Origin of the sequence: Pseudomonas sp. RW3S2, from assembly GCF_014268955.1 — a bacterium.
Taxonomy (GTDB): domain Bacteria; phylum Pseudomonadota; class Gammaproteobacteria; order Pseudomonadales; family Pseudomonadaceae; genus Aquipseudomonas; species Aquipseudomonas wayambapalatensis.
The window spans coordinates 1-55,037 of record NZ_JABWRM010000015.1 but is presented as its reverse complement, the minus strand read 5'-3'; the positions used below and the strand labels follow the sequence as shown (position 1 = coordinate 55,037).

Genomic DNA, 55,037 nt, shown 5'->3' with positions numbered 1-55,037 from the left:
CGCAGGCATCTCGCCCCAGGTCGCCGAGCAGGCGGTGCACTGGCTGATCGAATCCCAGGGGGCCGATTTCGACCCGGTCCAGCAGCAGGCACTCGAACACTGGTTGCAGGCGGACGGCGAACACCAGCGCGCCTGGGCGCATATCCAGCAGGTCAACCAGCGTCTGCGTGGCGCGACCTCGCCCGTGGTGCACGCCACCTTGCAGGCACCACCCTCCCCGGCCCGGCGTCGCGCGCTCAAGGCGTTGCTGCTAGCGGGCGTGGCCAGTGCCACCGGGCTGGGATTGCAATCGCACAATCCGTTGCCAGGGCTGATGGCCGACTACCGCAGCCCCGTGGGCCAGCGCCGACGCCTGCCGCTGGACGACGGCAGCCTGTTGCGACTGAACACCCGCAGCGCCGCCGATGTACGGTTCGATGGGCAGCAACGTTACGTGCACCTGCTCGACGGTGAGTTGTCGCTAGACGTCGCCCGCGATACCCGCCCGCTGGTGTTGCGCACCGACGATGGCAGCCTGCAACTCGACAGCGGCCGCTTCAACGTGCGCCAGTTCGAGGGGTTCAGCCAGGTCTCGGTGTTCAGCGGCATGGCTCGGCTACAGGGCCAGGTGCTGCTCGCGGGGCAGCAAGCCCGCCTGGCAGCGGGCCACTGGGAAAGTATCGGCGCGCTGGATCGCAACATTGGCGCCTGGGTCGATGGGATGCTGGTGGTCTCGCAGATGCGCCTGGGCGAGTTTCTCGCTGAGCTGTCACGTTATCGCCACGGACAGCTGGGCTGCAGCGAGCAGGTCGCAGGGCTGCGGATTTCCGGGTCGTACCCGCTGGATGACAGCGAACGGATCCTGGAGATGCTGGAGGTGGCGCTGCCGGTGCGGGTGCGGCGGTTCACCCGGTACTGGGTCAAGGTCGAGGCGGTTTGAGCCTGTGCCGACAACTATTTTTCTTCCAACCTGAGCCATTTCGCTTCCCTCGCGTGACAGAGCAGGCAGAACCCTCCTGACAGGACCCAACCCCATGCACCTGCGCCCCACGCCTCTCGCCATCGCCCTGCTGCTCGCCACCAGCCTGAACTTCGCCCAGGCTGCCGAACCGCGCGCCTATCACATCGCGCCCGGCACCCTGGAAGACGCCCTCAACCAGTTCGGCCGCGAAAGCGGTGCGCTGATTTCGTTCGGCTCCAGTGTCACCCAAGGCTTGCGCAGCCCCGGCCTGGAAGGCCAGTATGGCGTGCAGCAAGGGTTGGAGGCATTGCTGCATGGCAGCGGCCTGCAGGCGCGCCAGGAGGCCGACAATGCCTACAGCCTGCAACCGCTCGCCACGTCCGGCAGCGATGCGGCAATCGAGCTGGGTGCCTCGACCGTGGTTGGCGACTGGCTGGCCGAGGCACGTCAGGACAACGTCTTCGAACACCCCGGCGCACGTGACGTGGTCCGCCGCGAAGCGTTCGAGCGCAGTGGCGCCAACAACGCCCGTGAGGTGCTCAACCGCATCCCCGGCGTCAATGCCCCGGAAAACAACGGCACCGGCAGCCACGACCTGGCACTGAACTTCGGCACCCGTGGCCTCAACCCGCGCCTGGCCTCGCGTTCCACGGTGCTGATGGACGGCATCCCGGTCCCCTTCGCCCCCTACGGCCAGCCACAGCTGTCGCTGGCCCCGCTGAGCCTGGGCAACATGGATGCGGTCGATGTGGTGCGCGGCGGCGGCGCAGTGCGTTACGGCCCGCAGAACGTCGGCGGTATCGTCAACTTCGTCACCCGTGCCATCCCCGAAGAGGCGACCTTCAAGGCCGCCATGCAGAACCAGATCAGCCCCTCGTCCAGCCACGACGGCGTCAAGAACAGCGCCAACCTGCTGGTCGGTGGCACCAACGACAACGGCCTGGGTGGCGCCCTGCTCTACTCCGGCACCCGCGGCGGCGATTGGCGCGAACACAGCGACACACAGATCGACGACCTCATTCTCAAAGGCAAGCTGCAACTGGACGAGGCCAACAGCCTGCACGCCATGGCTCAGTACTACGAGGGCGAGGCCGACATGCCCGGCGGCCTGAGCAAGGCGGCGTTCGATGAAGACCCGTACCAGTCGACCCGCCTGAAGGACAAGTTCTGGGGCCGTCGCACCCTGGTCAACTTCGGCTACGACTACAAGCAGGACGACCGCCAGTTCAGCGTCAACAGCTTCTTCACCAAGACCTTGCGCAGCGGCTACCTCGACCAGGGCAGCTTCGTCTCGCTGTCGCCACGCGAGTACTGGGTACGTGGCATCGAGACCCGCTTCTCGCAAGGTGTGGCACTGGGCGACAGCTGGCACGAACTGGGCGTGGGCTACCGCTACATCAACGAAGCCGGCCACGAACTGCGCTTCCGTGAACCTGTGACCGGCAACCTGCCGACCACCGCCAGCCGCAACGACCGCGACACCCGTGGCGCCACCGAAGCCCACGCGATCTACCTGGACGACCGCATCGACATCGGCCGCTGGACCATCACCCCCGGCATCCGCTACGAGATGATCGACTCCGAGCAGAGCAACAAGCTCAGCAACCAGCGTTACCAGGGCAGCTACAACACCGCATTGCCGGCACTGAACGTGATGTACCACCTGACCGACACCTGGAACCTCTACGCCAACACCGAAGGCTCGTTCGGCAGCGTGCAGTACAGCCAGATGCCCAACCGTGTCAGCAGCGGCGAAGTGAAGCCGGAAAAGGCGCGCACCTGGGAAGTCGGCACCCGCTACGACAGCGGCGACTTGCAGGCAGAGATCGGCGCCTTCCTGATCAACTTCGACAACCAATACGAGAGCAACCAGACCAACGACTCGGTGATCGCCCGCGGCGAAACCCGCCACCAGGGCATCGAGACCAGCGTGCGCTATGCCCTCGACGGACTGAGCCCGGCGCTGGCCGGCTTCGATGTGCACGCCAGCTACGCCTTCGTCGACGCCACCATCCGCGAGGACGGCCCGAACAAGGGCAATCAGGTGCCGTTCTCCTCGCGCCACAAGGGCACGCTGGGGCTCGGCTACACCGAGGGGCCATGGCAGTTGAACCTGGATGGCAGCTTCCAGAGCAGCCAGTACGCCGACAACGCCAACACCGCCAGCGAAAGCGCCGATGGCAGCACCGGACGGATACCGGGCTACATGCTGGTCAGCACTCGCGCCGGGTACGACTTCGGGCCGCAGTTGTCGAACCTGAAGGTGGCGGTGGGGGTGAAGAACCTGTTCAACCGCGAGTACTACACCCGTTCGTTCGACGACAACAACAAGGGCAAGTACGTGGGCGAGCCGCGCACGCTGTATGTGCAGACCTCGGTCGCGTTCTGACGATGGCACGGTCCTCAGTACCAGTGCGGTACCTGTAGGAGCGGCGGTTCGGCGCCCCGACTTGCCCGCGAAAAAGACACCGCGCTGTCTGGCACGGGCTACGCCCGTGTTCGCGGGCAAGTCGCAGCGGCGAACCGCCGCTGCCACAGGGAGCCTGGACTGGCCTTTAGATTTTGAACCAGACAGTCGCTCCTGCATCAACAGTGTTAACCCTGCGAATTGCTACAAAAAATTTATCGGAAAAGGGGCTTGAATTCGGCGCGCCAATCCCTGACCTTAGAGTCAAGAGGCGATGCTTTCCCCAAGGGCCTCAAGGGCCTAGGCACGCCTCCATGCGAGCAAGCTGAATAAGGATTGAATCATGCAAATCCAGGTCAACAGCAGCAACCATATCGACAGCAGCAGCCGTCTGAACGAATGGGTCCGCAGTACGCTGGAAAGCACGCTGCAGCGCTACGAGGACGACCTTACCCGCATCGAGGTCCACTTGCGTGACGAGAACGGCGACAAGCCCGGCCCGCATGACAAACGCTGCCAGATGGAGGCTCGCCCCAAAGGTCATCAACCGATTTCCGTCAGCCATACCGCCACCTCGCTGGACCACGCGATCGACGGTGCGGCCAGCAAGCTGAACAACGCGCTGGAACATTTCTACGGCAAGTTGCGCAGCAAGCGCAGCGTGGTGCAGCAAACCGAAGAAGAGTGATCGGTGACACACAGACGCCCGGTGCCTGGCACCGGGCGTTTTCGTTTCCAGGGTTCCAGGCCGGCACAAGCCACACACTGCATCAATTGATCAACGTCGCTGAACCATCCCTGCTGTCTCCCGGTCAATCGGTGAACATTCTTTGCAGATGCCAGCCCATGACCAATCCCTTCGACCTCATCAGCGACGCCTTCGCCCCGTACTACCGGGTCAACCTGAGCATCGAGCGGCTCGACGGCAGCATCATGCTGACCCTCTCCAACGATACCGGCGTGGTCGCCAAGCGACTGATCAGCGCCGCCCAACGCAATGACCCGACGCGCCTGCGCCGGGTGGTGGACAGCATTCGCCTGGGGCTGGCCATCGAACAAGGGGAAGATGCCCTGCAAGTGCTGGCGGGGATGACCGACAGTGCGGGACGGGATCAGGTCTGGCGGGGTGCGGGGGTCGCTCGATAGAGCAGTATTGACCCCTTCGCGGGCAAGTCGAACCGACGCGAAGAGGACAACGCATTCCTCATCACTGCGGAGAGACAATTTCCCGTACCTGCCGTCCAGCTTGCCCAAGTCGCTGCCGGATGGATCAGACCTTGCCGTCATCCATATCCTTGCCGCTGGCATCGATCACCCGCGTCGACGGATAGCGGTACGAGGCAAAACGCACCACCAGGATCGCGAAGGCCAGCAGCAGGATGCCGCCACACACGTACAGCAACCCCACGTCCGGCGCCTTGTGGTGCGAGACATCGCCGATCAGCAGGCGTGTGAGTGCGGTGATCGCCACATACAGCAGGAAGCGGATGGGCATGTGGTTGGTCTTGAAGTAGATCCCCACCATGGCCCCCAGCTCGAGGTAGATGAACAGCAGCAGAATGTCATCGACACTGATGCCGCCCTTCTCGAGCATCTCGATGAAGGTCGCCACGGCGGCATAGGCCGTGATCGCACCGATGCCGAACAGGGCCAGGTAGTGGAACGATTCGACGAACAGATTTCCCAGTGCGTCGGCGGGCGCATGCAGGCCCTTGCGCAGCTTTTCTGGCCATTTGGATTTCACGATGCAGGATTCCTCGATACGACATGAAGGATGATGCGCCACCGATGTGACGCTTTTGACATGCAGTTAAAGGGCCAGGCCCCGTACTTGGAAGGTGACCGATTGCCGCAAGGCACCTATGAACTATGCTTCGCCGCGTGCATCCGGGTAAATCAGAACGCCACTATCCGATTGCCAAAGAATCCGCTATGCTCAACACTGTATAAAGATACAGTTGTTATCCAACTCACATACACAAAAGGCACAGAGGTGATGAATGGCCGTCGAAGTGGTGTACCGCAGCAGCCGCGACCCGGAGCGCTTGTTCATGGATAAGGCCGAAGCAGACCGTCACGACAAGATGCTCGAGCTGGCCGAACGGCTGGCCGAAGTACTGCACAAGGCCGTGCCGTCGCTGAGCGAGCAGCAGGTCGAGGAAGCGGGCATCTACATGGCCAAGAACCGCGACGTGTTCGCCCGGGCATTCAAGAGCCAGCCCGATGCGCTGGCCGAGCTGCTCGAAGGCGAGGCAGCCGAGTAAGGCTCCTGCAGCAGCATCTGCGCCGACTGTACACGGCGGCGTGGATGCTGGCGCTGTCCGCTCAACCGTACAACAGCCGCTCCGCCAGCATCTGCGCGACGCGCGCAGGCGAGCGTTTCTCGGCCTGGGCATGGGCGAACACCTCGGTCAAGCGCGTGGGGATGCGCGCCAGATGCGCGGTAATGGTGCTCAGGTCAGCGCCTCGGTGGGTCAGCGCCACGTAGATCAGCCCACCGGCATTGATCACGTAGTCCGGGGCGTACAGAATCCCGCGGCTCTCGAGCTGGTCGGCCACCTGCAAGGTGGTCAACTGATGATTGGCGGCGCCGGCCACCGCCGCGCAACGCAACGTCATCACGCTCTGGCCATTGAGCACAGGCCCTACCCCGCATGGCGCGAAGATATCGCAGGGCGTGCTGATCAGCGCATCGTTGGTCACCGGATGCGCCCCGAACTGCTCCACCGCCAGCCTCACCCGCCCGGGGTCGAGGTCACTGACCAGCAACTCTGCCCCTGCCGCACGCAACTGCTCGGCCAGTGCATAGCCCACATTGCCCAGCCCTTGCACCGCCACGCGCAACCCCTCGAGATTATCGCTGCCCAGCCGTGCCATCGAGGTGGCGCGAATGCCGGCGAACACGCCCATGGCCGCGTGCGGTGAAGGGTCGCCCGATGCCGTGGTGCTGGTGACATGAGGAGTGGACTGGGCGATGCAGTCCATGTCCAGCGTCGAGGTGCCGCTGTCCACGGCGGTGATGAAGCGCCCTTGCAGGCTGTCGACGAAACGCCCGAACGCCTCGAACAGCGCTGCGCGGTTTTCCACATGAGGGTTGCGCACGATCACCGCCTTGCCGCCGCCCAGCGCCAGCCCGGCCAGGGCCGCCTTGTAGCTCATGCCTTGGGCCAGGTGGATGGCATCGGTCATCGCACTTTCATCGTCGGCGTACGGCAGGTAGCGACAGCCCCCCATGGCTGGCCCCAGATGCTCGCTATGAATCGCCACCACGGCTTTCAAGCCGGTGGCAGGGTCGTTCCACAGGTGCAGGGACTGGGTACGGGTGCTTTGCATGAGCGCGAACATCGACGGGCTCCCCACAAGGTGCTCCCACCAGTATAGGCAGCCCGCGACGGTCCAGGGCCTGGGCGGACCACTGGACGAATCGGTGCACCGGAGCTAAAAATCTAGTGTGTGTGGAGAAGTCCGATGAACCCACGTAAAGCCTGCCTGGCCTGCCTCGACCGCACCCCGGTCGCCCTGCTGGAAGCCACCCTCTGGATCGCCGCCGAGCATGACCGCGAGGTCGATCCCGCCGCCAACCTCGCGCAGTTGCACGACCTGCATCGAGAAATCAACGCGCGCCTGCCGATGCTTCCCGTCGGCGAACTCGCCCAGCCATTGCTGCGCCAACTCAATGCCCTGGGCTTCCAGCAGGACGAATACCACCCGCTACGTCCGCAAGCAGCATTGATGGACAAGGTGCTGCAACGCCGTCGAGGCCAGCCGTTGCTGCTGGCAATCCTGGCGTTGGAGATGGCGCAGCGCCTGTCGATCCCACTGGAGGGGGTGAACTTTCCTGGCCATTTCCTGTTGCGCGTGCCCGGCGCCGATCATCTGCTCGACCCCTGCGGCGGTCGACGCCTGTACCCCGCGGATTGCCGCGAACTACTCAACCGCCAGTACGGCCCGCACATGACCCTGACCGCCGAACACCTGCATAGCGCCAGCCCGATGCAGATGCTACAGCGCCTGTCGCGCAACCTGCGCCAGCTGCACAGCAGCAACGACAACGACCTGGCTGCGCTGATCGACGCTGAACGGGTGATGCAACTAGGGCCAGTGCAGGTCGCCGACTATCTGGCCCGCGCCACCCTCTACCAGCACCTGGACTGCCCCCAGGCCGAGCGCTTCGACCTGGAGCACGCATTGCTGTTGAGCGACGATCCGGTGCAGCGCCTCAAGCTGGGCGAGCGCCTCGCCCAGTTGCCTTCGACAAACCGTTCAATCCACTAGCGCATCGACCTTGGCCGCCTGCGTATCGGCCTGCTTGCCCGGCGCACGCACCTGGCTGATCAGCAGCGCCGCGATGACTGCCGGAATCGCGCAGAAGAAGAATATCCACTCCACCGGCATGTGCATGGCCAGCAGCAGGCTGCCGAACAACGGCCCGAGGATCGAACCGAAACGCCCGACGCCCAACGCCCAGCCGGTGCCGGTCGCCCGAACCTGAGCCGGGTAGAAGTTGCTGACGAAGGCATTGAGCGTCAGTTGCCCGCCAATGATGCAGAAGCCTGCAGCGAACACGCTCGGCACCAACCAGCGCGGATCGGCGTGGTTCAGCCCGACCAGCACGCTGAAGACCGCAGCGCCCAACAGGACCGCCGCCAGCAGCCTGACCTTGTTGACCATGCGATCGGCGCACCAGGCCAGGCATATCGCGCCGAAGGTCCCGGCGAACAGGAACAGCGAGGTCACCAGGTTGGCATGTTTGAGCGCCAGCCCGCTCTCCAGCAACAGCGACGGCAACCAGCTGATCATGAAGTAGAGCAGGATCAGGCTGACGAAGAAGGTGCCCCAGATGAGCAGCGTCGGCCGGGCGAAGCCATCGCGGAACAAGCCCAACACGGTCAGTTGGTCTGCCGCCGGTTCATCTACCGCACCCTGTGCCGCAGGTACTTGCCAGCCGGGTAGCATGCGCGCAGCCAGGCGTTGCAGACGGGCGTAGGGAGGCGCATCGCGCAACAGGCGCGGCAAGGACTCGGGCAGGAACATCACCAGGAAGGGGAACAGCAGCAGCGGCGCCACGCCACCGGCAACAAACACCGCCTCCCAGCCGAACCTGTCGATGAAGCCTGCCGCGACGAAGCCCCCCGCCGCGCCGCCGAGGGAGAAGCCGCAGGCCGCGAGGGTCACCATCAAGGTGCGCAGGCGCGGCGGTGCATAATCGGCCATCAGCGCCATCGCACTGGGCATCGCCCCGCCCATGCCGATCCCGCACAGAAAGCGCGCCAGCATCAGGCTGTTCAGCGATGTGGAAAACACCATCAGCAGGGTCAGGCTCGCGTACAGCAGTACGCACCAGAGCAGCACCCTGCGCACGCCGAAGCGATCGGCCAACGGGGTGACGGCCAGCGAGCCCAGTGTCAGCCCCAGCAGGTTGGCGCTGAACACCGGCCCGAACGCTGCCTTCTCCAGACCCCAGTCCTGGGCCAGGGCCGGAATCACGTAGCCCAGCACCTGGGCGTCATAGCCGTCGGTCACCAGCAACAGGATCAGCAGCGCCAGCAGGCGCCACTGGTAGGAGGACACAGGACGCCCATCGAGGGCCGCGCGAAAGCTGGCTATCTGGTTGTGCATCGCAAGGTACCTGGTTGTTTTTGTTGTAGAGGTGCGGGGGCAATGCCGACCCGGTGGTCAGGGCGTATCCGGCTGGTTCGCCGGGTGCGCCTTGACGAAGGCTGGATGCTCCCCAGCCAGGGCGGCGACCCGGCGAATGCGCGGGTAACCCTCCAGGTCCACATTGAACCGCTCGGCCGCGTACACCTGCGGCAGCAGGTACACATCCGCCAACCCCGGCGTATCGCCAAAGCAGAAGCCCTGATCGCCGATCAGTTGCTCCACCGCCGCCAGCCCCTGGCCGATCCAGTGGGCGATCCACTGATTGACCTGGGTTTCATCGTGCCCCAGTTGGCGCAACTGGTTGAGCACGCTGACGTTGTGCAATGGGTGCACGTCGCAACCGATGATCGCCGCAACGCCGCGCACCCGCGCGCGGGCCTGCTCGCCCTGGGGCAACAGCGGCGTGCCCGGGAAGCGCTCTTCCAGGTATTCGATGATCGCTGGTGACTGCACCAGCAATTCGCCGCTGTCCGTGCGCAGGGCCGGTACCCGCCCCTGGGGGTTGAGCGCCAGGTAATCCGCAGCACGGTGCTCGCCCTTGAGCAGGTTGACTGGCCGGGCCTGATAATCCAGGCCCTTGAGCGCCAAGGCGATGCGCACCCGGTAAGAAGAGGTGGAACGGAAGTAGGTGAACAGCTCCATCGCCCTGCCCTCTCAGTTGGCCCCGACCACCGTGCCACGGCATTCGCCGAAACCGATGCTGGCCACGCCATCGCGCACGCAACGCGCCCGCAGGATGATTTCGTCGCCGTCCTCGAGGAACTTGCGCACCTCACCATTGGCCAGTTGCACCGGTTGCTTGCCGCCTTCGGTGATCTCCAGCAGGCTGCCGAACGAGCCCGGCACGGCCCCGGACAAGGTGCCCGAACCGAACAGGTCACCGGCTTGCAACTGGCAGCCGTTGACACTGTGGTGGGCGACCATCTGTGCCACGGTCCAGTACATGCTGCGGGTGTTGCTCAGTGTGAGGCGGTGCGCCGGCAAGCCTTCGTCACGCATGCGCTCGGTCAGCAACAGCACTTCCAGTTCGATATCGAAGGCGCCGCCGGCCTGGTCGCGCTGGTCGAGCAGGTAAGACAGGGGTTGCGGATCGCCTTCCGGACGTGCCGGTTGCGCACAGCGGAACGGCTCCAGCGCCTCGGCGGTCACCACCCAGGGCGAGACGCTGGTGATGAAGCTCTTGGACAGGAACGGCCCCAGCGGCTGGTACTCCCAGGCCTGGATATCGCGCGCCGACCAGTCGTTGAGCAGGCAGAAGCCAGCCACGTGCTCGGCCGCATCACCGATTGCGATCGGCTGCCCCATGTCATTGCCCTGGCCGATCCAGATGCCCAACTCGAGTTCGTAGTCCAGCCGCGCGCATGGGCCGAAACTCGGCTCGGTCTGCCCGGCCGGGAGCGTCTGGCCCTTGGGGCGGCGCACGTCGGTGCCGGACGGGCGCAAGGTCGAGGCACGGCCGTGGTAGCCGATCGGCACGTGCTTGTAGTTGGGCAGCAGTGGATTGTCAGGACGGAACAGCTTGCCGACGTTCTTGGCGTGCTCGATACCGACGTAGAAGTCCGTGTAGTCACCGACCCGGGCCGGCAGGTGCAAGGTGCATTCGCCAGCAGGATACAGTGCCGCCTGCAACACGGCCTGATGCTCGCTGTGCTCGCCGAGTACAACCAGCAAGCGCTCGCGCAGGGCCACCCGGGCCGGACGGCCGAGGGCGAAGAAGGCGTTCAGGGCGCCGCCGCGAGTGGCCTCGACAGCAGCCTTGGCCGCCCCCTCGAACACACCGGCGGCAAGCGCGGCTTCCAGGTCGAGGATGGCGTCGCCGATGGCCACGCCGCAGCGTGGCGCCTGGCCCGGACGACTGAAGATGCCCAGCGGCAGGTTCTGCAGCGGGAAATCGCGGTGCCCGTTGGCGTGTTCGACCCAGCTACGGGCAGTGGCGGTCTGGTTCATCGGTCATCTCCGGTTCGGATTGAAGGTGCTCGGCAGCGTTGCCCAGCAACTGTCGTAGTCGGCCTGCAGTTGCGGGCTCTCGAGGGCCTGCTCGCTCGGGCGCAGCACCTGGCTGGTCTCGAACATGAAGGCCATGGTGTGGTCGATCTTGTGTGGCGCCAGCTCGGCGGCGATCGCCTTGTCGCAGGTTTCGGCGTCCGGCCCGTGGGCGCTCATCACCCCGTGCAGCGACGCGCCACCGGGCAGGAAGCCCTCGGCCTTGGCATCGTAGGCGCCGTCGATCAGACCCATGAACTCGTTCATCAAGTTGCGGTGGAACCATGGGGGACGGAAGGTGTTCTCGGCCACCATCCAGCGCGGCGGGAAGATCACGAAGTCCATGTTGGCCAGCCCGTGCACGCTGGTGGGTGAGGTCAGCACGGTGAAGATCGACGGGTCCGGGTGGTCGAAGCTGACCGTGCCGAGGGTGTTGAAGCGGCGCAGGTCGTACTTGTACGGCACGTTGCTGCCGTGCCAGGCCACTACATCCAGCGGCGAATGCTGCAGTTGGCAGGCCCAGTGCTCGCCGAGGAACTTCTGCACCAGCTGCACCGGGCCACGGGCTTCTTCGTAATGCGCAACGGGAGTGAGGAAGTCCCGAGGGTTGGCCAGGCCGTTGCTGCCGATCGGCCCCAGGTCCGGGAGGCGCAATGGCGCGCCGTGGTTCTCGGCGATATAGCCGCGCGCCTGGCCGTCAGGCAGCTCGACACGGAACTTCATGCCACGTGGAATCACCGCGATCTCCAGCGGCTCGACCTGCAACACGCCCAGTTCGGTGGCAATGCGCAGCCCCCCCTGCTGCGGCACCAGCAGCAACTCGCCGTCGGCGTTGAAGAACACCCGCTCCATGGAGCGATTGGCGCGGTAGATATAGATGCTCACCCCGGCCGGTTTGTCAGCGGCCGCATTGGCCACCATGGGCAACCAGCCCTCGATGAAGTCGGTCGGTTCGGACGGGATTGGCTGCGGGTTCCAGCGCAGGCGATTGGGGTTCGCCGCAGCGAGCGGGCCGACCAGTGGCTGACGCGCCAGGCGCTCGAAGCGCGGGTGCAACGCGGAGGGGCGGATACGGTACAGCCAGGTACGGCGCAGTTCGCTGCGCGCCATGGTGAAGGCGGTGCCTGACAGCAACTCGGCGTACAGCCCATAGGGTGCTTTCTGTGGCGAGTTCTGCCCGACCGGCAGCGCGCCGGGCAAGGCTTCGCTGGCGAATTCGTTGCCGAAGCCGCTCAGGTAGCTGAGTTCGGGGAAGGTGTCGCGGGTCATCGGGGCCTCCGGGCTCGGTGGAGCCGTTGATGGCAGAGAGCTGCAGCCCCGAATCGGCGGACGGACCGACCACTGCCAGGGGATACACAGCGCATCTGAATTTATATTTATCGTAATCCGATTACGAATAACGTAATTTGCTCGGTAAGGGGCGTCAAGCTATAAAGTCGGCCAGAATGAATCCCGGAAGCGTCTTACGATGTCCAGAGACAAAACCGCAGTTGACAACAGCAAACAGAAGGTCCGTTCCGCTGAAGTCGGCACTGACATCCTCAAGGCGCTGGCCGAACTGTCGCCCTCCACCTCGCTGTCGCGCCTGGCCGAACATGTGCAGATGCCCGCCAGCAAGGTCCATCGCTACCTGCAGGCCTTGATCGCCAGCGGTTTCGCCGAGCAGGATGCGGCGACCAATCACTACGGGCTCGGGCGCGAAGCCTTGCGCGTGGGGATGGCGGCGCTGGGCAGCATCGATGTGCTGAAGGTCGCTGCCCTGCCGCTGTCGCAATTGCGCGACGCGCTCAACGAGAGCTGCTTCATCGCCGTGTGGGGTAACCAGGGTGCAACCGTGGTGAACATCGAGCCTGCGGTGCGCGCCGTGACGGTGGTGACCCAGATCGGCTCGGTGCTGCCCCTGCTGAGTTCCTCCACCGGGCTGGTATTCGCCGCCCATCTGCCAGAGCGGGAAACCAACGAGTTGCGCGACCGAGAACTGGCCGCACGGGGGCAACGGGTCGAGGACTACATGGACCTGTTGACGCAGATCCGCACACGCGGATTGCACCATGTTCACGGTTTGCTGATGCCGGGGGTGGATGCCTTGTCGGCGCCGGTGTTCAACGCCATGGGCCAGATTGCAGCGGTGATGACGGTCGTTGGCCCGACGTCGATCTTCCATGCCGATGAAGATGGCCCGGCCGCCCGGCGGTTGCTGACCGCGGCGCAGACTGTCAGTTGGCGGATGGGCTACGAAGCCTGAGCCGGGCCGGGGTTTCAAGGCCCCGCACTGTCGTGATGCGGCCTGACTGCTTTTGGGGCACTTTTACCCGAAACGTAAAGGTGAATGTCACCCAGGGCTATTTTTCCCGTGGGATCAGAGGCTTATTCTGTCTTCACTGGCTGGCGCGAAAGGCACTCCCCCGTCGTTCGGGCCGCCACGTGTGAACGACGTTGATTTTGAAGCTCCTTGATCTGACGTCTCGATTGGCCGCTGCCTGCGCAGCGGCCTTTTTTTTGCGCCCGAAGCACGCTACCCCTGCGGATATTGCCGCAGATTCGCCATCATCTGCTGCAAGGCCTGCAACGTATCCTGTGGATGAATCGCCCCCTCGAAATCGCCGATCTGCCCCCACTGCGCGGCAACCTGTTCAGGCGTGAAGCCGGTGATCGGATCAAATCCGACACCAAGGCTTCTTTCCCAGCGAACCTTGCCAACCCAGCCCCCACCCACTTCATACAACTGCCCCGTGTCCTCGCATTGATCGCTGCCCAGGTACACCACCACCGGGCTGATCAGTTCAGGCTTGAGACGCTCGAACACCTGCGGCGGAATCAGGCCTTCGGTCATGCGCGTGCCCCCAGTGGGCGCAATGGCGTTGACCAGAATCCCATGCTTGCGGCCTTCGATGGCCAGGGTGCGGGTCAGCCCGTAGAGGCCGAGCTTGGCCATGCCATAGTTGGCCTGGCCGAAATTGCCGTAGATGCCGGAGGTGGAGGCAGTAAAGATCACCCGTCCCCAGTTCTGCTCGCGCAGGTGCGGCCAGGCGGCATGGGTCACCTTGTAGGCACCTTCGACATGAACCCGGTAGACCTGGTCCCAATCGGCGTCGTCCATCTTGTGGAAGGTCTTGTCGCGCAGGATGCCGGCGTTGTTCACCAGCACATCGACCCGCCCGAAACTGTCCAGCGCCTGCTCGACGATACGCGCCCCCTCGGCCACCGAGTCATGGTTGGCCACCGCCGTGCCGCCAGCGGCGCGGATCTCCTCCACCACCCGGTCGGCCGCCGAGGCGCTGGCGCCTTCGCCATGGGTCGAGCCGCCCAGGTCGTTGACCACCACACGTGCACCACGGGCCGCGAACAGCAGCGCGTGGGCCCGGCCCAGGCCACCGCCGGCCCCCGTGACGATCACTACGCGGTCTTGCAGATTTACCGGCTCGCTCATGCTCAAGGCTCCAGGCAAGGGTTGGGATACCTGGAGTGTCCGACAGCCATCGGCAGCGGACAATCAAGCGCAGTGACGCTGAATGGCAGGCGATAACACAGGGCGATGATCGCCGCGCTCAGGACCAGGCAACCCGCTGAGGTATATAGCGCAGGGGCTGCTCGCGAAACGCCAGGTAATGACGCAGCACCTGCACCGGCGCTTCGGTGTGCGGATAGTGGCCGATCCCCTGCAGCACCACGGTATCGGGATCAGGCACCAGTTGCCGGTAGCGCTCGACCATATGCGCACCCGACAGCGGGTCGACCGCACCATTGATCAGGCGCAACGGCACCCCCTCCGCCTGCAGTGCACCGACCCAGCGTTGTCGCTGTGCCTGCCGCTCCGGCACATAGGCCATCAACTTGTGCAGGATGCGCGTCCCGCGGTTCGACACCATCAGGCTCCAGCAATCGTCCAGCGCGCTTTCGCTGGGGTGGGTGCAAGGGCCATAGACCTGGCTGACATTGCGCACCAGATCATCCCGCCCGAACGAACGCGCCACCAGCCAGCCCAGCGGGCTGAGCAGCAGCTTCTGCACCAGCAGCAACGGACACAACTCGGGGAATAGCGCGCTGTTGAGAAACGCACAACTGGCGATGTCGGCACGCCCTTCGTGATGGCGCGCGAGCAACTCCTGGGCGACGCTGCCACCGTAGTCGTGCGCCAGCAGGTGCACCGGCCGTTCGATCCTCAGGTGCTTGAGCAGCGCCTGTTGCAGATCGGCCTGCTCCATCAGGCTGTACTCGTGGTCGGCAGGCTTGGCCGAGTCGCCGAAGCCAAGCATGTCGCAGGCCACCACGCGAAAGCGCTGCGCCAAGGGCGCCCACAGGTAGTGCCAGTCCCAGCTGGCGGTTGGGAAGCCATGTAACAGCAGCAAGGGCTCTCCTTGCCCCGCTGTCCAGTAACGGATGCTCTGGCCCCGGAAGGAAAAACTCTGTCCCCGGGTACGCCAGACGCACAATGGAATTTCGGCCAAAGGCATCGGAATCGTCCCGCTGATCAGGTGTTGACGGTATAGGGCAAGGCTGCGTTCATTGCATGTCACCTCGGCACTTGCATGTGCTCTCTGTGTCGAGGCTGAGTCTAGTCAGCGCCTTGAATGGCGGAACTTACCTTGGCAGCCAGCTTGATGACCTTGCAGGACACTGGCACGAACGGTCATAGCAGGCAGGCGAGCAATGGCGCGGCGAACAGGTTGAGCAGGCCGGTCAGCACCATCACCAGCCCCGCCACCGAGCCCTCCTCCCCGCCCACTTCATGGGCGCGGCTGACCCCGGCGCCATGGGCACCGACACCAAACAGTGCGCCGCGCGCCAGTGACGTACGCAACGGCAGCACGCGCAACAGCAGGCCGCCGAACACAGCCCCCAGCACACCGGTGAACATCACGAACACCGCCGTCAGCTCGGGCACGCCGCCCAGGTCGTGGGCCAGCGGCATGGCGAACGGCGTGGTGATCGAGCGCGGCACCAGTGACAGGCTGACCGACTCATCCAGCGCCAGCAGGTGCGCCAGCCCCCAGGAACTGCTGATCGACGCCAAACTGCCCGCCAGCATCCCCAGCAACAGCGCCGGCCAATGTCGTGCCAGCATCGCCCGCTGCTGCCAGATCGGCACGGCGAAGGCCACGGTCACCGGCCCCAGCACACCGATCAGCCAATGTGTGTTGCGAGCATATTCGGCGTAGGCGGTGTGCAGCGGAATCGCCACCGCCAGCAGCAGCGCCGGGACCAGCACCAGCGGCGACAGCAGATAACGGCCAGTGCGCCCATACAGCCAGCGGCTGAACAGGTAGGCCGCCACTGTCAGCGCAAGCCAGAACAGCGACATGGGTTCAAGCTTCATGGCGCAGGCTCCAGCGGCAGACCAGTTCGACCGTGAGCGCCGTGACCACCATCACCACCAGGGTGCTCAGGGCGATCACCAGCAGGATGCGCCACCCCTCGCTGCGCATCAGGCTGCCGTAATCGAGCAGGCTCATCAGCGCCGGGATGAAAAACAGCAGCATCTGCGCCATCAGCCAACCGGCGCCACGTTGCAAGGTTCCGGGCTTCAAGGCCCCCACGGCAAACAGCATCAGCAACAGCGCCATGCCCATGACTCCGGCCGGGATCGGCCAGCCCAGCCAGGCGACGAGTTGACCGCCCACGAAGTACAGGACAAACAGCGCGCACAGCTCGGCGAGCAGGCGGGGCAACGCATTCGATACGGTGGCTTTCATGATGGGTTTCCTCGGGATGCCCCATTTTAAAAAGCCGCTGCCAAGGCCAAAAGCGAATTGTTAGACTGTTATCCATTCCAATCTGGAATTCACGCAATGGAATTCAAGCAACTGCGCAGCTTTATCGAAGTGGTTCACCGGGGCGGTTTCACCCAGGCCGCACAGACGCTGCACATCAGCCAGTCGGCGGTAAGCAAGCAGGTGGCCCAGCTCGAGGAAGACCTCGGCCAGCTTCTGCTGGAGCGCCAGAGCTCGCAATTACACCTCACTGCTGCCGGACGCATCGTGCTCGAACGCGGCGAAGCCTTGCTGCGCCAGCGCCATGAGTTGCTGGCCGAGCTCGACGACCTGAGCCAGATGGCCCGTGGCGAACTGCGCCTGGGTTTGCCGGTGGTCGGCGGGGAAGCCCTGTTCGCTAGCCTGTTCGCCGAATATCGGCAGCGCTATCCGAACATCAGCGTTCACCTGGTTGAAGGCGGCAGCCGGATCGTCGAACAGGGCGTCAGAAGTGGCGAACTCGAACTTGGTGGCAGTGTCACCCCGAGCGACCCGGCCTTCGACTACCAACCGTTCTGCAACGAACCGCTCGATGCGTTGCTTCCAGACAATCATCCGTTGGCCGAACGCGACGGCGTGAGCCTGCGCCAACTGGCCGATACGCCGTTCCTGCTGTATCACCGCAGCTTCATGCTCAACGACAAACTGCTCAGCGCCTGCGAACAGGCCGGCTTCACCCCGAAGGAAGGAGGGCGCAGCGGCCAGGCGGATTTCCTCACCGCGCTGGTGGCCGCCGGACAGGGCGTGGTGCTGCTGCCCAGCGTGGTGGCACGTGGGCTGGAGCGTGATGGTGTGGTGAGGGTGCCGCTGGTGGAGCCGGATCATCTACGCTGGGACATCGCCTTCATCTGGCGGCGCGGGGCGTACCTGTCGCGAGCGGCACAGGCGTGGCTGGCGTTGGTGCGGGAGCGAAAGGGAGAGTGAGCGGCGAATCGCCGCTCACGAAACGATCGCGCAGAACCCGGGGCTTACCCCTTGAGCCGTTGCACCAGCTCTGCCAGCCAGGGCTCGGCGTCCGTTTCCGGGGTGACGGTCTCGCTGGCATCCAGTCGCAGCATCGGCTGCACTTCCTGCACGCCCAGTTCGGCAAACAGCTCGCGCATCTGCTCGCCCCCGCCGCAGTAGGTGTCGCCATAGCTCGAATCGCCCAGGGCCAGCACCGCGCCCGGCAAACCGCGCCACTCGCCCGGCAGCGTATCGCGAATCGTGCTGTACAGCGGCATAAGGTTGTCGGGCAGCTCACCCATCCCGGTGGTCGAGGTCACCGCCAGCAGCGCCTGGGGGGCAAAACCGCGCAGATCGTCGAGGGTGGCACGCGCCGCATGCCAGGCTTCGAACCCGGCAGCCTTGAGCAAGGATTCGGCATGACGGGCGACTTCTTCGGCGGTGCCATAGACCGAGCCTGAAATAATGGCGACTTTCATCAGGAGAGGATTCCGAAACTGAGTGAAAACGTAGGATACTACCATTCGACAGTGGCAAAAGGCCGCTCCACTTGACTCCCATGGCCAGGAACATGATCAACGCGCAACTGCTGCACGCCATGATCGACGCGTCGAACGACGGCATCGTGGTCGCCGAGCAGGAAGGTGACGACACCATCCTGATCTACGTGAACGCGGCCTTCGAACGCCTCACCGGCTACGCGCGCGACGAGATCCTCTACCAGGACTGCCGCTTCCTCCAGGGCGACCATCGCGACCAGTTGGGTCGCGCCCGTATCCGCAAGGCTCTGGCCGAAGGTCGGCCGTGTCGCGAGGTACTGCGCAACTACCGCAAGGACGGCAGCGGGTTCTGGAACGAACTGTCGATCACCCCGGTGTACAACGAGGCTGATCAACGCACCTATTTCATCGGCATCCAGAAGGATGTCAGCCGTCAGGTCGAACTCGAACGCGAGCTGGCCGACGCACACACCCGACTGGGCGGGCAACCATCCGTCCAATGACCTGAACCAAACGCCCCGGGCACAGTCCATGGCAATGAAGAACCCACCGACGACGCCCGACCCGAGTCCGATCATGCAAGCAGACGCCCTCCTTACTCAGGATGAGCTGGATTTCATTCAGGACATGCAGCATACGCCCCAATTGAACCTGGCCGATCCCACCTCGAGCCTGCTGGTCAATGGCGATCGTCGTCTGCAGCAATTGCTCACCCGCCTGGTGGCCAACGAGCAGGTCACGCTGCAGGCGCAATTCAACAACCAGCAGATCAGCATTCCCCTGCAACTGGTCGAAGACGAGTTTCACGCCCTGCACCTGCAACTGGGCTCACCGGAAATCTACGAAGACGGCCCGATGCTGCGGCCCTGGCGCCTGTCGCTGGACCAGCCGGCGGCACTGGTCGACGCCCGCGGCACGCAGAGCGAGCTGTGGGTGCGCGATATCTCGTTCAAAGGGGTACTGCTGCAAGTGAACGGCCAGGCCCAGGCACCCAGCCACTTCGAGCTGTTCTTCGCTCCACCGGGCATCGAGCCGATCGAACTGCACGGCACACTGCGCCGCCGCATCGGCCCGGACCTGGCGGCCTACGACCTCAGCCACAGCCCGGACGAGGAAATCGACCGGCTGCGTGAGTACATTCTCCAGGCCCACCGCCAGGCGCACCCAGAGTTGCACGCTCAGGTCTCGATCTGACCGGCGAGGAACTGGCGCAACCGCTGCTTCATCAAAAAGGCCTGGGCGCCCAGGCAGCCCACCGGCCCGCCCTCGAGACTGTCCTGGGCCATTTCGGCAGCCTCGCCCGCCAGCAGCAGCGGGCAGTTCACCCGCTGCGCCAGACGCGCCAGGCGCTTGTCCAGGTCGCTGGCCGGGCGATGGTTGTTGTACAGCACCAGCGCATCCGGCGCCAACCGCTCGCAGACCAACGCCAGCTCTTCGACAGGCTGCCCTGGCGCCAGCACCGTGACCGCTACCTCGTCACTGCCCAGCAGCAGTCCCGCCACCAGCAACTCGAGTTCCTGGCATTCTGCCGACAACGGTGACAGCAGGATCCGACGGCGCTTGGGCTCGGGCGCCAGTTGCAGGCGCAACAGCACCCGCGCGCGCAGGAACTGATCGAGGAACAGCCACTCGCTGGCCTGCCCATACCCCGCCTGGCCGGCGCGCAGGGCCTGCCATACCGGCATGAACACCTCGCCGAAGACCTGCTCCAGGGCATGGCTGGCAAACACCTGCTCGAACAACCGCCCCAACTGCGCAGCATCGAACTGGCGCACGGCCTCGCGCACCTGGGCCTGCCAGCGTGAGCGGTCGCCAACCGTGCTTCCGGCCCAGGCCCCCTCCGCCGGCACCTGGCTACGCGCCAGGATACTGCCGACCTTGCTCACCGCGACACCACGGCGCAGCCAACCCAGGATGCTCTCGATGGCGTCGATGTCGGCCTGCGAATAGAGACGATGGCCACTCTCGGTGCGGGTCGGCTGAATCAGCCCGTAGCGGCGCTCCCAGGCGCGCAGGGTCACCGGATTGACGCCAGTCAGGCGCGACACTTCGCGGATCGGAAACAGCTCCTGACCCACCAGCCCATGTTCGATCAGGGCACTCGCTTGTGGCTCTTTCATGAGAGTGGCAACTCTGTCTCGTAGATTCGTGGTGGCCATTCTACGCCGGGATCGGCCAGGGGTCAGCGCAACGGCTCGATCACGACACTGACCGGTCACGAAATTTACGCGATAATCCGCGCCCGATTCTTGCATCCACGCCTGCGTCGCCCACCACCCCGGGCACAGGCCAAGGGGCCGGCTACCCGCCAGCCCCGTCGTAAGGAGATACACGATGTCTACCGCACCCGTCACCCTGATGGTGTCGCGCCGCGCCGCCGATGGACGCTACCAGGACCTGCTGGCCTGGCTCCATGAAGGCGAGCAGCTGGCCACCGACTTCCCCGGCTACCTGGGCTCGGGCATCCTCGCGCCGCCGGCCGACAGCGACGCCTTCCAGATCATCTTCCGTTTCAACGACGAACCGACCCTGCACGCCTGGGAGCATTCCGCCTCGCGACGCGCCTGGTTGCAGCGTGGCGACGGCCTGTTCGAGCGCCCCGAAGAGCGGCGCGTCAGCGGCATCGACGCCTGGTTCGGCACCGAAACGGTGCATAAACCGCCGCGCTGGAAGCAGGCTACCGCCATCTGGCTGGCGTTCTTCCCGGTGTCGCTGCTGTTCAACCTGTTGTTCGGCCACTGGCTGGCACCGCTGGACCTGCTGCCCCGGGTACTGCTGAGCACCCTGGTGCTGACGCCGCTGATGGTCTACCTGTTCATTCCGTTGTCCACCCGCCTGCTGGCCGGCTGGCTCAATCCCTCGGCACGCACGGCGTCACAGCGCCGCGAAGGGTTGCGCAGCCGCTGAGGAGCGGGCACGCAAGCCTGCGCAGTTCGGGTATGCTGGGGCACGAACGAACAGACGAACAGACTGCCCCGAACATGAACAGCCCTATCCTCATCACCGGAGCCAGCCAGCGCGTCGGGCTGGCCCTGGCCCTGGCGCTGGCCAAGGCCGGCCATCAGGTGGTCAGCGCCAGCCGCAGCCTTCATGCGCAGGCCGCACACCCGAACATCATCCAGTTCCAGGCCGACCTCACCCGCGAGGCCGACCGCCTGGCGCTGATCGAACACCTGCAGCACAACTACGACGGGCTGCGCGCAATCATCCACAACGCCTCGCTGTGGCTGGACGACGACCTGCAGAGCCTCGAAACCATGTTCCGCCTGCACGTCGAGGCGCCCTACCACCTCAACCTGGCGCTGGGCGAGCACCTGACCAAGGTCGAGAAGGCCGACATCATCCACATCTGCGACGAAACCTCCTCGCGCGGCAGCAAGAGCCATATCGGCTACGCCGCAACCAAGGCCGCGCTGCAGAACATGGTGCTGTCTTTCGCCGAAAAATACGCGCCCAAGGTGCGTGTCAACGGTATCCTGCCGGGCCTGCTGATCCTTAAGGAAGGCGGCGACGAACAGTACCGCCGGCAGACCCTGAAAAAGGCCCTGCTGGAATTCGAACCGGGTGCACAGCCGCTGATCGAGGCGGTGATGTTCCTGCTGCAAAGCCAGTACAGCACCGGCAGCCAGGTGGTCATCAACGGTGGCCGCCATCTGAAGAACCGCATGACCTGAGGTAAGCCCATGACTGAGCAACAACAGCTCGAACTCGAAGCCGCCGCGTTCCGGCGCCTGGTCGAACACCTGCAAAAGCGTACCGACGTGCAGAACATCGACCTGATGAACCTCTCCGGCTTCTGCCGCAACTGCCTGTCCAAGTGGTACAAGGCCGCCGCCGACGAGCGCCAGGTCGAGCTGAGCCTGGACGATGCCCGCGAAGCGGTGTACGGCATGCCCTACGCCGAGTGGAAAGCCCAATACCAGAAAGAAGCCAGCGCCGAACAACAAGCGGCGTTCGAACAAGGAAAACCCCGTGACTGACCTGAACACCCTGCGCAGCAGCCTCGCCAGCGGCGAACACGTGTTTGCCGACACCCTGGGCTTCATTGCCGCCAACTACAGCTACCAGCCCCAGGCCTTCAACAACGGCGGCGTGGAAAACGCTGCCGGGCAGAACGAGGGGTCGTGCAAGACCCTGGGCCTGGCCCTGCTGGAAGGGCTGAGCGATCAGGAAGCGCTGCTGGCCTTTGGCGAACACTACCGCAGCGTGCTCGCCACCCCCGAGGGCAGCGACCATGGCAATATCCGCGCGCTGATCAAGCACGGCCTGGCCGGCGTGAAGTTTGCCGAGCAGCCGCTGACCCGCAACGCCTGAGGCAAGGCTGTTCGCGGCACCAAGGCCGCTCCTGCAGGTATTCGGTGCAGGCGCGGCCTTGTGTCGCGATGGGCCGCAAAGCGGCGCCCGACCTGATGACGCCGACTGCCCTTTTCCTGCCAGAAGGACTCGCCCGAATGCCTCCAGAACCCAGTATCCCTTTCCGTCAGGCCATGCTGTTCTGGCTCAAGCTCGGTTTCATCGGATTCGGCGGCCCGGCCGGGCAGATCGCCCTGATGCACCGGGAAATCGTCGAACGCCGTCGCTGGCTCAGCGAGTCGCGGTTTCTCCACGCCTTGAACTACTGCATGTTGCTGCCTGGGCCCGAGGCCCAGCAACTGGCCACCTACCTCGGCTGGCTGATGCACCGCACCTGGGGCGGGATCATCGCCGGGACACTGTTCATCCTGCCCTCGTTGTTCATTCTGATCGGACTGTCCTGGGTCTATATCACCCAGGGGCAGCAACCTCTGGTCGCCGGCCTGTTCTACGGCCTCAAGCCTGCGATCACCGCCATCGTCGTGCAGGCGACCTGGCGCATCGGCTCCCGGGTGCTGCACAACGCTGCATTGTGGGGCATCGCTCTGGCAGCCTTCGTCGCCCTGTTCGGGCTGGGGCTACCGTTTCCGCTGATCGTGCTGGGCGCGGGGCTGGTCGGCTATTTGGGCGGGCGCCGGCGGCCGCAGTTGTTCCAGACCGGTCGCGCCAACACTGAAGACTCCATCGCCGAAGCCCCCCTGGCCCAGGCCGCCCATACCCGCCTGCACTGGCCGCGCCTGTTCGGACTGCTGGCCTGCGGTGCAGCGCTGTGGTGTCTGCCGATGGCCGCACTGACGCTGCTGTTCGGCTGGCAAGGCACCTTCACCCAGATGGCATGGTTCTTCACCAAAGCCGCGCTGCTCACCTTCGGCGGTGCCTACGCAGTGCTGCCCTACGTGTATCAGGGGGCTGTCGATCATTACGGCTGGCTGACGCCCACGCAGATGATCGACGGCCTGGCATTGGGCGAAAGCACACCCGGGCCGCTGATCATGCTGGTGGCGTTCGTCGGCTTCGTCGGCGGTTATGTGCAGGCCCAGTTCGGTGCCGACCAGGCGTTCGTGGCTGGCGCCCTGGCGGCATGCCTGGTCACCTGGTTCACCTTCCTGCCATCGTTCCTGTTCATCCTGATCGGCGCGCCCTTGGTGGAGCGCACACGCAGGCAACTGCGCTTCACCGCTCCGCTGACGGCAATCAGCGCCGCAGTGGTGGGGGTGATCCTGAATCTGGCGTTGTTCTTCGCCTATCACGTGTTCTGGCCGCACGGATTCGCCGAAGGGATCGACGGGCTGGCACTGGGGATCGCGCTGCTGGCGGCGGCGGGGCTGCTGGTGTTGCGTCGCAGTGTGCTGGAAGTGTTGATCGCCTGCGCCCTGGCGGGATTACTGGTGGTGTTGTATGGGCATGTGCTCTGAGAGGTCGACACAGCCCCCATCACCTCATGCGCTGCCCCGGTATCCGCTCCGACAGCACACCCTCGCGCAACCACTCCAACGCAATCGGCCACAGGCTTGCCCGAAAGCGATCATGGAAGAACGCGAAATGTCCGACCTCCTGCTCACCGATATCCACAGGTGCCACGCGCAGGTGGCGAGGTTGGGCGTGCTCCAGGTAGCCCAGCAAGCGATCCGTCGCCGCCACAGTGCCGAAAGGATCGTCGCTCAGGCTCACCGCCAGGGCCGCAGCCTGGACCTGGGCGAAAGGACGCGCCTGCAGCAGCCGTCCACTGGGACGCTGCTCGTAGCGCGGCGCCGGCGTGCTCCAGTCACGCACCACCCCGGCCGGCGTGTCCTCCATCCAGCCCAGGCGCTTGCCGGGGAAATAGCCCAGTAGCCGGGTCAGCAATGGCATCACCACATGCCACTTGCCCACCATCCGCCAGCGGCCTTCGGCCGCATAGTCACGCCAGTAGGCAAACTGTGCGCCGACCATCACCAGCCGCCGCACCTGCCCGGCCGACGGCGCCAGGCCAGTTGCCCAGCCACCGAAGCTGTGCCCCACCACATTCACCGGCTGCCCGGGGAATTCGCTGGCGGCGCGTTGCAGGATAGCTTCGAAGTCCAGGCAGCCCCAGTCGCTCCACGACGCCTGGAAACCGCGCAACGATGCCGGGCGAGACTCGCCGATGCCACGGTAGTCGTAGCTCAGCACGTCGAAGCCGTGGGCGAACAGGTAATCGGCAAAGCGAGCGTAATAGCGGCAGCGCACCGAGGTGGCCGCATTGATGATCACCAGCGGGCGCTGGGGGTCGGGTTCGGCGTGGCGCCACTGGAAACCGCCGAGGCTGTAGCCGTCGGCGGCTTGATGGCGAAAGGCAGTCGCAGGTTGGGTCAGGCTGCTCATGGCGGGCTCCCTGCGCCGTCGCGCCGGGAGGCGGGCGGCGTTTTTTGTCATCCGCCCACGCTAGCAAATTTTTCGCTGGCTGTACCTGCCTCAGGTGGTCGACAACGCCCGCGCCACGCCAGGCTTGCGCAGCACCTCCAGGCGCGAACCGTGATAACGCGTTTCGCGGAACAGCTTCCAGCGCCCGAACAGGCCATACACATGCATCACCCGCCCTTGCTCGTGATAGCCCATGCGCAGGTGCAGCTTCATGGCCGGCACGTTATGCGTCTCCACTACATCCACCACCTTGCGGCAGCCCTTGGCATGCATGGTGTTCCACAACTCGACCTGAGCGGTGACCGACAGCTCGCTGCCAAAGTAGCGCCGGGTCATCTCGCCGCCGAACTCGAAGAACTCTCCGGGCTTCACCGGGAAGGTGCAGCCGTAATAGTGCTTGTCATGGTAGTCGACCACGCTCGCCCAGATGAAGGCCACCGCATCGCCGTGCTCATCCAGGTACATGTGCCCGGTATGGCCTTCGGCAGCGAGTTCGCGCATGGTTTCGACACGGTCGCCGAAATAGCGCGCAAAGGCGTCGGCATTGGCGGTGGTGATATCCACCAGGGTCACCGGCGGATGTTCCTTGAGTTTGTGGGGCGGCACGGGGGTGACCAGGTCGCGTTCCATCCACAGCAATTCCCAGTGGAAGAATACGTAGCGTTCGACAAGGGTCTTGAAGGTACGCTTGAGCCCCTTCTGGCGGATCCGTTCTTGTAGTTTTTGCAATACGCGCATGCTGCCTCCCCGGCCCAGGCGAAATTGCCGGACCAATAGCTGCTGTATAGATCAGGGAGAAAGTGGCCATAGCAAAGGGCCAGCGGAGGATTTGTTGCAGAATGTTAACAAGGCCCCGGAGGGAACCGCGCAGCCGAAACAAACGGCTGCGCGGTCAAGGGCTTGCTTACAGCTCGATGCAGTCGAACCGTACGTCGGTGGCCACGTCTTCGTCGTAGTTGACGTCAGCGCGCTCGAAGCCGAACAGGTTGAGGAACTGTTTCTTGTAACCGGCGTAGTCGGTCAGCTCGAACAGGTTTTCGGTGGTGACCTGCGGCCACATGGCCTTGCAGGCGTCCTGCACGTCGTCGCGCAGTTCCCAGTCGTCCAGGCGCAGGCGGGCCTTTTCGTCCACCTCGGCCGGAGCACCGTCGGCGCGGTACATGCGGTCGCGGAACATGCGGTCCAGCTGGTCCTGGGTGCCTTCGTGAACGCCCTTCTCCTGCATGATCTTGAAGACCATCGACAGGTACAGCGGCATTACCGGAATGGCCGAGCTGGCCTGGGTGACAACCGACTTGAGCACGGCAACGTTGGCGCCACCCTTCACTTCACCGGCCAGCTTCTTGTCCAGGCGCACGGCGGTTTCGTCCAGGTCCTGCTTGGCCTGGCCCAGGGCGCCGTGCCAGTAGATCGGCCAGGTGATTTCGGTGCCGATGTAGCTGAAGGCCACGGTGCGCGCGCCTTCAGCGAGCACGTCAGCGCCGGCCAGGGCGTCGATCCACAGCTGCCAGTCCTGACCACCCATGACGGTGACGGTGTCGGCGATTTCCTGCTCGGTGGCCGGCTCGATGCTGGCCTCGATGATGGTGTCCTTGTTGGTGTCGATGGCGGTCGACTTATACGGCTGGCCGATCGGCTTGAGCGCCGAGCGGATCAGCTCGCCGGTCTGCGGCAGCTTGCGCACGGGCGAGGCCAGGGAGTAGATGACCAGGTCGACCTTGCCACCCATCTCGTTCTTGATCAGCTCGATGACCTTGGCGCGAGCTTCGTCGGAGAAGGCGTCACCGTTGATCGACTTGCTGTACAGACCCTCGGCCTTGGCGAACTTGTCGAAGGCGGCGGCGTTGTACCAGCCTGCGGTGCCGGCCTTGGTCTCGGTGCCCGGCTTCTCGAAGAACACGCCCAGGGTGTCGGCCTTGAAGCCGAAGGCGGCGGTGATGCGTGCTGCCAGGCCGTAGCCGCTGGAGGCGCCGATCACCAGGACTTTCTTCGGACCATCTTCGCGCACGCCCAGTTTGCGGGTGGCTTCGATCTGGTCACGGACGTTGAGCTCGCAGCCCTTAGGGTGAGTCGTGGTGCAGATGAAACCGCGTACCTTGGGATGAATGATGGCCAATGTCTGTACCTCGTCAGGTTTATGCTGGGGAAGCGCCGCAGGGGCGATTCCGATTGATCAGAGGGTGAGACTACCCCCGCAAGTCATCCGACACATATTACGGGGTCAATGGCCCGAGCAAAACCCGAATCCGAAAGCGACTCGCTCCCTGTAGGAGCGACCTTGTGTCGCGCCCGATCGCGGCACAAGGCCGCTCCTACACAGGGACGGGTGGGGCCAGGGGCTCCAAGGCCGCGCGCAACCACGCCAGGAACTGCCGCGCCAGCGGATCGTCCTGGCTGTCGCGGTGCACCAGGCAACTCCAGGCCGGGCCACGCACCCGCTGCGCCGACAACGCCTGCAAACGCCCGTCGTCCACCAACCGCTGGGCCAGCAACTGGCTGACCAGCGCAATCCCCAGGCCCTCTCCCGCCGCGTCCAGGAGCAGCCCCGGGTCGGAGAAATTCAGCCCCTTGCCCTGCTGCCCCACCGCTTCGCCGCCCTCCAGTTGCCAGTGGCTCCAGTCCATCTCCCGTTCGCCGTGCAAGGTGGTGCGCCCGGTTTCGGGCAAGGCGGGATGGCAGGCGGGGTACAGGCGGTCCTGGTGCAACACGCTGAAACTGCACTCGGCCTGCGGGCCAAGATCATCGCGGATCGCCAGGTCGATGGTCTGGCTGCTCATGTCCGGCACCTCGAAACTGGTGAACAGCCACAGGTCCACCTCCGGGCAGCGCGCATGAAAGTCCGCCAGGCGCGGCAACAACCAGTGCCGGGCAAAGGCCGGGGTGGTGTTGACCACCAGTTGGTTGGGCTTGCGGTACTGGTCCAGCCGACGGATGCCCACCGCCAATTGTTGCAGCATGACCTGCGTAGTGCTGAGCAGGTCATGGCCCGCGTCGGTGAGGCTGACACTGCGCCCGGTCCTGTGGAACAACGGTTGCTCCAGGTAGCTTTCCAGGCTGCGGATCTGCTGGCTGATCGCCGACTGGGTGAGGTTCAGCGCCTCGGCGGCCTTGTGAAAACTGCCCAGGCGGGCAGCGGCTTCAAAGCCACGCAGGGCATTCAGGGGCGGCCAGTGCTTGAGCATGATCGATAAGCCTTTCTAATCAGAAATACGCTAAATCTATCGTTAGTCCACGCCCATTCATAGCCATATCATGGGCACCAACACCCGCAACGGCGGGCTTCGTTGATAAAAATCACTAATACATTGGAGCTAACCATGGACCTGTCCATCGCCAGCGGCTGGCGCATGCCCGCCGAATGGGCCCGCCACGCCGCCACCTGGATGATCTGGCCGCACAATCAAGCCTTGTGGGAGTCCGGTTGGCGCGTGACCCTGGCCGACGTACAGCGCGACTACGCCCGGGTCGCCAGCGCCATCGCCCGTTTCGAGCCGGTGAAGATGGTCGTCGCGCCGTCCGCCATGGCCAGCGCCCGCGCCCTGTGCGGCGCCGGTATCGAGCTGATCGAACTGGCCGTGGACGACAGTTGGTGCCGCGACAGCGGGCCGACCTTCATCGCTCACCCGCAACACGGCCTGGCCGGCCTGAGCTGGCGCTTCAACGCCTGGGGTGGCAAGTCCGAGCACGGCCTGGACCGCAGCCTCGGTCGGCGCATCCTCGACCACCTGGGCCTGGAAGGCTTCAGCACACCGCTGTGCAACGAAGGCGGCGCCATTCATGTAGACGGCGAAGGCACCCTGATCACCACCGAGTCGGTGCTGCTCAACCCCAACCGCAACCCCGGCCTGAGCAAGGCGGACTTCGAGGAGTGCTTCGCCCGTCTGCTGGGCATCCGCAAGACCATCTGGCTGCCCGGCGATCCGCAGTATGTCACCGGCGACATGACCGATGGCCACGTCGACGGGGTCTGCGCCTTCGCCCGGCCCGGCGTGCTGCTGGTCGATGCCACCCACGAGCAAGGCTCGGTCTACGCCGACGTCGCCCGGGAAAACCGCCGCGCCCTGGAGCTGGCTCGCGACGCCCAGGGCCGGCGCTTCGAGCTGCTCGACCTGTTTGAGGCCAGCGCCGCAGTGGACAAGGACGCCGAAGTGTTCTGCGCCTCCTACACCAACTTCTACCTGGCCAACGGCGCAGTGATCATGCCGGCCTATGGCATCGACGCCGACCAGGCCGCCGCCCGTCAGTTGGCCCTGGCCTTCCCCGACCGCGAGATCGTGCCGGTGCGTATCGACCACATCGCCCACGGCGGCGGCGGCATCCACTGCATCACCCAGCAACAACCGGCCTGGCCTGTGACGGAGGAGCGCCCATGAGCCTGCTGCGCATCGCTACTACACAGATGAGTTGCGACTGGAACCTTGCGGCCAACCTCGACCGCGCCGAGCAACTGGTGCGCCAGGCCGCCGCCCGGGGTGCACAGGTAATCCTGTTGCAGGAGCTGTTCGCTACGCCGTATTTCTGCATCGAGCAGTGCCACAGCCACCAGGCGCTGGCCCAGGACTATCACGACAGCCCCCTGCTGCGCCGCTTCGCCGCGCTGGCCAAAGAGCTGGGGGTGGTGCTGCCACTGAGCTGGTACGAGCGCGCCGGCAACGCCTTCTTCAATTCGCTGACCGTGGCCGACGCCGACGGTCGCCTGCTGGGGATCTACCGCAAGACCCACATCCCCAACGCCATCGGCTACCAGGAAAAAGAATACTTCAGCCCCGGCGATACCGGTTTCAAGATCTGGGACACCGCCTTCGGCCGCCTGGGCATCGGCATCTGCTGGGACCAATGGTTCCCGGAAACCGCGCGCTGCCTGGCGCTGCTCGGCGCCGAGGTGCTGCTGTTCCCGACGGCCATCGGCTCGGAGCCCGGTGCCGCCGAACTGGACTCACGCGACCACTGGCAGATGGCGATGCGTGGCCATGCCGCAGCCAACCTGCTGCCGGTGGTGGCCGCCAACCGCGTCGGCCAGGAAGTGGCGCGCAGCGACGAGCACCTGTCGATGCGTTTCTATGGTTCCTCGTTCATCTGCGACCACAAGGGCGCGATGCTCGCCGAAGCCGATCGCGACAGCAGCGGCGTATGGCTGCACGACCTGGATCTGGCGCGCATGCGTGAAGACCGTCTGAGCTGGGGCGTCTACCGCGACCGCCGTCCCGAGCTGTACGCACCGTTGATGACCCTCGACGGCCGCCCCCCACAACCGACGAGGGCCTGAGCCATGCCACGCCGTCCATCACAACTGTTCGCCGCCCTCGCCCTGGCCTGCTGCGCGTCCGTCGCCCAGGCACAGCAGGAGGCCCTGCGCCTGTACAACTGGGCCGACTATTTTGCCGAAGACACCCTCAAGCGCTTTACCGCCGAAACCGGCATCCCGGTGATCTACGACGTCATGGACGGCAGTGAAGTGCTCGAGGCCAAGCTGATGTCCGGGCGCAGCGGCTACGACCTGGTGTTTCCCGGCGACACCGTGGCCGAGCGCCTGATGCGCGCCGGCAGCCTGCAGCCGCTCGACCGCCAGCAACTGACCGCGCTGGACGACATCGACCCAGGCCTGCGCGACCTGCACGCGCGCTATCCCAAGGCCAGCGAAGCGACAGTGCCCTACACCTGGGGCACCATCGGCCTGACCTTCAATGCCGCCAAGATCCGCGAGCGCATGCCCGACGCACCGCTGGACAGCCTCGACCTGCTGTTCAAACCGGAGCTGGCCGCCAAGTTCGCCGATTGCGGCATCTCGATGATCGACTCGCCCGACGAAGTGCTCGCCGTGGTGCTCCACTATCTGGGGCGTGAACCCCGCAGCGCCAAGCGCGAAGACCTGGCTGCCGCCAGCGAGCTGCTCAAGTCGATCCGGCCCTACGTGCGCAAGTTGCAGTCGCAGCCGGTGACCGAACTGGTCAACGAGAACACCTGCCTGTCGCTGGGCTACAGCGGCGACGTGATCCAGGCCCAGCGCACTGCCGAGGCCGCAGGCAAGGCCATCGACTTCCAGTACCGCGTGCCCCGCGAAGGCACCACGGTATGGATGGACACCATGGCGATCCCCGCCGATGCACGCCATCCGGAGTACGCCTATCGTTTCATCAACTTCGTGATGCGCCCGGAAAACATGGCCGCGATCAGCAACTTCACCGGCTACCCCACGGCCAGCGCCAAGGCCCGTCCGCTGGTGGACGCGCGCATGCGCGACAACCCCGACATCTACCTCGATGCCGCCACCTATGCCCGGCTGATTCCGGGCAAGGATATTCCCCAGGCCGACATGCGTGCGCGCATGCGCGTCTGGACCCGTTTCAAGACTGCCCAGGACTGACCCATGCCAACCCGTCGTACCTTCCTCCAGCACCTGTCGATCGCCGCCGGCCTCGGCGCCGCCGCAAGCATCGGCCTGCCGCTGGGCAGCGCCCGCGCCAGCGAGGCGGGCCGCTGGTTCATGCCCGACGAGGGCGAGCCGCAGCGGTGCGCCTACCTCGCCTTCGGCGCCCAGGACGCGATCTGGGAAGACTTCACCGAAGACGTGCAGGCAGCGCTGGGCCGCATCGCCCGCGCCATCGCCAACTACCAGCCAGTGACGGTGTTCTGCCGCGAGGACGAGCGCGACCTGGCCGAGGAACACTGCGCCAGCCACAACACCACGTTCGTGATCACTGAGCTGGACGACATCTGGATGCGCGACATCGGCGCCAACTTCGTGGTCGACGACGATGGCGAGCTGGGCGCGGTGGATTTCAACTTCAACGGCTGGGGCGGCAAGCAACGGCACCGCTTCGACGCGAAGCTGGCCAAGCAGGTGGCCACGCGGGCGAACGCTGCCTACCAGCGCAGCGAACTGGTCGGCGAAGGCGGCGGTATCGAGGTCGATGGCCATGGCACCGGAATCATGACCGAGAGCAGCTGGATCAACGGCAACCGCAACCCCGGCTGGAGCAAGGCCGAAGTCGAGCAGGAGCTCAAGGCGCGCCTGGGCCTGCGCAAGATCATCTGGCTGCCGGGCATCAAGGGCAAGGACATCACTGACGCGCATGTGGACTTCTATGCGCGCTTCGTGCGCCCCGGCGTGGTGCTGGCCAACCTCGACACCGACCCCGATTCCTATGACCACGCAGTGACGCTGCGGCATCTGGAGATACTCAAGCAGGCCACCGATGCCGATGGCCGGGCGTTGCAGGTGCACACCGTGTCGCCGCCGCTGAAACCACGCAAGAGTGCATTCAACAAGGGCAACCCGGATTTCGCGGCGGGGTATATCAATTATTTCGTGATAAACGGTGCGGTCATCGCCCCGCAGTTCGGCGACCGCGAGGCCGATGAAAAGGCCCGGGCGTTGTTGGCCGAGTTGTATCCGGATCGGGACGTGGTGCAGTTGGATATCGATGCCATCGCGGCGGGAGGTGGCGGCATCCATTGTGTGACCAGCCATTGTCCAGCGGTGTGAGTACCGGCCCTATTCATTTGCAAACCCGATCAATCACAAAGAAAAACAAACTTCTCAAATGAGCCCCGGGCAGTGATGCTGTCGCGATCCACTTCGCCTCCCGGAGAACAACAATGAACGAAGTCGCCATCGTCGCCGCCACCCGTACTGCAATCGGCAGTTTCCAGGGCACCCTGGCCAATGTCTCGGCCATCGACCTCGGTGCTGCGGTGATCAAGCGCCTGTTGGAGCAGACCGGCCTTGACCCCGCGCAAGTCGACGAGGTGATCCTCGGCCAGGTGCTGACCGCAGGCGCCGGCCAGAACCCCGCCCGCCAGGCCGCGGTCAAGGCCGGCCTGCCCCACGCGGTGCCGGCGCTGACCCTGAACAAGGTCTGCGGTTCGGGCCTCAAGGCCCTGCATCTGGCGGCCCAGGCGATCCGCTGCGGCGACGCCGAGGTGGTGATCGCCGGCGGCCAGGAGAACATGAGCCTGGCGCCGTACGTGCTGCCCTCGGCCCGCACCGGCCAGCGCATGGGCCATGGCCAACTGGTCGATACCATGATCACCGATGGCCTGTGGGACGCCTTCAACGACTACCACATGGGCATCACCGCCGAGAACCTGGTGGACAAGTACGCCATCTCCCGCGAACAGCAGGACGCCTTTGCCGCTGAGTCCCAGCGCAAGGCCGTGGCGGCTATCGAAGGCGGTCGTTTCAAGGACGAGATCACCCCCATCCACATCCCGCAGAAAAAAGGCGATGCGCTGGTGTTCGACACCGACGAACAACCTCGCCCAGGCACCAGCGCCGAATCGCTGGGCAAGCTGCGTGCAGCCTTCAAGAAAGACGGCAGCGTCACCGCTGGCAACGCCTCGAGCCTCAACGATGGCGCCGCTGCCGTGCTGCTGATGAGCGTCGACAAGGCCAAGGCCCTGGGCCTGCCGGTGCTGGCCAGGATCACCGGCTACGCCAGTGCCGGTGTAGACCCGGCGATCATGGGTATCGGCCCGGTCTCGGCGACCCAGCGCTGCCTGCAGAAGGCGGGCTGGCAGTTGTCCGACCTGGACCTGATCGAGGCCAACGAAGCCTTCGCGGCCCAGGCCCTGGCAGTGGGCAAGGAGCTGGCCTGGGATGCGGCGAAGGTCAACGTCAACGGCGGTGCCATCGCCCTGGGCCACCCGATTGGCGCCTCGGGTTGCCGGGTGCTGGTGACCTTGTTGCACGAGATGATCAAGCGTGATGCGAAGAAAGGCCTGGCGACGCTGTGCATCGGCGGTGGCCAGGGTGTCGCGTTGACGATCGAGCGATGAGTCTGGGGTGAGTGCTGCGCAGGCGAGCCCGCGAAGCACTCACCGCTAATCTCAGAATCTTTCATCCAGGATCGCCGGCAAGCTCAGCTCCCTGACAAAGCTGGCCGGCGACAGTGACAGGATCATCCTGACCACCTGCACCACATCGTGCACCGGTATCAGTTGCCCTTCCCCACGCCGCGCAGCCTCAGCAACCGGCACCTCCAGGCCGTCCTCGGTATTGAGATAGCCAAGGTTCAGGCAGGTCACGCCAAGATGCCGATCGCGGTAGCCCTCGCGCAGGGCGTCGGCGATGCCTTGCAGGGCGAACTTGCTGGCACCGAAGGTCACCTCAGGGCGCCCGCTGCGCGGCAGGCCCGAGGTCGAGCCGGTCAGCAGGATGCGTGGGTGCTGGCTTTGCAGCAACAGGGGCAGCAGACGCTTGATCAGCAGGATGGTCGCCGTGATGTTGCAACCGACCATGGTTTCAATCTGGGCGTCCTGGTCGTCGAGAAAATCGTAGGCGGGGTGGAACGCCAGGGGCTCCCAGATGCCCAGGTTGTAGATCAGGGTGTCGATGCCTTGATCGGCCACAGCCTTGGTGATGGTGGCGACGGCAGTTGCGGGTTGAGTGAGGTCGGCTTCGATCCAGCGGGTGTCGATACCGGTGATGCCAGGGACGTGCGCAGGGATGGCGCGGGCGACGCCGATCAGGGTGTCGCCGGGGTTGCCCAGGCCTTGCATCAAAGCCTTGCCCAGCCCTTTGCTGGCGCCGATTACCAGGGTCTTCATCAATAACTCCATTTATCGAGGTTTGGGGAAAGAGGCCGGGACAGCGGTGACCTTTTCGCGGGCAAGCCCGCTCCTACAGGTACTCCACAGTCTTCCGAGCCGCAGGGCCTGTAGGAGCGGGCTTGCCCGCGAAAAGGTCACCGCCAAAAGTAGATTCGATCCACTAGCGCAGCATCCAAGCAACCCGCCAGCTCGATGACAAAGCCGGGCTTGTATCCAGATGTAAACCAAGCCGCGTGTCTGTTTCAGATCAATGCCGTACGCTTGCAGACAACCCACTCCGGCCCTATCCATCCACACTGTCATCCTGCCCGCACCCGGTACCCGCCATGAGCCTGCTCAGACAAGCCCTGAACGATCAATCCTTCGTCTGCATCATGGAGTTCGTCCCCAAGCCTTCTGCCCAGCGCTTCGCTGCACTGGAGAGCATCATGGCGCGTGCGCAGTTGTGCGGCTGGCCACTGGCGGTGTCCATCGCCGACCGGGTCGGCAGTGCGCTCGACATGTCGCCGCTCGACGCCTGCCGCAGCTTCAACACACCGGTCCCGACCCTGTTGCATTTCTCCGGCAAGGATCGCGAGCGCCAGGACCTGCTCGCCCAGCTGTCACACATGGACGCCGCAGGCCTGGACCAGCTCCTGCTGCTGACCGGCGACCGCCTGCCCGGCCACACGCCAGGCCAGCGTCCGGTGCGTTACCTCGAATCTGTCGCGGCCCTGCAGATCGTGCGCCAGGCGCGCCCCGACTGGCTGCTCGGCGCGGCACTGAATCCGTTCAAGTACCGCGAGGAAGAAGGCGGCGCACAATACTTCAAGGCCGAAAAGAAGCTCGCCGCCGGCGTCGACTTCTTCATCCTGCAACTGGGCTTCGACTTCCAGAAATACCGCGAGGCCATGCACTGGATGCAGCGCCAGCCCAGGCCTCGGCCCATGCTCGCCTGCATCATGGGGCTCACCGAAGGTCGCGCCGGGATGCTCGAGCATGTGGCGGGGGTCACCGTAAGCCCCGCGATGCGTGCGCTGCTCGCCGCCGAGGCGGCAGTGTCCAAGGCCCACGCCCGGCAGCGTGCCACGGAGCGCCTGGCCCTGCAGATCATCGGCCTGCGCCTGCTGGGCTACGCCGGGATCGACCTCTCCGGCGTGCACGAACTCGAACAGTTTCTCGAACTGGAACAAGCTCTGGAAGACTGGCTGCCACGCATCAACAGCCTCGAGCAATGGCGCAGCGCCTGGGACGCCGCCTGGCAGATGCCCGGCGTGGCGCCGGTCACTTTCCACCCACCCGGGCATCACTGGCAGCAAGGCCAGCGCCAGGTCCAGGCGTCGTTTACGGAAAAGGCCCGCTACCATTTGCTGTCGGCCATGCACCACCAGTTGTTCAGCCGCGAAACGCTGTTGAGCAAGGCATTCGGCTGGAGCGTGCGCCGGTCGCTGTGGTCGACCCCAGCCGCGGCGCGCGTTCTGCACCGAGTGGAGCGCGGCCTCAAGCGGCCGGTGGTCGGTTGCGATACTTGCGGTCAATGCCGGCTCGAAGACACCTTGTACATCTGCCCGGAAACCTGCCCCAAGGGCCTGGCCAACGGGCCCTGCGGCGGGACGCAACTGAACCGCTGCGAGTTCGGCGACCGGGAATGCATCCACAGCCGCAAATACCGCACGGCGGTGTCGGTCGGGCAGACAGACGTACTCAGGGACAAGCTGATCCCCTGCGTCGAGGTGGGTGGGCGCCAGCAGAGCTCCTGGCCGCGCTGGTTCGCCGAGCCAACCCCAGTACAACCCGCAGCGCGCGCCAAGCGCCCGCAACCCGAGGCCGCGGACCTGTAGGAGCGACCCGGCAAGCCCTGGTACAGGGGGCCCGACAGCCTCTATCCTGAGCGGCCATCGCCCTACACTCGCCCACAGGACCGCCGCGTGACCCGAGCGCAACTTGAAACCCAGCAGATCCCCCTCTACTTCGCCGCCGTGGTCCTGGCCATCGCCGCAGGCCTGCTCGCTCCCGACACCGCCAGCCACCTGCAAGCGCTGGTGACTCCGGCGATTGCCGTGCTGATGTACGCGATGTTCCTGCAGATCCCCTTTCTCGACCTGCGTCAGGGGCTGGGCAACCGCCGCTTCATGGGCGCGCTGTTGCTTGCCAACTTCGTGATGATACCGCTGCTGGTGTGGGCGGCCACGCGCGGTCTGGTCGAGCATCCGGCGATCCTGATCGGTGCACTGCTGGTACTGCTGACGCCCTGCATCGACTACGTGGTGGTGTTCACCCACATCGGCAAAGGCGACTCGCGCCTGACCCTCGCCGCCACGCCGATGCTGTTACTGGTGCAACTGGCCCTGCTGCCGCTGTACCTGACCCTGATGCTCGGCGCGCAAAACCCTGTGGCACTCTCCATCGCGCCGTTCGTGGAAGCCTTCGTGCTGCTGATCGTGCTACCGATGCTGCTGGCCGTGTTCACCAGCGTCGGTGCACGCCGCTCGCAGGCCATCGCCCGCTGGAACGACGCCTGGGCGTGGATGCCGGTGCCGGCCATGGCCCTGGTGCTGATTGCCGTGATCGGCTCGCAGATCGCCGTGGTGCTGGGCGACTTCCAGCGCCTGTTGCCGGTGATTCCGGTGTATGTCGGGTTCGCGCTGCTGGCACCGCTGCTGGGGCTGCTCTCGGCGCGGCTGTTCCGGCTGCAGGCGCGCGAAGCGCGCTCGGTGACGTTCAGCGCCGCGACCCGCAATTCGCTGGTGGTACTGCCGCTGGCGCTGGCCTTGCCGGAAGACTTGCGGGTGCTGGCGGCAGCGGCGGTGATAACCCAGACACTGGTAGAACTGGTGAGCGAACTGATCTACGTGCGGGTGGTACCGGCAGTGGTACGAAGCTGACAGGCGCCATCCCAACTCACAGGATCACGAACCCCACCTCGATATTGCCCCGCGTCGCCTTGGAGTAAGGGCAGATCTGGTGCGCCTCGGCCACCATCTTCTGCTTGTCTTCCAGGGCTAGCCCGGGCAAGTGCACGGTCAACTGAGCGGCCAGCGCAAAGCCGCCATCGGCGGTATTGCCCAGCGCCACATCAGCCTCCACCGCCACGCCCTCGGGCAGGCGGATGTCGAACTTCTGCCCCGCACGACGCAGTGCGCCGATGAAGCAGGCCGACCAGCCGATGGCAGCCCTCCCCGACCAAGGGTGCGGGAAGGGCGCGGATGGCCGTTACTGCTTGGCCTGGCTCAGGCGGCTGTACAGGTCGGACGGGAACGGTTTGCCGTTGGCGTCGAACTGATGCTTGCGGAACTGATACACCTCCGCCTCGGACAGGTAACCATCGTGGTTGGCGTCGATCGCATCGAACTCGGCGTTGGCCTTCGGTGCCACGGCCAGCAGCTCGGCACGCGAAACGCGGCCATCGTGGTCGGTGTCGGTGCGGGCGAAGGAGGCATCGCCACACTTGCCTTCACCACACTTGCCCTCCGCCCCGGTGGCTTTCGCCTGGCCACCGCACTTGCCCTCGCCACACTTGCCTTCGGCCTTGGTGGCCTTGCCCTCGGCACCGCACTTGCCTTCCCCACACTTGCCTTCGGCCTGGGTGGCCTTGCCCTTGGCGCCACACTTGCCTTCCCCGCACTTGCCTTCCGGGGCCTTGTCGTTGGCCGCGAGCTGGTAGCCCTGCGGCAGCGCTTCAACGGCGAACGCGGAGCTGGTGACGTTGATACCGCCTGCCAAGGCGATGGCGAACAGGCCGATGCGAGCCTTGCTGGAAATCGGGGTATGGGACATGGCATTTCTCCGGATGTCAGTGCGGTCGTACCGCTGGGTTCATTGCCCCTAGGGCGAGAGAGCCGATGAACCGGGGCGCCTGGCCCCGTTCGTTCGGGTGGAGCCATTTGAACGTCAGCGTGTATCGGGGGCGTATCCGGGGAGGGAGGGATTTGTATGCAAGTACGCAGGATCAGGGATGAGATACAGGGCGATACAATCGCGGGCTTGTCCCGCGATTGGGCCGCAAAGCGGCCCCGGCGATCTCAGCCGTCGAAACTCACCGCCCGCAACGGCGCGGTATTGACCTTCAGCTCGAACACATCCGGCCGCGCATAATGGCCCACCACATCGAAGTCGAGATTGCCCTGGCTCAACTGGCTCATGTCCAGATCCGCGTACAACTCGGTCTCGCAATCGAACACCGGCCCGGCCAGTACCTCGCCCAAGGGGCTGACGATCATGCTCCCCCCGCGCATCACGTAGTCGTCGTCGGCGAAGTCCAGCCCGAACGCCTCGCGGTGCTGCTGCGGATACTCGCCCAGGCGAATCGCCTGGCAGGCCGAGAGCACGAACACCCGGCCCTCCAGCGCCACATGCACCATGGAGCTGGCCCACGACGGTCGATCGTCGGCAGTCGGTGCGCAGTACAGTTGCACCCCTTGCGCATACATGGCCTGGCGCAGCGCCGGCATGTAGTTCTCCCAGCAGATCACGCTGCCGAGCACACCGAAGTCGGTCTGCACCGGCTCAATGGTCGAGCCATCGCCGAAGCCCCAGATCAGGCGCTCCTGCCCGGTCGGCATGAGCTTGCGGTGATAACCGGCAATGCCCCGGCCCGGCGCGAGGGTGACAGCGGTGCAATACAGGGTGCGGCCATGACGCTCGATGATGCCGACCACCGCGGTCACCCCCGTCTGCTCGACGCTTTCGGCAAAGGCCGCAAGCTCCGGGCCGTCCAGGGCCACCGCACCCTCGACGTAGCGCTGGTACAGCGCGCGCCCGGCAGCACTGCGATTGCCCACCACACTGCCGAACGCCGCGCCCTTGGGATAACCGCCGATGAACGCTTCGGGGAACACCGCAAGTTGTGCGCCCTGCTCCGCCACCCGCCGCAGGATGCCGGCGGCCTTCTCGACACTGGCCATCGCGTCATAAGGAACGGAAGCGGCCTGGATGATTGCTACACGGGTCATGATGACTCCTGTCTGTGGTTAGAAACGGCTGATGTCGTTGTCACGGGTTTCCGGCAAGGTCTTGCACAGCACCAGCAAGCACAGCAGCGAGACCCCGGCGAGATAGGCAGCGGGCAGGTTGGCGTCGCCGGTCATGCGGATCAGCGCCGCGGCGATGAACGGCCCCGGGCCTGCCAGGATCGCCAGCGCCAGGTTGTGCCCCAGCGCTGCGCCGGTGGAGCGGATCGAGGCCGGGAAGACCTCCACCAGCAGCACCACGTCCATCACTGCCGTGACCGCCACCAGCCCCCCCAGGATGATCAAGCCGAGCAGGATCGCCGCGCTGTTGCCGCTGTTGATCAACAGGAAAATCGGAAACGCCAGCACCGTCAGCGCCGCGGCAGCACCCAGCAACAGTTTGCGCCGGCCGATGCGGTCACTGAGCCGGCCGATCAGCGGGTTGACGATCACGTACACCACCAGCGCGATGCTGCACAGCCACAGCGCCGTGCTGCGCGGCAGCCCCACGGTGGTGACCAGGTGGTTGTTGGCGTAGGTGACGAAGTAATAAAGCGACACCCCGAACAGCGCCGAAAAGGCAAAGGTGGTGATGAACGCCCGGCGCCGCACCGCCTTGCTCGGGGCCTGCGCCGAATCGCGCTGGCGCACCATCTCTTCGTACACCGGGGTATCGCCCAGCTTGCGGCGAATGAAGATGGCGATGCCGGTCATGACGATCGAGGCCACGAACGGCAGGCGCCAGCCCCAGGTCGTCAGTTGCGCGTCGCTGAGCGTGGTGGTGATGGTCGCGGCGACGAAGGTGCCGAACAGGAACGCCAGCCCGGCAGTCCCCGTGATCACGCTGGCCGCCGTGGCACGGCGATTCGCCGGCGCACTCTCGACGATATAGATGCCCGCGCTCGACCACTCGCCGCCAACCATCATCCCCTGCACGAAGCGCATGGCGATCAACAGCACGGGCGCTGCGATACCAATCGCCTCGTAGGTGGGTAACAACCCGATGATCGTGGTACACACCCCCATGCCGAACACCGTGATGATCAGCACCGCCCGGCGGCCGAAACGGTCACCGATCGGCCCCAGGATCAGCGCCCCGAACGGCCGCGAGAGAAAGCCCACGGCGAATACCGCCAGCGACGACAGCAGCGACACGCCAGGCGCGCTGGACGGGAAGAACAGCATCCCGATCACCGCCGCGAAATAGCCGTACACGGCGAAGTCGAACCACTCCATGAAGTTGCCGATCCCTACCGCGATGGCGCGCTTGCGGATATCCACCTGCCCACCCCTGGTATGGGTATTGCTTTCACCCACGCTATGCGAAATCGTGCCCACCGGATCCACCTATGTGTTGTTATCTGTTGTGGGCACCAGACTAGAAACACCACCGACCACGGGGCAAACGATTAGGAAATATGAGCCGGATTAACGTACGTAATATTTCTCGGATCGACCTGAACCTGCTGCTGACCTTTCACTGCCTGATGAACGAACGCAGCGCCACCCGAGCCTCGGCCATGCTGCACGTGACCCAGGGCGCAGTGAGCTCGGCCTTGCGCCGCCTGCGCGAGCACTTCGGCGACGAGCTGTTCATCCGCACCGCCTCGGGCATGCAACCCACGCGCAAGGCCATGGAGCTGGCGCCGAAGATCACCGAAGCCCTGACCTCCATATCCGGCCTGTTGGGCACAGAACCCGACTTTTCGCCGCACGATTCCAGCTATGTCTTCAATATCGGCCTGTCTGACGATATCGAGGCCTGCCTTGCGCCGCGCATCGTCAACACCGCAGCGGCCGAAGGCCTGGGCGTGACCTTCGCCTTCCACCAGAGCAACAGCTCGCTGTGGAAACAATCGCTGCAAGACCCCGACATGGACCTGGTGATCTGTGCCGAACCCAAGGACTTCAACACCAGCTATTCCTCGCAGGTGCTGTTTTCCTCGTCCTACGCCTGCCTCTACCGTCCACGCAATGGAGCGGCAAACGACCCCATCGCCCTGGAAGACTATTTCGCCGCCAATCACGTGCGGATTTCCTACGATGGCCGCCGCGGCTTCATCGACGACATGTTCGAGGCGGCAGGCTATGCGCGCCATGTCACCGCCTCGTTCACCCATTTCAGCGGTGCACTGAGCACCTTGATGAACAGCGAAGTGATCGCCACGATCCCAAGTTTCGCCGCCGAGAGCTATGCGGCGATGACCGACCTGACCGTGAGCCCGGTGCCCTTCCCGGTGCCGTCGTTCCGCTGTTTCATGGTCTGGGACATTGCCCGGCACAACAAACCGCATCATGAATGGCTACGGCAGTTCATCGGCAACCTGGCCCAGGTGGTGAGGTAGCCTCCGGACCGACGGGGCCTACGAAACTAGGGCCCACGCGCATGACGAGTTCATGCCCATGGTGCCCGAGCACGGGCTGCTGAGCGTCAAGGACGAACAGACTGGCCGCCCCCTCAAACCGGTAGTGCTTACGGAAGATGATGAAACTTCGCTGGCAACAGTCCGCGTCGTTGCGACGTGTCCCACGACCAGGGGCAAAGCTCGCGGCGGCGCTCTCCCACAATCATATCGGAACGGTCCGACATACCCGCCAATAGCGCCTTCTTATGCTCGCGAGTCCCTCAATCGCGGGCTAGCGGCTGACCCAACGGTCTCTCCTGATGCCCTGCTCAGGACCCGTCATGCCTCGCCCGCCCATCACGGAATTAGGTGGCAACCCGTTCAAGCCTTTCGCCCGAGCGCGGATCGAAAGCTCGATCGATCTTCCCAAACTATATGCCGCAATCGACCGCGATCCCGCCATCGTTGGGGCGGGGGTGGTTTATGTCGATACTCATTACAACGCGATTACCTTGCGGGCGTTTCAGCCTGTTTGCAGTGTGCTGCCGAAGAGGGTGGTGTTGCAGGAGCTGCCTAGGCCGGTTACGGCTGAGCAGTATCTTGAGCAGCAGGTGAAGGATCCGCGGCAGTCCAGGTTGATTTCGGATCTCTGGAATACTGGGGTGGCGTGTACGGGATTTATCGGCGGGTTGCTGTTGATAGTGAATGGAGGTGTTTTGACTGCTATCACCGGTGGCCCCGGGATTGCTATCAGCATTGCTGGTTACGGAGCTTTATTGGCATCTGCCGCCCAGTGTGCGATTGGAGTGCGCCGTGTTCACTTGGAGCTTCACGCCCCGGAAAGCAATGATGAACTCGATAATCAAACTTGGTTCAAGATTGTTGCACCGCTGCTAGACATCATCTCTTTGCTCGGAATCGCCAGCGCCTCTCTGAACACGATCAAATATCTCCAGATGCGCAAAAGCCTGACAGGTGCAGGATGGTTCTCGTTGAGTAGAACACTGAGTCGCCAGCAACGCAGCACGCTGATGAGAGAAATCCTCTCGATCAAACACCCGTCGCTGACGAGTAAACAACTAAAACTCAAACAACGTCTCGGTACCCTTCCCAAACGCTTTATGCCCGCACAAATCAGGAAATCGACCATTGCACTTATCAGTGAGTCCATCCTTAGCGGCATCGGCATCATCGGGAACGGGATGGTCCAGAACCTTGCTGTAATGCTGATAGAGGAAATCAGCGAATGATGTTTCTTACCTTTTGTTTAGGCACCTTTCTCAAACGATTTTTCCCGATCCTTGCGCTGGCAATGTTGCTGGCAATTATCGCCATCTCTACGGGAGCAGGTGCCATAGCAGATGTCTACTTTCGCAAGCATCCAAACTACCTTGAGTACTCCTTTACTCTGCTGATGTTGGGCACGACCGTGCTGGGGTGCGCTCAGTACTCGGTAATCCGTGGCAGAGGAAAATTCACATGGTGGATTGTAGGGGTATTGGTGATATGCCTTGCAGCCAACTGCATAAGCTACTTCAAGCCTGGATTAGAGTTGTTTTCGTTGGTGGGCATGCTCTCGGCCACCTCGGCCCTCGCCTGCTACAACAGCCGCCGCTACCGCCAAATGTGCAAAAGACTTCAAGTGATCCGGCGAATGCGCGAGGAATGGATCGCCTATGAAAAGCTCCGTCGCTAGCCCACACCCAGTCCGTGTGGGAGCGGCCTCGTGCCGCGAAAGGGCCGCAAAGCGGCCCCGGCAATCGAGGGCCAACAACACCTCCAACAGCTACACAGCCTCCCCCGCCAAATCAATCAACCTCCCACACTCCTCCGCCGTCATCCGACCGATGATGCGGATGGCCTGGTGAATCCCCGCCGCACCTCGACCGCTCAACTGCGGGTTGTGCTCACACTCAAGCAGTTCATCGTATTGAGCCAGTGCCTCGCCCAGGAGTTCGAGGGTCCAGGCATAGGATTGGATTGTGGAAAGGCGCTCGTGGTCAGTCATGGGACACCTGCCTCAGTTCGCGGGTGGGCTGACTATGGACAGGGAAAAAGCGATGGGGTCGAGATACCGGCGCTGATGAGCAGCGGCGGAGAGCGGATGCGAGGATCCTGTAAGGGATAGCGATAAGCATGCATGAGATCCTTTTCAGTTGAAGCACCACGTCAATCGTCGCCAAACGATTGGGTGGCAGCTGTACGCAGGTTGGCGAACCGAGGAAAAGGAACCCGGCAGACCCGAGGGTCTCCCACGCACAGCCGCCATTGCACGAAACTGCGGACACAAAAAAAGCGCCTGCAATCGTGATCGGGGCGCCGATGCGCCTTTTCGTACGGGTCGCCAAACCCGGTCGCGGAGGTTGCCGCGACTGGGGGGAATTTATGCCTAACGGGGCTTCAGCGCAAGGCGCGGCGAAGCCAGCAGAAGCTGTGAACCGCATTTTGGGAACAGTCCGACATACGCCCAGGGCCGGCGACCCTGCTCTGTTAACCCTCAACTAATCCGCCTGTAGAAAACTGGGTGCAACTCGGCGCTCGCGGCGCCGCAAGCCCCCTCACTACAGACAGGTAACTTGAAAATGAAAGCGTTAGTGGCATTGGTGTTTGGCGGCCTTTGCAGCACGGCAATGGCCAATGAAGTGGCGCAGGATTTCAAGCAGCCGCCGGTAGAACGGTACAACTACTCGCAGCACCTGGACATTGCCCGAGTGATCTCCGTGAGCGAAGTGCCCGACGTGCGCGAATTGGTACCCGCGCGCATGATCTACGAAGACTCCAAAGGCCAACGGCATACGCTTGAATACACAGCGATGGGGAAAGGTTTGACTGACGACTGAGGCTCTGGAGTGTCGCTTAATCCGTGAGGGAATGTTCGGCAGTGCCGGCAGTTCAATAGGGCAAGTGGATGATGAAAGTGGTGCCATAGATTGGGTTGGACGTCACGGTAGCCCGGCCACCATGGGCTTCGGCGATCTGCTTGACGATAAACAAACCAAGCCCGAGCGAACGCAGCGTATCTTGCCGGTCGCTACCACGCGTCATCGGCTCGAATAACTTGGGCACCAATTCCTCGGCGATGGCAGGGCCGTGGTTGTGAACGCTCAAAACCACACCGTTGCCGCAGAACTCAGTAGTGAGCGTGATGGGATAGCGAAGGTCGCCATATGCCGCACTGTTGGCGACCAGGTTACCGATCATCTGATGCAACCTGTCCTGATCCACCTCGAATGTCCCTTGCCCCCGAGACAAATGACGAATGCTTGCGTTGCCAAAAACAATCCTGAGCTCACTCACCGATTGGTCCATGGCCTTCAGAAGATCAACTTGTTGGCGACGGATACCGATGCCCTGACCGAGTTTGATCGAAGCGAAATCCAAAAGATCGACGATCATGCGCTGCGCTCTTTCGGCAGAAGTGCCAATGCTGCCCAGCAGGCGACGCCCCCGGTCGGATTGGACATCGCGTGCAAGCAGCTCAGTAGCCATCTTGATGGCCGTCATCGGATTCTTCAGGTCATGGCTAGCCACAGCGACCATTCGTTCGGCGAGCAGTGCCCGATGCTGCACATCTTCATAGGCTGCGGCCAACTCGACTTGGGCGCGTTGCAAAGCTGATTCGGCGGCGGCCTTCTGTGCCAGCAGTTCCTCGGCGCGCTGCATTGCCAAGAATACCCCCCGCTCATTGCGGTCTCGCTGGCTAATGCCGAACAACGCCAACTGGTAGACGACCCCGTCGTCACTTGCCTGCCGGACACCATTGAGCAACATGGCAACGGCTGTTCCATTGCGATGTTGCAGGTCGACCTTAACCTCCGCAACAGAGCCCTGCATGTCCATCAATGGCTTCCAGTGTGTGCTTTGGAACACACGCCCCGCCACCGTCAGCAACTGCTCGAAACTGCACGCGTGCATCAGCGTCGAGTCGTATCCCAGCCAATCGCAGAACGTTTGGTTGGCGCGGATGATGGTGCCATCCGCGGCCATGACAACCAGTCCGCACGGGGCGTTCTCGAAATACGCTGCTGTGAGCAACTGCGCGGTGTCATCCATCACTGAACCCACGTTCTACGAAGAAAGCATCCATTGCAGCCGTGCATGCACTGGGCGCGCTCAGTTGCGGGAAATGGCCGATATTGTTGATGATGTTCAACGTACTGTCGGGCAGCACCTGGTGCAGATAATCGCCAACCTCCATTGGCACGACCACGTCGCCGGGACATTGCAGGATCAACGTGGGTGTCGACAGCCCGCAAATGTCCTGCCGGTGATCGGACAGGAAGATCACACGGGCAAAATGCCTGGCGATAAAGGCGTTGGTGCGAGCAAAGTTTTCCAGCAGCTCTTCGTGAAGCCCCGGCTGCCCCGGTGCCCCCATCAAGACAGGTGCCATGGTCCCGGCCCAGCCGAGATAATTGTCGTCGATGGTTGCCAGCATTTGCAGCACTTCATCCGGCGAGAATCCGCCTGTGTAGTCACCCTTGTCTACGTAGCAAGGCGAACCGCCGATCATCACCAGCGCAGCAATCCGCTCTGGCGACTGCACAGTGGCCAAGGCACAGATCATCGAGCTGACCGAGTGCCCCACCAGGATCACGGGGCCCTTCGCAAACGCGTTGATGATCTCGTTAAGATCCGCTGCGTGCCCCCACAGCGACGCGTGCCTGCCATGATCGTACGCCTCAAGCTCAGACTGCCCAGCGCCGGTCAGATCATAGGTAACAACGCGGAAGCTCTTGGAGAAATGCGGCACCAGCAACCGCCACATGCTCTGGTCACAGCCAAACCCATGCGCCAGGATCAAGGTTACCCCTCCGTCCCCAACAATATGGACGTTGTTACGCTTCTGCAGGGTCATAAAAATCCTGGTGTAATTGGCTATTAGCAGCGCCCGACTGCCCGATCTTCCGAAAGATTAGGTGAGTCATGGGACAAGCGGGGTGCGACTGTGATTCCGCAGCAGTCGAAAGTAACTGTTGTACCAGAACAGGCACACGTGGGCACCATACGCGATACGCCTGGACATAGCCCGCGGATTATTGAACGAGGCGCCGTTCGAGCTGATTTCGGCACGGGCGGGCTAAGGTGTAGGCCAGATTCAAGTGCTCGACCTGCTTGCTGATCGAGCACAGATCCGATCTACAGGTTACAGCGCTAAGCCCCATATGGACAGGACGTGGCTGTAGGCGTTGTAAGCGGAAGCGTTAGCCGCCATGAGGGTATCGCGGACCAGACAGTTTCGAGGTGAACTCTCGATGTGTTCCGCGACAATCATTTGTCTCTCTTCGCTGTTATAGCCTGCTCTATCAGCGGGCTGTCATAGCCAGTAACCTAACTTGCAGGCATTGGGACGGGCTCTTGCCAGAACGGTGTCTTTCCGTCCTGACTGTCGAACCTGTGGCGGGCCTCGCGGATCTGCTCCACGTTTTCAACCACCCACGTCCAAATAGGCGACATGCGGACAAGCAGCTGCATCCCCAGCGCAGTCAGGTCATATTCAACACGGGGCGGAATCTCTTGGAACTCGTGGCGGCTGACCAAGCCATCCCGCTCAAGTGATCGCAGTGTCTTGGTCAGCATGCGCTGTGTAATGCCACGCAACTGCCGTTTGATATCGGCGTGGCGCATCGTGCCGTAGACACCTAGCGCATGCAGAATGCCCAGAGACCAGCGACTGCCCGCATGTGCAAGTACCTCACGCCTGACCCCATCGTCATCCTCTCTAAGCGTCTGGCAGATGGCTTGCGCCTGCCTCAAAGCTTCATGATCGGCCATGCTTCCCCCTGGTATCACGCGTGTGCCTTCTTACGAGCGCTGCATAGTCGTGCAAGCATTTGTCCATCTTACAGGCAACTTTAACCAGGACAAATCATGCCCCATCCCACCCAGCCAACCCCTCAATCGATCCTCGTATTAGGCGCAGGAGAGCTTGGGCTGCCCGTGCTTCGCAACCTTGCTCGGGTTGCAGAACGAGCCCCAGGCTCAACGGTCAGCGTGCTGCTGCGCGAATCCACCATCAACACCCAAGTCCCGGCGAAAAAAGCCGAAATCGATGAGCTTCGTAGCCTCGGCATTCAGATGGTCGCTGCCGATCTGGTGAGCGACTCCATCGACCAGCTTGCGGCGGTATTCGCTCAATTCGATACCGTCATTGGCTGCGCAGGGATGGTTGCAGGCCGAGAAACTCCGATGAAGCTTGCCACTGCGGCTCTGAAGTCCGGCGTCAAGCGCTATTTCCCGTGGCAGTTCGGCGTGGATTTTGAGGTGATTGGACGCGGAAGCCCGCAGGACCTTTTCGATGCCCAGCTTGACGTTCGCGAGTTGCTGAGGGCTCAAGACAAGACTGAGTGGGTCATCATCTCGACGGGCATGTTCACCAGCTTCATGTTTGAGCCCATTTTTGAAGTGGTGGACTTCGAGAATGACACGGTGAACGCGCTGGGCGGGCTGGATAACAGCGTCACACTGACCACACCCGATGACATCGGGGCGCTGACAGCAGAGATCGTTTTCTTCGAGCCCCGCTTGCGCAACGAAATCGTGTATCTCTCGGGCGACACGGTTACTTACGATGAAGTTGCTGGGTTGCTCGAACGTGTGCTTGGACGACCTTTCAAACGTAATGAATGGACGGTTCCGTATCTGATGGACGAACTGGAAAAAGACCCGACTCATCACATCAAGAAGTACCGGGCCGTGTTTGCCCAGGGCCGAGGCGTGGCCTGGCCGAAAGCGGGCACCTTTAATGAACAGCAGGCGATTAACGTCACGACCGCCGAGCAGTGGGCTCGAGCCAACCTTCAAGGGAGGTAAGTGCTGGTAGAGGGTGGGGAAGTTCGGAGATGCGCCTGGGGGGGAAAGGGGTGGGACTGGTGCGGAGACAGGAATCGAATATGGCCATTATTGACCAATCATTACGGAGCTTCATGGCATTGTCCTGCAGAGCGTATCCCTAAATGTATCCCTAAACCAAAATCTGCCTCATCCAGAGACGGCTTGCGGCCACATGCGCATGTCGACGGTAGAGAAGACTTATACTCTCCTCCCCCAGGAGCCAACCATTCATGGAGATGTAAAGGTGCCTACCCTTGCCGATTTACGCGTGGCCCCGCCGCGATCATGGGATGAGTTCGAGGAAATAGTTTGCTCTGCGGCAAAGAATCGCTGGGCTAATCCAGATTTCACTCGCCACGGTCGCCAGGGCCAACGTCAAGATGGTGTCGACATCTATGGTAACGATCACGAAGGCCGACTCGTTGGGATTCAGTGCAAGAATACATGGTCAGGAATCTCGCCAAGAATGATCAACGAAGAGGTTGAAAAAGCTGAGTCGTTCCAACCTCGCTTAGCCTCTCTATTCATCGCAACCTCAGCAGAGACCGATAAAGCAGTGCAGCATCAGGTTCGGACGATGTCCGAATCTCGAAAAGCGACAGGAGGATTCGAGGTTGCTGTCCTATTTTGGAATGACATTTGGTCCGACCTCACACGCGATGAGACGAGGCTGTTTCAGCATTACCCTCAGCTCCGCCCAATCAGTTCTGGCGGCAGGACAGAGCCAAGCCACGATCAGCGTTTGTTCCAAGAGTTTCAGACAGTATTCCCCTTTGAACCGACGGTGCGGCTGCTTCGAGAGCACGACTTCGGTGATGCCTTTGCTGCCGGTGAAATAAAGCCGTTGTATCGATTTTATGAAGCGTGGGACCAACCAGAAAAAGAATTTCTCGACCCTGTCCTTCAAGCGGAGCTTGTAATCCTATATGAGGCTGCGAAAAGGATGTCCAATCACCTGGTAGGGAAAACAGTCCCCGTTCAAGGCGGAAGCCTTCTATCGGTTTACTCGGACAGAATGCGCGCATCAGGACCACGCCCAGCATCGGTTCTTGAGGAGGCGAGAGTCTTGAATGAAGAGGCCCGAATGTTCGTGCCCCTCTACGAGAACTTTTTGAGAATTTGCAAGCGAAAGCTGGAGCGTTAGGGCTCAACGATCAACCAATAACCGCTGGGCCCCTACCGTTCCTCCAAAGATGCGGGGACGGGAACCCGCGCCATCGTGTTAGCGGACTGGCCGCTAGGTTACTGAAATTTCAATCATTGAAGTCTGTCGAGCGGCTGCTTGAAGAGCTGATTTTTGCGGGTACGGTAACGATAAGGCTTCGTGTTCAAGAAGCTGCACAATTCACCCCGGTTCACCTGATTCACCAGTTCACTAAGCTGGGCGCCCTGCCGCTAACAAAGAGCCGCGGGTTTCCAGCCCCGTATCTGGCCACTTCTTTCAGGGTCCCCGGCGGCTCCTAGGATCCGGGAGGTGGGAGGTGGGAGGTGGGAATTGCTTCAACCGCTGAAGGCACGACCAACCAGGGGGCATGGGGTCACTTGATAACTACGAACCCAAAGCGGTGTAACAGGTGTAACGGGTGTAACGACAACGCGCAACTTGTTATTTTTAAAGGCTAAAACAGTTATACACGCTCATACCTTCGCTTTGCTCTAGCAGTGTAACAAGAGATTCGGTGTAACTATGGTTGGCCGATATCGACCCATAGCAGCCCGTCAGAATGGGCTCCTAACGGCCATTAGCTGTAGCGGTAAAGAGGTCGCTTTCGTTCGCGCCGTTGTTATTCATGGCCCCTTGGTGGCACTCTGCCCATTGCGAGATGTATCATCTCCTTGCGTGATTCTGAGCAGCCAGGGAGGACAGCCAGTGATTCCTATCGGCGACATCTACAACCAAGACATCAACTTCCTCTTCGGATCAGGTGCATCGTTCGGCCTGCTCCCGACCCTTCAACTGCAGGTCCAAACTGGTGAGGGCAGCTCGCGCTACACGCTGGAAGATCTAGCTACCAGATTTGACCGCGAGGGCGACCGGCGCCTCATCCCGCTGTTTATGCATTACTACGCCAGCTGTATCCGTCCTGCCGAGCAACTTAGCCTAGAACAGGCTGTGGCCGGAGAAGCAGGCGCCACGGTTATCAAGAACTACCGCACCTTCCTCGCAACAGCACTCGAAATGGTAAAGCGCCGCAAAGCGCTGGACCGTCGTTGCAATGTATTCACGACAAACTATGACGGCTGCTTCCCGCTCGTGGCTGACGCGCTTATCAAGGAGGGTCACACTGACTTCGTGCTAAATGACGGTGCGCGAGGATTCACGCGGCGCATCCTACAGGCCCGGAATTTCGGGTCTTACCTTTGCCAGACCGGAGTCTTCGGCCGTCATCAGAGCAGCATCCCTCAAATCAATCTAATCCATTTGCATGGGTCGGTCTACTGGAGCCAGTTGGACGCGGCAATTCAGGTTAGCTACGACCTGTCTAGCCGCGAAAGTCTTCTGAATGCTGACGCTATGGCGTTGTTGCAACCATTTTCGTATGCGCTTAATAACCCTGCTTCGACGCTTGCCGACGTCCCAGTCCCAGATTTTTCCGATGAAGAATTGGCCGCGTTCTGGGACAAATATGAGCAGATTCCTATCGTCAACCCGACCAAGTGGAAGTTCCATGAGACGGTCTACGAGGAGCATTACTATCAAATGCTGCGGCTGCTCAGTTATGAGCTTGAGAAGCCCAACGCCGTGCTCATCACCTTCGGGTTCTCGTTTGCCGACGAGCACATCCTCAACCTCGTGATGCGTTCTCTTTCCAATCCGGGGCTGCAGGTGTTTGTTTGCTGTTACAGCCAGTCTGGGCATGCCGAAATGGAGGGAAAGTTCAAGGGAAACCGTAACGTAAAGTGCCTGATGCTGCAGAGTGGGGATATGGACTTCACCGCATTCAATGAGCAGGTATTGGCTTGGCCGGAGGCTGCGGCTCTTGCACCGACTACCCCCATAGCTCCAGCAGCTCTTCCTGCGGCCGATGCAGACCTTGAGAGCCTGATATGAGTATTCGCGTTGGCGAGATCATCGCCGTCCATGGAACAAAATTGGTTCTGAAAATCGACGAACAGTCGAGTAAGGAAACCCTGTTCTATGAAGGAGAGAAATACAAGGGAGTCTCAATCCGTGAATACCTATCCATCCAGCGCGGCTTCCGCGACATCATCTGCATCGTCGAGGGCGAGTATCTGGACGAAAGCCGCACTGAGATGCATGACGGCCGGCAGACGTTTGTGCGGAAGGTAGAGGCTAGGCCGATTGGATACTTCGACCGTTCTGGCTTCACTCAGGGCATCAAGTATCTGCCGATGATCCAGGATGCGGCTTACCTGCTTCCCGAGGAGAAAATCAGATCAATCTTCGATCGCAATGCGGACAGCGATTTCAGAGTTGGGACTATGCTGAAAGAGGAAATCGCGGTTGGGTTGCCGTGGAAGCGGCTCTTCAACAGTCATATTGGCATTTTCGGCAATACCGGAAGCGGCAAGTCGAATACTCTGGCAAAGCTATACACCGTTCTTTTCGATCAAAAGCTGCCTCTCATTACAGGTAAGAGCCGCTTCATTATCTTGGATTTTAATGGTGAGTACGGCGGCGAGCAGCTCGCGGCAGCGGATCACAAAACCGTCTACCAGTTGTCAACGCTTACCGCTCCAAACCTGAACGATCCCGCTTCCCGGTTTCCGCTGGCAACGCAGGAGTTCTGGCAGCTCGAAACTATGTCCCTGCTCTTTCAGGCCACACCGAATACACAAAGGCCTTTCCTCAATCGTGTCATTGCAGGTTGGGAACGCTATGGAGCGATACAGGGCTCACTTGCGAACTATGCGAAGCGAATGTTCCAGAAGTCGTTCTGCGCCGGCGAGGTTAAGCCTGCGACGCTGGATTTGATGAGGACCGTTGCGCGTCGTATGGAGAACCAGCAAGTCCAGGACATGCTGGCAGACGTCACCTGGCATCGGACAGGTGGTCGCTTTACCTACAACGGGCAGTTCATCGGTACCGATGGTACGCGATACGCAGCGCATATCGCCCCAACCGTAGAAACGTTGGACGCCGATGGGCTTGATGAATTTGATCAGCTTGTACTCCGCGTCAACCTGCAGCTGTTGTCAGACTTGAACGCCGGATATGTTCAGTTCGAGCATATCCAGCCGCTTCTGAAGCGCGTCGAGTCCTCACTCGCCAACCTGCGTAAGGTGCTGATGGTTTCGGATTTGCCGCAAGATGACCACCTGCTCACGGTCATTTCGATGCGCCGCTGCAACAACGAGATCAAGAAGGTTCTGCCGCTGCTGTTCGCCAAGCATTACTACAACAGCCACAAGGCCGCAGTCGCTAATCCACCCGACCGCACCATCCATCTCATCGTTGACGAAGCACACAATATCCTATCCGATCAATCTGCGAGAGAAAGTGAAACCTGGAAGGACTATAGGCTCGAACAGTTCGAGTAGATCATCAAAGAAGGGCGAAAATTCGGGATGTTCATTACCATCGCCAGCCAGCGCCCCGCTGACATCTCGCCCACAATCGTCTCGCAGCTACACAATTTCTTCATTCACCGTTTGGTGAATGATCGTGATCTGTACTTGATCGACAATACGATCTCTACGCTGGATTCTTTATCTCGCAGCCTCATCCCGGGACTCTCACAAGGGTGTTGTGTGGTCACTGGTACCGCTTTTGAGCTGCCAATGGTGATCCAGGTCGACCGGCTGCTAGACGGTAAGCAGCCTGCCAGCGAGGACGTCGATCTCGACAGACTTTGGAGTGATGCTCTGGCAGTTGGGGCAGAGGAGTAGAGCTAGTCAGAGCACTAATGGTGCTACACAACCTTCCCTCATAGGCTTAAGCGATCAACCAAGAACAGTTGCTGAGCGACTGCTCCTGGCTGACTCCGCCCCTTCATAACAGGCATAAATCAGCCAGAAGCGGCCGGCGATAGCCGGTAGGCATTAACCTAGCGAAAATTTTAATGATTAACCGGGTTCAACCCCATCTTGAGAGCCGCCATGAATAAGTTTTCTGAAGATGATGTTCACAAGCATCTCCACGCTACGGGCTTGGAGGCTGTCATTGTCGACTGCCCTCTATTTGACGTGGATGAGGTTGAGCCGTGCGCCGAGGAGCCTGATTTCCAACTCTGGCGAATCATAAAGTCTCGCGCACTTGCGAAGCTGGAACGCCTTCACGGAACAATTCGCTACGGGACCTTCGTCGGAACCAAAATCAAGCTCCCCACTGATCACACCAAGCCGATGGAACTCGACTTGCTCGGCACCCATGAGGACGGCCTGTTCGTCTTGGAGCTAAAAATAGACCGATCTGCAGAACGCAATGCGTTCTCCGAGCTGTTCGCTTACAGCAATTACATTGCCGGTATTTTCGCTCTATCAGGACATCAAGACATCACCAATGTCTTGGTCGCAAATCTCGACAACAAGATAACCAAACAGGCTTTTCTTTATGATCTGCTGATCAACGAGAGAGATATAATCGTCTATCGCCCAAGCTTCCCCAGCGTAAACCTAGAGAGCTTGCAGCTCGACCTCTACCTGCCAAGCGACGATGACTTTCGTCACTTCACCAACGAGCTGTTGTCACACGACGCGATGAGTTGTGTGGTGATTTCCTTCCACGACCTCAATGGTTGGTTCGATAGCGAAGAGAATGAGGGAGGGCTTAACGATTGGACCACCGAGCACCTGTCAGGGCTCAGCGGCTATGCCGCCCAATTAATGGAGGCCGAGCGACTGCACGGATTCTGCTTCATTCGGAAACCTTGGCGTGAGATTCCCTGCCACTATCGCAACAGCCTTTTTATATGCGCGCTCAACCCCTTTAGAATCGCGGAGCCAAACCGTGCTAATTCGATCCTATCGCAACTGGATGAGAGCGAGCACGAGTCATTTCTGGAGACGCCAGAGCTGGCTTTTGAGGGGCGACTGATCCGACTAGCGCAGCGCGCTATCAAGGATTGTCTTACCGACGATTACAGTGCGGAAGTCGTGACCCCCTTCTGGGGGGCGATCGTTACCAACAGCCAAGAAGTCGTCTTCACCCATAACTTCGCATTCCGGCCGACGGGTATTATGCGCGAGGCCTACTCTGGCTTCCTCAATGAACGCTACGCCCGCGAAGCATCAGGCCAGGGTTGGGGCGAGGATCTCTCCAATTTAAAGATTAACGAGATCCACAACTGGCTACGCGCCTGGATGTTTATGGAGAGCTGCGGGTTTAAGGCTGGTGAGACGCTAGATGATGAGGCGGATGGCGACACCTGAAACGCTCCTGATTTGCTAGACACGCCCGAATGGCTCCACTTGGCCGGTTGTAGTGGTCAACTCATCCCGGACACGGTTTTGAGTTTTTCTTCAGCTTTCGCCGGAGCCAGTCCATCGTTGAACT

General features: G+C 62.6%; 57 protein-coding genes (1 of these 57 running past the window's edge). 32 read left to right on the top strand and 25 right to left on the bottom strand.

Features of this window, described 5'->3' with window-relative positions:
• The 4 genes from HU748_RS20100 to HU748_RS20085 all read left to right on the top strand — a co-directional run.
• A protein-coding gene (locus tag HU748_RS20100; RefSeq protein WP_186721643.1) for a FecR domain-containing protein crosses the window boundary here: on the top strand, positions 1 to 919 show its 3' portion. Its footprint begins 5 nt before the window's first position; the window shows 919 of its 924 coding nt (coding positions 6–924); the start codon falls outside the window, past its left edge; its stop codon occupies positions 917 to 919.
• A gap of 94 nt (positions 920 to 1,013) precedes the next feature.
• Entirely contained in the window at positions 1,014 to 3,329 is a 2,316-nt protein-coding gene (gene fecA, locus HU748_RS20095) for a TonB-dependent Fe(3+) dicitrate receptor FecA (protein WP_186721641.1), read from the top strand.
• Between the two features lie 361 nt (positions 3,330 to 3,690).
• Positions 3,691 to 4,035, top strand: a complete 345-nt coding sequence (locus HU748_RS20090) for an HPF/RaiA family ribosome-associated protein (RefSeq protein ID WP_186667761.1) — start codon at positions 3,691 to 3,693, stop codon at positions 4,033 to 4,035.
• 158 nt (positions 4,036 to 4,193) lie between these two features.
• A complete protein-coding gene (locus HU748_RS20085) occupies positions 4,194 to 4,493 on the top strand; it encodes a DUF3509 domain-containing protein (RefSeq protein ID WP_186667758.1) in 300 nt (99 codons plus the stop codon).
• Between the two features lie 124 nt (positions 4,494 to 4,617).
• Here HU748_RS20085 and HU748_RS20080 read toward each other — a convergent pair whose 3' ends face one another.
• On the bottom strand, positions 4,618 to 5,091 hold the full coding sequence (locus HU748_RS20080; protein ID WP_186667756.1) for a phosphate-starvation-inducible PsiE family protein: 474 nt from the start codon (positions 5,089 to 5,091) through the stop codon (positions 4,618 to 4,620).
• A 256-nt stretch (positions 5,092 to 5,347) separates the two neighbouring features.
• On the opposite strand from HU748_RS20080, the gene HU748_RS20075 reads away from it, so the two are divergent.
• Positions 5,348 to 5,611, top strand: a complete 264-nt coding sequence (locus HU748_RS20075; protein WP_186667754.1) for a YebG family protein — start codon at positions 5,348 to 5,350, stop codon at positions 5,609 to 5,611.
• A 61-nt stretch (positions 5,612 to 5,672) separates the two neighbouring features.
• Here HU748_RS20075 and HU748_RS20070 read toward each other — a convergent pair whose 3' ends face one another.
• Positions 5,673 to 6,692 carry a Glu/Leu/Phe/Val dehydrogenase gene (locus tag HU748_RS20070; RefSeq protein WP_186667752.1) on the bottom strand — a complete coding sequence of 340 codons (1,020 nt, stop codon included), beginning with the start codon at positions 6,690 to 6,692 and terminating at the stop codon, positions 5,673 to 5,675.
• A 123-nt stretch (positions 6,693 to 6,815) separates the two neighbouring features.
• On the opposite strand from HU748_RS20070, the gene HU748_RS20065 reads away from it, so the two are divergent.
• Positions 6,816 to 7,622 carry a tetratricopeptide repeat protein gene (locus HU748_RS20065; RefSeq protein ID WP_186710692.1) on the top strand — a complete coding sequence of 269 codons (807 nt, stop codon included), beginning with the start codon at positions 6,816 to 6,818 and terminating at the stop codon, positions 7,620 to 7,622.
• On the opposite strand, the gene HU748_RS20060 is transcribed toward HU748_RS20065, so the two are convergent.
• Genes HU748_RS20060 through hmgA form a run of 4 tightly spaced genes read right to left on the bottom strand, consistent with a single transcriptional unit; the run spans position 7,611 to position 12,260 of the window.
• Positions 7,611 to 8,966 carry an aromatic acid/H+ symport family MFS transporter gene (locus tag HU748_RS20060; RefSeq protein WP_186721639.1) on the bottom strand — a complete coding sequence of 452 codons (1,356 nt, stop codon included), beginning with the start codon at positions 8,964 to 8,966 and terminating at the stop codon, positions 7,611 to 7,613. The genes HU748_RS20065 and HU748_RS20060 overlap by 12 nt on opposite strands.
• Positions 8,967 to 9,023: 57 nt before the next feature.
• Positions 9,024 to 9,650 (bottom strand): maleylacetoacetate isomerase, encoded by a 627-nt coding sequence (gene maiA, locus HU748_RS20055; RefSeq protein WP_186667746.1) that lies wholly within the window; start codon positions 9,648 to 9,650, stop codon positions 9,024 to 9,026.
• Positions 9,651 to 9,662: 12 nt separating this feature from the next.
• Positions 9,663 to 10,955, bottom strand: a complete 1,293-nt coding sequence (gene fahA, locus HU748_RS20050) for a fumarylacetoacetase (protein WP_186667744.1) — start codon at positions 10,953 to 10,955, stop codon at positions 9,663 to 9,665.
• A gap of 3 nt (positions 10,956 to 10,958) precedes the next feature.
• A complete protein-coding gene (gene hmgA, locus HU748_RS20045) occupies positions 10,959 to 12,260 on the bottom strand; it encodes a homogentisate 1,2-dioxygenase (RefSeq protein ID WP_186721637.1) in 1,302 nt (433 codons plus the stop codon).
• Positions 12,261 to 12,459: 199 nt separating this feature from the next.
• On the opposite strand from hmgA, the gene HU748_RS20040 reads away from it, so the two are divergent.
• The gene (locus HU748_RS20040; RefSeq protein WP_186721635.1) at positions 12,460 to 13,236 is read left to right on the top strand and encodes an IclR family transcriptional regulator; all 777 of its coding nucleotides are present in this window, start codon (positions 12,460 to 12,462) and stop codon (positions 13,234 to 13,236) included.
• A 270-nt stretch (positions 13,237 to 13,506) separates the two neighbouring features.
• Here the strand turns inward: HU748_RS20040 and HU748_RS20035 are convergent, their stop codons facing one another.
• The 4 genes from HU748_RS20035 to HU748_RS20020 all read right to left on the bottom strand — a co-directional run bounded on the left by HU748_RS20035 (position 13,507) and on the right by HU748_RS20020 (position 16,684).
• Complete coding sequence (locus HU748_RS20035) at positions 13,507 to 14,421, bottom strand: SDR family oxidoreductase (protein ID WP_186721633.1); 915 nt, start codon at positions 14,419 to 14,421, stop codon at positions 13,507 to 13,509.
• A 118-nt stretch (positions 14,422 to 14,539) separates the two neighbouring features.
• Positions 14,540 to 15,445: an alpha/beta hydrolase gene (locus HU748_RS20030; protein WP_186721631.1), complete on the bottom strand. Its 906-nt coding sequence runs from the start codon at positions 15,443 to 15,445 to the stop codon at positions 14,540 to 14,542.
• A 176-nt stretch (positions 15,446 to 15,621) separates the two neighbouring features.
• The gene (locus tag HU748_RS20025) at positions 15,622 to 16,308 is read right to left on the bottom strand and encodes an LrgB family protein (RefSeq protein ID WP_186667734.1); all 687 of its coding nucleotides are present in this window, start codon (positions 16,306 to 16,308) and stop codon (positions 15,622 to 15,624) included.
• The gene (locus HU748_RS20020) at positions 16,298 to 16,684 is read right to left on the bottom strand and encodes a CidA/LrgA family protein (RefSeq protein ID WP_186667732.1); all 387 of its coding nucleotides are present in this window, start codon (positions 16,682 to 16,684) and stop codon (positions 16,298 to 16,300) included. Before HU748_RS20020 ends, HU748_RS20025 begins: the two co-directional genes overlap by 11 nt.
• 96 nt (positions 16,685 to 16,780) lie before the next feature.
• Between HU748_RS20020 and HU748_RS20015 the strand changes: the two genes are divergently transcribed.
• On the top strand, positions 16,781 to 17,665 hold the full coding sequence (locus HU748_RS20015; RefSeq protein ID WP_186710687.1) for a LysR family transcriptional regulator: 885 nt from the start codon (positions 16,781 to 16,783) through the stop codon (positions 17,663 to 17,665).
• A 44-nt stretch (positions 17,666 to 17,709) separates the two neighbouring features.
• Here the strand turns inward: HU748_RS20015 and HU748_RS20010 are convergent, their stop codons facing one another.
• Entirely contained in the window at positions 17,710 to 18,165 is a 456-nt protein-coding gene (locus HU748_RS20010; RefSeq protein ID WP_186667728.1) for a flavodoxin, read from the bottom strand.
• 92 nt (positions 18,166 to 18,257) lie between these two features.
• Between HU748_RS20010 and HU748_RS20005 the strand changes: the two genes are divergently transcribed.
• Positions 18,258 to 18,689 (top strand): PAS domain S-box protein, encoded by a 432-nt coding sequence (locus HU748_RS20005; protein WP_186667727.1) that lies wholly within the window; start codon positions 18,258 to 18,260, stop codon positions 18,687 to 18,689.
• Positions 18,690 to 18,762: 73 nt separating this feature from the next.
• Positions 18,763 to 19,380, top strand: coding sequence for a hypothetical protein (locus HU748_RS20000; protein ID WP_186667725.1), 618 nt, complete (start codon positions 18,763 to 18,765; stop codon positions 19,378 to 19,380).
• On the opposite strand, the gene HU748_RS19995 is transcribed toward HU748_RS20000, so the two are convergent.
• Complete coding sequence (locus HU748_RS19995; RefSeq protein ID WP_186721629.1) at positions 19,365 to 20,306, bottom strand: MerR family transcriptional regulator; 942 nt, start codon at positions 20,304 to 20,306, stop codon at positions 19,365 to 19,367. The genes HU748_RS20000 and HU748_RS19995 overlap by 16 nt on opposite strands.
• 214 nt (positions 20,307 to 20,520) lie before the next feature.
• On the opposite strand from HU748_RS19995, the gene HU748_RS19990 reads away from it, so the two are divergent.
• The 5 genes from HU748_RS19990 (at position 20,521) to chrA (ending at position 23,954) form a co-directional block, all read left to right on the top strand.
• Positions 20,521 to 21,093, top strand: coding sequence for an antibiotic biosynthesis monooxygenase (locus HU748_RS19990; RefSeq protein ID WP_186721627.1), 573 nt, complete (start codon positions 20,521 to 20,523; stop codon positions 21,091 to 21,093).
• A gap of 32 nt (positions 21,094 to 21,125) precedes the next feature.
• Complete coding sequence (gene folM / locus HU748_RS19985; protein ID WP_186721625.1) at positions 21,126 to 21,860, top strand: dihydromonapterin reductase; 735 nt, start codon at positions 21,126 to 21,128, stop codon at positions 21,858 to 21,860.
• Positions 21,861 to 21,869: 9 nt separating this feature from the next.
• Positions 21,870 to 22,166, top strand: a complete 297-nt coding sequence (locus HU748_RS19980; protein WP_186667717.1) for a DUF1244 domain-containing protein — start codon at positions 21,870 to 21,872, stop codon at positions 22,164 to 22,166.
• A complete protein-coding gene (locus HU748_RS19975) occupies positions 22,159 to 22,500 on the top strand; it encodes a HopJ type III effector protein (RefSeq protein WP_186667715.1) in 342 nt (113 codons plus the stop codon). The genes HU748_RS19980 and HU748_RS19975 overlap by 8 nt, the downstream gene beginning before the upstream one ends.
• Before the next feature lie 137 nt (positions 22,501 to 22,637).
• A complete protein-coding gene (gene chrA, locus HU748_RS19970; protein ID WP_238343418.1) occupies positions 22,638 to 23,954 on the top strand; it encodes a chromate efflux transporter in 1,317 nt (438 codons plus the stop codon).
• A 19-nt stretch (positions 23,955 to 23,973) separates the two neighbouring features.
• Here the strand turns inward: chrA and HU748_RS19965 are convergent, their stop codons facing one another.
• From HU748_RS19965 to HU748_RS19950, 4 genes are all read right to left on the bottom strand, one after another.
• Positions 23,974 to 24,882, bottom strand: a complete 909-nt coding sequence (locus HU748_RS19965) for an alpha/beta fold hydrolase (RefSeq protein ID WP_186667713.1) — start codon at positions 24,880 to 24,882, stop codon at positions 23,974 to 23,976.
• Between the two features lie 90 nt (positions 24,883 to 24,972).
• On the bottom strand, positions 24,973 to 25,659 hold the full coding sequence (locus HU748_RS19960; RefSeq protein WP_186710684.1) for an N-acetyltransferase: 687 nt from the start codon (positions 25,657 to 25,659) through the stop codon (positions 24,973 to 24,975).
• A 166-nt stretch (positions 25,660 to 25,825) separates the two neighbouring features.
• A complete protein-coding gene (gene fabV / locus HU748_RS19955; protein WP_186721621.1) occupies positions 25,826 to 27,037 on the bottom strand; it encodes an enoyl-ACP reductase FabV in 1,212 nt (403 codons plus the stop codon).
• 196 nt (positions 27,038 to 27,233) lie between these two features.
• The gene (locus HU748_RS19950) at positions 27,234 to 28,103 is read right to left on the bottom strand and encodes a LysR substrate-binding domain-containing protein (RefSeq protein WP_186711809.1); all 870 of its coding nucleotides are present in this window, start codon (positions 28,101 to 28,103) and stop codon (positions 27,234 to 27,236) included.
• A 135-nt stretch (positions 28,104 to 28,238) separates the two neighbouring features.
• Between HU748_RS19950 and HU748_RS19945 the strand changes: the two genes are divergently transcribed.
• The 5 genes from HU748_RS19945 (at position 28,239) to HU748_RS19925 (ending at position 33,699) form a co-directional block, all read left to right on the top strand.
• Positions 28,239 to 29,294, top strand: a complete 1,056-nt coding sequence (locus tag HU748_RS19945; protein ID WP_186711810.1) for an agmatine deiminase family protein — start codon at positions 28,239 to 28,241, stop codon at positions 29,292 to 29,294.
• Positions 29,291 to 30,187: an N-carbamoylputrescine amidase gene (gene aguB, locus HU748_RS19940; protein WP_186721619.1), complete on the top strand. Its 897-nt coding sequence runs from the start codon at positions 29,291 to 29,293 to the stop codon at positions 30,185 to 30,187. Before HU748_RS19945 ends, aguB begins: the two co-directional genes overlap by 4 nt.
• 3 nt (positions 30,188 to 30,190) lie before the next feature.
• Entirely contained in the window at positions 30,191 to 31,285 is a 1,095-nt protein-coding gene (locus HU748_RS19935; RefSeq protein ID WP_186721617.1) for an extracellular solute-binding protein, read from the top strand.
• Between the two features lie 3 nt (positions 31,286 to 31,288).
• Positions 31,289 to 32,407, top strand: a complete 1,119-nt coding sequence (locus tag HU748_RS19930; protein ID WP_186667701.1) for an agmatine deiminase family protein — start codon at positions 31,289 to 31,291, stop codon at positions 32,405 to 32,407.
• A 113-nt stretch (positions 32,408 to 32,520) separates the two neighbouring features.
• Complete coding sequence (locus tag HU748_RS19925; RefSeq protein ID WP_186667700.1) at positions 32,521 to 33,699, top strand: acetyl-CoA C-acetyltransferase; 1,179 nt, start codon at positions 32,521 to 32,523, stop codon at positions 33,697 to 33,699.
• Between the two features lie 51 nt (positions 33,700 to 33,750).
• Here the strand turns inward: HU748_RS19925 and HU748_RS19920 are convergent, their stop codons facing one another.
• A complete protein-coding gene (locus HU748_RS19920; protein WP_186721615.1) occupies positions 33,751 to 34,470 on the bottom strand; it encodes an SDR family oxidoreductase in 720 nt (239 codons plus the stop codon).
• Between the two features lie 329 nt (positions 34,471 to 34,799).
• Here HU748_RS19920 and HU748_RS19915 point away from each other — a divergent pair, with 329 nt between their 5' ends.
• Complete coding sequence (locus HU748_RS19915) at positions 34,800 to 36,293, top strand: methylenetetrahydrofolate reductase C-terminal domain-containing protein (RefSeq protein ID WP_186721613.1); 1,494 nt, start codon at positions 34,800 to 34,802, stop codon at positions 36,291 to 36,293.
• A gap of 87 nt (positions 36,294 to 36,380) precedes the next feature.
• The gene (locus HU748_RS19910; RefSeq protein WP_186721611.1) at positions 36,381 to 37,337 is read left to right on the top strand and encodes an arsenic resistance protein; all 957 of its coding nucleotides are present in this window, start codon (positions 36,381 to 36,383) and stop codon (positions 37,335 to 37,337) included.
• A 16-nt stretch (positions 37,338 to 37,353) separates the two neighbouring features.
• Here the strand turns inward: HU748_RS19910 and HU748_RS19905 are convergent, their stop codons facing one another.
• The 4 genes from HU748_RS19905 to HU748_RS19890 form a co-directional block, all read right to left on the bottom strand.
• Complete coding sequence (locus HU748_RS19905) at positions 37,354 to 37,620, bottom strand: Ohr family peroxiredoxin (RefSeq protein WP_186721723.1); 267 nt, start codon at positions 37,618 to 37,620, stop codon at positions 37,354 to 37,356.
• 45 nt (positions 37,621 to 37,665) lie between these two features.
• On the bottom strand, positions 37,666 to 38,229 hold the full coding sequence (locus HU748_RS19900) for a hypothetical protein (protein ID WP_186667696.1): 564 nt from the start codon (positions 38,227 to 38,229) through the stop codon (positions 37,666 to 37,668).
• Between the two features lie 245 nt (positions 38,230 to 38,474).
• On the bottom strand, positions 38,475 to 39,404 hold the full coding sequence (locus HU748_RS19895) for a carbon-nitrogen hydrolase family protein (RefSeq protein WP_063543033.1): 930 nt from the start codon (positions 39,402 to 39,404) through the stop codon (positions 38,475 to 38,477).
• An 18-nt stretch (positions 39,405 to 39,422) separates the two neighbouring features.
• Positions 39,423 to 40,682 carry an MFS transporter gene (locus HU748_RS19890; protein ID WP_346655479.1) on the bottom strand — a complete coding sequence of 420 codons (1,260 nt, stop codon included), beginning with the start codon at positions 40,680 to 40,682 and terminating at the stop codon, positions 39,423 to 39,425.
• Positions 40,683 to 40,819: 137 nt separating this feature from the next.
• Here HU748_RS19890 and HU748_RS19885 point away from each other — a divergent pair, with 137 nt between their 5' ends.
• From HU748_RS19885 to HU748_RS19875, 3 genes are all read left to right on the top strand, one after another.
• A complete protein-coding gene (locus tag HU748_RS19885) occupies positions 40,820 to 41,746 on the top strand; it encodes a LysR family transcriptional regulator (RefSeq protein ID WP_186721607.1) in 927 nt (308 codons plus the stop codon).
• Between the two features lie 341 nt (positions 41,747 to 42,087).
• On the top strand, positions 42,088 to 42,996 hold the full coding sequence (locus HU748_RS19880) for an NAD synthetase (protein ID WP_186710022.1): 909 nt from the start codon (positions 42,088 to 42,090) through the stop codon (positions 42,994 to 42,996).
• On the top strand, positions 42,993 to 43,442 hold the full coding sequence (locus HU748_RS19875; protein WP_186710024.1) for a hypothetical protein: 450 nt from the start codon (positions 42,993 to 42,995) through the stop codon (positions 43,440 to 43,442). The genes HU748_RS19880 and HU748_RS19875 overlap by 4 nt, the downstream gene beginning before the upstream one ends.
• Positions 43,443 to 43,532: 90 nt before the next feature.
• On the opposite strand, the gene HU748_RS19870 is transcribed toward HU748_RS19875, so the two are convergent.
• Entirely contained in the window at positions 43,533 to 43,754 is a 222-nt protein-coding gene (locus HU748_RS19870; RefSeq protein WP_186667693.1) for a hypothetical protein, read from the bottom strand.
• Positions 43,755 to 44,328: 574 nt separating this feature from the next.
• On the opposite strand from HU748_RS19870, the gene HU748_RS19865 reads away from it, so the two are divergent.
• Positions 44,329 to 44,586 carry a DUF2790 domain-containing protein gene (locus HU748_RS19865; protein WP_063543005.1) on the top strand — a complete coding sequence of 86 codons (258 nt, stop codon included), beginning with the start codon at positions 44,329 to 44,331 and terminating at the stop codon, positions 44,584 to 44,586.
• A gap of 52 nt (positions 44,587 to 44,638) precedes the next feature.
• On the opposite strand, the gene HU748_RS19860 is transcribed toward HU748_RS19865, so the two are convergent.
• From HU748_RS19860 to HU748_RS19850, 3 genes are all read right to left on the bottom strand, one after another.
• Positions 44,639 to 45,799, bottom strand: coding sequence for a PAS domain-containing sensor histidine kinase (locus HU748_RS19860; RefSeq protein WP_186721605.1), 1,161 nt, complete (start codon positions 45,797 to 45,799; stop codon positions 44,639 to 44,641).
• Complete coding sequence (locus HU748_RS19855; RefSeq protein ID WP_186721603.1) at positions 45,792 to 46,604, bottom strand: alpha/beta hydrolase; 813 nt, start codon at positions 46,602 to 46,604, stop codon at positions 45,792 to 45,794. Before HU748_RS19855 ends, HU748_RS19860 begins: the two co-directional genes overlap by 8 nt.
• Before the next feature lie 473 nt (positions 46,605 to 47,077).
• Positions 47,078 to 47,521 (bottom strand): helix-turn-helix domain-containing protein, encoded by a 444-nt coding sequence (locus tag HU748_RS19850; RefSeq protein WP_238343417.1) that lies wholly within the window; start codon positions 47,519 to 47,521, stop codon positions 47,078 to 47,080.
• A gap of 96 nt (positions 47,522 to 47,617) precedes the next feature.
• Between HU748_RS19850 and HU748_RS19845 the strand changes: the two genes are divergently transcribed.
• The 6 genes from HU748_RS19845 to HU748_RS19825 all read left to right on the top strand — a co-directional run bounded on the left by HU748_RS19845 (position 47,618) and on the right by HU748_RS19825 (position 54,913).
• Entirely contained in the window at positions 47,618 to 48,559 is a 942-nt protein-coding gene (locus HU748_RS19845; protein ID WP_186721601.1) for an aromatic alcohol reductase, read from the top strand.
• 487 nt (positions 48,560 to 49,046) lie between these two features.
• Entirely contained in the window at positions 49,047 to 49,724 is a 678-nt protein-coding gene (locus HU748_RS19840) for a hypothetical protein (RefSeq protein ID WP_189657777.1), read from the top strand.
• 726 nt (positions 49,725 to 50,450) lie between these two features.
• On the top strand, positions 50,451 to 51,632 hold the full coding sequence (locus HU748_RS26505; protein WP_186721596.1) for an SIR2 family protein: 1,182 nt from the start codon (positions 50,451 to 50,453) through the stop codon (positions 51,630 to 51,632).
• Positions 51,629 to 53,083 carry a DUF87 domain-containing protein gene (locus HU748_RS19830; protein WP_238343416.1) on the top strand — a complete coding sequence of 485 codons (1,455 nt, stop codon included), beginning with the start codon at positions 51,629 to 51,631 and terminating at the stop codon, positions 53,081 to 53,083. The genes HU748_RS26505 and HU748_RS19830 overlap by 4 nt, the downstream gene beginning before the upstream one ends.
• A gap of 27 nt (positions 53,084 to 53,110) precedes the next feature.
• Positions 53,111 to 53,431: a hypothetical protein gene (locus HU748_RS26500; RefSeq protein WP_238343415.1), complete on the top strand. Its 321-nt coding sequence runs from the start codon at positions 53,111 to 53,113 to the stop codon at positions 53,429 to 53,431.
• A gap of 210 nt (positions 53,432 to 53,641) precedes the next feature.
• Complete coding sequence (locus HU748_RS19825) at positions 53,642 to 54,913, top strand: hypothetical protein (RefSeq protein ID WP_186721594.1); 1,272 nt, start codon at positions 53,642 to 53,644, stop codon at positions 54,911 to 54,913.
• The last annotated feature ends 124 nt before the right edge of the window (positions 54,914 to 55,037 follow it).

Coding starts and splice junctions, on each gene's coding strand:
- fecA (WP_186721641.1), top strand. CDS start 1,014: ATGCACCTGCGCCCCACGCCTCTCGCCATCGCCCTGCTGCTCGCCACC.
- HU748_RS20090 (WP_186667761.1), top strand. CDS start 3,691: ATGCAAATCCAGGTCAACAGCAGCAACCATATCGACAGCAGCAGCCGT.
- HU748_RS20085 (WP_186667758.1), top strand. CDS start 4,194: ATGACCAATCCCTTCGACCTCATCAGCGACGCCTTCGCCCCGTACTAC.
- HU748_RS20075 (WP_186667754.1), top strand. CDS start 5,348: ATGGCCGTCGAAGTGGTGTACCGCAGCAGCCGCGACCCGGAGCGCTTG.
- HU748_RS20070 (WP_186667752.1), bottom strand. CDS start 6,692: ATGTTCGCGCTCATGCAAAGCACCCGTACCCAGTCCCTGCACCTGTGG.
- HU748_RS20065 (WP_186710692.1), top strand. CDS start 6,816: ATGAACCCACGTAAAGCCTGCCTGGCCTGCCTCGACCGCACCCCGGTC.
- HU748_RS20060 (WP_186721639.1), bottom strand. CDS start 8,966: ATGCACAACCAGATAGCCAGCTTTCGCGCGGCCCTCGATGGGCGTCCT.
- maiA (WP_186667746.1), bottom strand. CDS start 9,650: ATGGAGCTGTTCACCTACTTCCGTTCCACCTCTTCTTACCGGGTGCGC.
- fahA (WP_186667744.1), bottom strand. CDS start 10,955: ATGAACCAGACCGCCACTGCCCGTAGCTGGGTCGAACACGCCAACGGG.
- hmgA (WP_186721637.1), bottom strand. CDS start 12,260: ATGACCCGCGACACCTTCCCCGAACTCAGCTACCTGAGCGGCTTCGGC.
- HU748_RS20040 (WP_186721635.1), top strand. CDS start 12,460: ATGTCCAGAGACAAAACCGCAGTTGACAACAGCAAACAGAAGGTCCGT.
- HU748_RS20035 (WP_186721633.1), bottom strand. CDS start 14,421: ATGAGCGAGCCGGTAAATCTGCAAGACCGCGTAGTGATCGTCACGGGG.
- HU748_RS20030 (WP_186721631.1), bottom strand. CDS start 15,445: ATGCCTTTGGCCGAAATTCCATTGTGCGTCTGGCGTACCCGGGGACAG.
- HU748_RS20025 (WP_186667734.1), bottom strand. CDS start 16,308: ATGAAGCTTGAACCCATGTCGCTGTTCTGGCTTGCGCTGACAGTGGCG.
- HU748_RS20020 (WP_186667732.1), bottom strand. CDS start 16,684: ATGAAAGCCACCGTATCGAATGCGTTGCCCCGCCTGCTCGCCGAGCTG.
- HU748_RS20015 (WP_186710687.1), top strand. CDS start 16,781: ATGGAATTCAAGCAACTGCGCAGCTTTATCGAAGTGGTTCACCGGGGC.
- HU748_RS20010 (WP_186667728.1), bottom strand. CDS start 18,165: ATGAAAGTCGCCATTATTTCAGGCTCGGTCTATGGCACCGCCGAAGAA.
- HU748_RS20005 (WP_186667727.1), top strand. CDS start 18,258: ATGATCAACGCGCAACTGCTGCACGCCATGATCGACGCGTCGAACGAC.
- HU748_RS20000 (WP_186667725.1), top strand. CDS start 18,763: ATGCAAGCAGACGCCCTCCTTACTCAGGATGAGCTGGATTTCATTCAG.
- HU748_RS19995 (WP_186721629.1), bottom strand. CDS start 20,306: ATGAAAGAGCCACAAGCGAGTGCCCTGATCGAACATGGGCTGGTGGGT.
- HU748_RS19990 (WP_186721627.1), top strand. CDS start 20,521: ATGTCTACCGCACCCGTCACCCTGATGGTGTCGCGCCGCGCCGCCGAT.
- folM (WP_186721625.1), top strand. CDS start 21,126: ATGCTGGGGCACGAACGAACAGACGAACAGACTGCCCCGAACATGAAC.
- HU748_RS19980 (WP_186667717.1), top strand. CDS start 21,870: ATGACTGAGCAACAACAGCTCGAACTCGAAGCCGCCGCGTTCCGGCGC.
- chrA (WP_238343418.1), top strand. CDS start 22,638: ATGCCTCCAGAACCCAGTATCCCTTTCCGTCAGGCCATGCTGTTCTGG.
- HU748_RS19965 (WP_186667713.1), bottom strand. CDS start 24,882: ATGAGCAGCCTGACCCAACCTGCGACTGCCTTTCGCCATCAAGCCGCC.
- HU748_RS19960 (WP_186710684.1), bottom strand. CDS start 25,659: ATGCGCGTATTGCAAAAACTACAAGAACGGATCCGCCAGAAGGGGCTC.
- HU748_RS19950 (WP_186711809.1), bottom strand. CDS start 28,103: ATGCTCAAGCACTGGCCGCCCCTGAATGCCCTGCGTGGCTTTGAAGCC.
- HU748_RS19945 (WP_186711810.1), top strand. CDS start 28,239: ATGGACCTGTCCATCGCCAGCGGCTGGCGCATGCCCGCCGAATGGGCC.
- aguB (WP_186721619.1), top strand. CDS start 29,291: ATGAGCCTGCTGCGCATCGCTACTACACAGATGAGTTGCGACTGGAAC.
- HU748_RS19935 (WP_186721617.1), top strand. CDS start 30,191: ATGCCACGCCGTCCATCACAACTGTTCGCCGCCCTCGCCCTGGCCTGC.
- HU748_RS19930 (WP_186667701.1), top strand. CDS start 31,289: ATGCCAACCCGTCGTACCTTCCTCCAGCACCTGTCGATCGCCGCCGGC.
- HU748_RS19925 (WP_186667700.1), top strand. CDS start 32,521: ATGAACGAAGTCGCCATCGTCGCCGCCACCCGTACTGCAATCGGCAGT.
- HU748_RS19920 (WP_186721615.1), bottom strand. CDS start 34,470: ATGAAGACCCTGGTAATCGGCGCCAGCAAAGGGCTGGGCAAGGCTTTG.
- HU748_RS19915 (WP_186721613.1), top strand. CDS start 34,800: ATGAGCCTGCTCAGACAAGCCCTGAACGATCAATCCTTCGTCTGCATC.
- HU748_RS19900 (WP_186667696.1), bottom strand. CDS start 38,229: ATGTCCCATACCCCGATTTCCAGCAAGGCTCGCATCGGCCTGTTCGCC.
- HU748_RS19895 (WP_063543033.1), bottom strand. CDS start 39,404: ATGACCCGTGTAGCAATCATCCAGGCCGCTTCCGTTCCTTATGACGCG.
- HU748_RS19885 (WP_186721607.1), top strand. CDS start 40,820: ATGAGCCGGATTAACGTACGTAATATTTCTCGGATCGACCTGAACCTG.
- HU748_RS19880 (WP_186710022.1), top strand. CDS start 42,088: ATGCCTCGCCCGCCCATCACGGAATTAGGTGGCAACCCGTTCAAGCCT.
- HU748_RS19875 (WP_186710024.1), top strand. CDS start 42,993: ATGATGTTTCTTACCTTTTGTTTAGGCACCTTTCTCAAACGATTTTTC.
- HU748_RS19870 (WP_186667693.1), bottom strand. CDS start 43,754: ATGACTGACCACGAGCGCCTTTCCACAATCCAATCCTATGCCTGGACC.
- HU748_RS19865 (WP_063543005.1), top strand. CDS start 44,329: ATGAAAGCGTTAGTGGCATTGGTGTTTGGCGGCCTTTGCAGCACGGCA.
- HU748_RS19860 (WP_186721605.1), bottom strand. CDS start 45,799: ATGGATGACACCGCGCAGTTGCTCACAGCAGCGTATTTCGAGAACGCC.
- HU748_RS19855 (WP_186721603.1), bottom strand. CDS start 46,604: ATGACCCTGCAGAAGCGTAACAACGTCCATATTGTTGGGGACGGAGGG.
- HU748_RS19850 (WP_238343417.1), bottom strand. CDS start 47,521: ATGGCCGATCATGAAGCTTTGAGGCAGGCGCAAGCCATCTGCCAGACG.
- HU748_RS19845 (WP_186721601.1), top strand. CDS start 47,618: ATGCCCCATCCCACCCAGCCAACCCCTCAATCGATCCTCGTATTAGGC.
- HU748_RS19840 (WP_189657777.1), top strand. CDS start 49,047: ATGATCAACGAAGAGGTTGAAAAAGCTGAGTCGTTCCAACCTCGCTTA.
- HU748_RS19830 (WP_238343416.1), top strand. CDS start 51,629: ATGAGTATTCGCGTTGGCGAGATCATCGCCGTCCATGGAACAAAATTG.
- HU748_RS26500 (WP_238343415.1), top strand. CDS start 53,111: ATGTTCATTACCATCGCCAGCCAGCGCCCCGCTGACATCTCGCCCACA.
- HU748_RS19825 (WP_186721594.1), top strand. CDS start 53,642: ATGAATAAGTTTTCTGAAGATGATGTTCACAAGCATCTCCACGCTACG.